48 protein-coding genes and 5 pseudogenes are annotated in these 54381 nt (G+C 60.7%); 31 read left to right on the top strand and 22 right to left on the bottom strand.

All coding sequences use genetic code 11. The features are described 5' to 3' along the window. Positions 1-689 (top strand): TolC family protein (locus WCA85_RS21205; RefSeq protein ID WP_424066832.1); only part of this gene is annotated, 689 nt, incomplete at its 5' end. Positions 690-1169: 480 nt separating this feature from the next. Then, a complete protein-coding gene (locus WCA85_RS21200) occupies positions 1170-1979 on the top strand; it encodes an SDR family oxidoreductase (protein WP_424066831.1) in 810 nt (269 codons plus the stop codon). A 79-nt stretch (positions 1980-2058) separates the two neighbouring features. Here WCA85_RS21200 and WCA85_RS21195 read toward each other — a convergent pair whose 3' ends face one another. Further along, entirely contained in the window at positions 2059-2880 is an 822-nt protein-coding gene (locus WCA85_RS21195) for an alpha/beta fold hydrolase (protein WP_424066830.1), read from the bottom strand. A gap of 357 nt (positions 2881-3237) precedes the next feature. Here WCA85_RS21195 and WCA85_RS21190 point away from each other — a divergent pair, with 357 nt between their 5' ends. Then, positions 3238-4200 carry a substrate-binding domain-containing protein gene (locus WCA85_RS21190; RefSeq protein ID WP_424066829.1) on the top strand — a complete coding sequence of 321 codons (963 nt, stop codon included), beginning with the start codon at positions 3238-3240 and terminating at the stop codon, positions 4198-4200. On the opposite strand, the gene WCA85_RS21185 is transcribed toward WCA85_RS21190, so the two are convergent. Continuing rightward, positions 4197-6317 (bottom strand): FUSC family protein, encoded by a 2121-nt coding sequence (locus tag WCA85_RS21185; RefSeq protein WP_424066828.1) that lies wholly within the window; start codon positions 6315-6317, stop codon positions 4197-4199. The genes WCA85_RS21190 and WCA85_RS21185 overlap by 4 nt on opposite strands. 166 nt (positions 6318-6483) lie before the next feature. Beyond that, a complete protein-coding gene (locus tag WCA85_RS21180) occupies positions 6484-7170 on the bottom strand; it encodes an HAD family hydrolase (protein ID WP_424066827.1) in 687 nt (228 codons plus the stop codon). A 275-nt stretch (positions 7171-7445) separates the two neighbouring features. Here WCA85_RS21180 and WCA85_RS21175 point away from each other — a divergent pair. The 3 genes and pseudogenes from WCA85_RS21175 to ydiK all read left to right on the top strand — a co-directional run bounded on the left by WCA85_RS21175 (position 7446) and on the right by ydiK (position 11046). Further along, positions 7446-8979 (top strand): annotated as a pseudogene (locus WCA85_RS21175) (phospholipase D family protein). A gap of 77 nt (positions 8980-9056) precedes the next feature. Next, on the top strand, positions 9057-9821 hold the full coding sequence (locus WCA85_RS21170; RefSeq protein ID WP_424066826.1) for a hypothetical protein: 765 nt from the start codon (positions 9057-9059) through the stop codon (positions 9819-9821). Between the two features lie 118 nt (positions 9822-9939). Continuing rightward, entirely contained in the window at positions 9940-11046 is a 1107-nt protein-coding gene (gene ydiK, locus WCA85_RS21165) for an AI-2E family transporter YdiK (RefSeq protein ID WP_424066825.1), read from the top strand. Positions 11047-11131: 85 nt separating this feature from the next. Here the strand turns inward: ydiK and WCA85_RS21160 are convergent, their stop codons facing one another. Continuing rightward, on the bottom strand, positions 11132-11434 hold the full coding sequence (locus tag WCA85_RS21160; protein ID WP_424066824.1) for a hypothetical protein: 303 nt from the start codon (positions 11432-11434) through the stop codon (positions 11132-11134). On the opposite strand from WCA85_RS21160, the pseudogene WCA85_RS21155 reads away from it, so the two are divergent. From WCA85_RS21155 to WCA85_RS21145, 3 genes and pseudogenes are all read left to right on the top strand, one after another. Further along, positions 11397-13749: pseudogene (locus tag WCA85_RS21155) on the top strand (fused MFS/spermidine synthase). The gene WCA85_RS21160 and the pseudogene WCA85_RS21155 sit on opposite strands and share 38 nt — an antisense overlap. Positions 13750-13833: 84 nt before the next feature. Beyond that, on the top strand, positions 13834-14160 hold the full coding sequence (locus WCA85_RS21150; RefSeq protein ID WP_424066823.1) for a hypothetical protein: 327 nt from the start codon (positions 13834-13836) through the stop codon (positions 14158-14160). A 359-nt stretch (positions 14161-14519) separates the two neighbouring features. Beyond that, the gene (locus tag WCA85_RS21145; RefSeq protein ID WP_424066822.1) at positions 14520-15143 is read left to right on the top strand and encodes a ParB-like protein; all 624 of its coding nucleotides are present in this window, start codon (positions 14520-14522) and stop codon (positions 15141-15143) included. Between the two features lie 97 nt (positions 15144-15240). On the opposite strand, the gene WCA85_RS21140 is transcribed toward WCA85_RS21145, so the two are convergent. From WCA85_RS21140 to WCA85_RS21120, 5 genes and pseudogenes are all read right to left on the bottom strand, one after another. Beyond that, a complete protein-coding gene (locus WCA85_RS21140) occupies positions 15241-16086 on the bottom strand; it encodes a helix-turn-helix domain-containing protein (RefSeq protein ID WP_424066821.1) in 846 nt (281 codons plus the stop codon). A gap of 35 nt (positions 16087-16121) precedes the next feature. Further along, the gene (locus WCA85_RS21135; RefSeq protein WP_424066820.1) at positions 16122-16679 is read right to left on the bottom strand and encodes a carboxymuconolactone decarboxylase family protein; all 558 of its coding nucleotides are present in this window, start codon (positions 16677-16679) and stop codon (positions 16122-16124) included. Positions 16680-16757: 78 nt separating this feature from the next. Continuing rightward, complete coding sequence (locus tag WCA85_RS21130; protein ID WP_424066819.1) at positions 16758-18035, bottom strand: HD domain-containing protein; 1278 nt, start codon at positions 18033-18035, stop codon at positions 16758-16760. A 13-nt stretch (positions 18036-18048) separates the two neighbouring features. Beyond that, positions 18049-18261 (bottom strand): annotated as a pseudogene (locus tag WCA85_RS21125) (epoxyqueuosine reductase QueH); the annotation flags it as partial. After that, positions 18261-19175 (bottom strand): LysR family transcriptional regulator, encoded by a 915-nt coding sequence (locus tag WCA85_RS21120; RefSeq protein ID WP_424066818.1) that lies wholly within the window; start codon positions 19173-19175, stop codon positions 18261-18263. The gene WCA85_RS21120 and the pseudogene WCA85_RS21125, both read right to left, overlap by 1 nt. Before the next feature lie 110 nt (positions 19176-19285). Here WCA85_RS21120 and metE (WCA85_RS21115) point away from each other — a divergent pair, with 110 nt between their 5' ends. The 5 genes from metE (WCA85_RS21115) (at position 19286) to WCA85_RS21095 (ending at position 28205) form a co-directional block, all read left to right on the top strand. Beyond that, positions 19286-21577, top strand: coding sequence for a 5-methyltetrahydropteroyltriglutamate--homocysteine S-methyltransferase (gene metE, locus WCA85_RS21115; RefSeq protein WP_424066817.1), 2292 nt, complete (start codon positions 19286-19288; stop codon positions 21575-21577). A gap of 99 nt (positions 21578-21676) precedes the next feature. Next, positions 21677-22924, top strand: coding sequence for a serine hydroxymethyltransferase (glyA, locus tag WCA85_RS21110; RefSeq protein WP_424066816.1), 1248 nt, complete (start codon positions 21677-21679; stop codon positions 22922-22924). A gap of 160 nt (positions 22925-23084) precedes the next feature. After that, positions 23085-24368, top strand: a complete 1284-nt coding sequence (locus tag WCA85_RS21105) for a cystathionine gamma-synthase family protein (protein ID WP_424066815.1) — start codon at positions 23085-23087, stop codon at positions 24366-24368. Between the two features lie 160 nt (positions 24369-24528). Continuing rightward, entirely contained in the window at positions 24529-26823 is a 2295-nt protein-coding gene (gene metE / locus WCA85_RS21100) for a 5-methyltetrahydropteroyltriglutamate--homocysteine S-methyltransferase (protein ID WP_424066814.1), read from the top strand. A gap of 974 nt (positions 26824-27797) precedes the next feature. Beyond that, complete coding sequence (locus WCA85_RS21095) at positions 27798-28205, top strand: response regulator (protein ID WP_424066813.1); 408 nt, start codon at positions 27798-27800, stop codon at positions 28203-28205. A 141-nt stretch (positions 28206-28346) separates the two neighbouring features. Here the strand turns inward: WCA85_RS21095 and WCA85_RS21090 are convergent, their stop codons facing one another. From WCA85_RS21090 to WCA85_RS21075, 4 genes and pseudogenes are all read right to left on the bottom strand, one after another. Then, the gene (locus WCA85_RS21090; RefSeq protein WP_424066834.1) at positions 28347-28766 is read right to left on the bottom strand and encodes a CBS domain-containing protein; all 420 of its coding nucleotides are present in this window, start codon (positions 28764-28766) and stop codon (positions 28347-28349) included. A 406-nt stretch (positions 28767-29172) separates the two neighbouring features. Further along, positions 29173-29439, bottom strand: a pseudogene (locus WCA85_RS21085) (FlhC family transcriptional regulator); the annotation flags it as partial. A gap of 25 nt (positions 29440-29464) precedes the next feature. Beyond that, positions 29465-29782 carry a flagellar transcriptional regulator FlhD gene (gene flhD, locus WCA85_RS21080; protein ID WP_424066812.1) on the bottom strand — a complete coding sequence of 106 codons (318 nt, stop codon included), beginning with the start codon at positions 29780-29782 and terminating at the stop codon, positions 29465-29467. A gap of 64 nt (positions 29783-29846) precedes the next feature. Next, entirely contained in the window at positions 29847-30017 is a 171-nt protein-coding gene (locus WCA85_RS21075; protein ID WP_424066811.1) for a hypothetical protein, read from the bottom strand. A 544-nt stretch (positions 30018-30561) separates the two neighbouring features. Between WCA85_RS21075 and WCA85_RS21070 the strand changes: the two genes are divergently transcribed. Further along, complete coding sequence (locus WCA85_RS21070; RefSeq protein ID WP_424066810.1) at positions 30562-30969, top strand: response regulator; 408 nt, start codon at positions 30562-30564, stop codon at positions 30967-30969. A gap of 66 nt (positions 30970-31035) precedes the next feature. Here WCA85_RS21070 and WCA85_RS21065 read toward each other — a convergent pair whose 3' ends face one another. The 4 genes from WCA85_RS21065 to WCA85_RS21050 all read right to left on the bottom strand — a co-directional run bounded on the left by WCA85_RS21065 (position 31036) and on the right by WCA85_RS21050 (position 33623). After that, on the bottom strand, positions 31036-32130 hold the full coding sequence (locus WCA85_RS21065) for a PAS domain-containing sensor histidine kinase (protein ID WP_424066809.1): 1095 nt from the start codon (positions 32128-32130) through the stop codon (positions 31036-31038). Positions 32131-32362: 232 nt separating this feature from the next. Continuing rightward, positions 32363-32725: an EAL domain-containing protein gene (locus tag WCA85_RS21060; RefSeq protein WP_424066808.1), complete on the bottom strand. Its 363-nt coding sequence runs from the start codon at positions 32723-32725 to the stop codon at positions 32363-32365. Further along, on the bottom strand, positions 32647-33390 hold the full coding sequence (locus WCA85_RS21055; protein ID WP_424066807.1) for a diguanylate cyclase domain-containing protein: 744 nt from the start codon (positions 33388-33390) through the stop codon (positions 32647-32649). The genes WCA85_RS21060 and WCA85_RS21055 overlap by 79 nt, the downstream gene beginning before the upstream one ends. Before the next feature lie 20 nt (positions 33391-33410). Beyond that, a complete protein-coding gene (locus tag WCA85_RS21050; protein ID WP_424066806.1) occupies positions 33411-33623 on the bottom strand; it encodes an MHYT domain-containing protein in 213 nt (70 codons plus the stop codon). Between the two features lie 966 nt (positions 33624-34589). On the opposite strand from WCA85_RS21050, the gene WCA85_RS21045 reads away from it, so the two are divergent. After that, on the top strand, positions 34590-35237 hold the full coding sequence (locus WCA85_RS21045) for a response regulator (RefSeq protein ID WP_424066805.1): 648 nt from the start codon (positions 34590-34592) through the stop codon (positions 35235-35237). 58 nt (positions 35238-35295) lie between these two features. Here WCA85_RS21045 and motB read toward each other — a convergent pair whose 3' ends face one another. Next, complete coding sequence (gene motB / locus WCA85_RS21040; RefSeq protein WP_424066804.1) at positions 35296-36279, bottom strand: flagellar motor protein MotB; 984 nt, start codon at positions 36277-36279, stop codon at positions 35296-35298. A gap of 70 nt (positions 36280-36349) precedes the next feature. Continuing rightward, positions 36350-36667, bottom strand: a pseudogene (locus WCA85_RS21035) (motility-associated protein); the annotation flags it as partial. Between the two features lie 400 nt (positions 36668-37067). Here WCA85_RS21035 and WCA85_RS21030 point away from each other — a divergent pair. Together WCA85_RS21030 and WCA85_RS21025 are read left to right on the top strand one after the other, a co-directional pair. Further along, the gene (locus tag WCA85_RS21030) at positions 37068-37580 is read left to right on the top strand and encodes a universal stress protein (RefSeq protein WP_424066803.1); all 513 of its coding nucleotides are present in this window, start codon (positions 37068-37070) and stop codon (positions 37578-37580) included. 444 nt (positions 37581-38024) lie between these two features. Further along, the gene (locus WCA85_RS21025) at positions 38025-38777 is read left to right on the top strand and encodes a YoaK family protein (RefSeq protein ID WP_424066802.1); all 753 of its coding nucleotides are present in this window, start codon (positions 38025-38027) and stop codon (positions 38775-38777) included. Positions 38778-39014: 237 nt separating this feature from the next. Here WCA85_RS21025 and WCA85_RS21020 read toward each other — a convergent pair whose 3' ends face one another. Next, on the bottom strand, positions 39015-39263 hold the full coding sequence (locus tag WCA85_RS21020; protein WP_424066801.1) for a DUF3562 domain-containing protein: 249 nt from the start codon (positions 39261-39263) through the stop codon (positions 39015-39017). 744 nt (positions 39264-40007) lie between these two features. Between WCA85_RS21020 and WCA85_RS21015 the strand changes: the two genes are divergently transcribed. Genes WCA85_RS21015 through WCA85_RS20955 form a run of 13 tightly spaced genes read left to right on the top strand, consistent with a single transcriptional unit; the run spans position 40008 to position 51943 of the window. Further along, the gene (locus tag WCA85_RS21015; protein WP_424066800.1) at positions 40008-41798 is read left to right on the top strand and encodes a PHA/PHB synthase family protein; all 1791 of its coding nucleotides are present in this window, start codon (positions 40008-40010) and stop codon (positions 41796-41798) included. A gap of 9 nt (positions 41799-41807) precedes the next feature. Further along, the gene (locus WCA85_RS21010; RefSeq protein WP_424066799.1) at positions 41808-43211 is read left to right on the top strand and encodes a bifunctional enoyl-CoA hydratase/phosphate acetyltransferase; all 1404 of its coding nucleotides are present in this window, start codon (positions 41808-41810) and stop codon (positions 43209-43211) included. Next, on the top strand, positions 43208-44401 hold the full coding sequence (locus WCA85_RS21005) for an acetate/propionate family kinase (RefSeq protein ID WP_424066798.1): 1194 nt from the start codon (positions 43208-43210) through the stop codon (positions 44399-44401). The genes WCA85_RS21010 and WCA85_RS21005 overlap by 4 nt, the downstream gene beginning before the upstream one ends. An 8-nt stretch (positions 44402-44409) precedes the next feature. Continuing rightward, a complete protein-coding gene (gene fabI / locus WCA85_RS21000; RefSeq protein WP_424066833.1) occupies positions 44410-45171 on the top strand; it encodes an enoyl-ACP reductase FabI in 762 nt (253 codons plus the stop codon). Further along, on the top strand, positions 45168-46691 hold the full coding sequence (gene atpD / locus WCA85_RS20995; RefSeq protein WP_424066797.1) for a F0F1 ATP synthase subunit beta: 1524 nt from the start codon (positions 45168-45170) through the stop codon (positions 46689-46691). The genes fabI and atpD overlap by 4 nt, the downstream gene beginning before the upstream one ends. Then, positions 46688-47149, top strand: coding sequence for a F0F1 ATP synthase subunit epsilon (locus tag WCA85_RS20990; protein ID WP_424066796.1), 462 nt, complete (start codon positions 46688-46690; stop codon positions 47147-47149). The genes atpD and WCA85_RS20990 overlap by 4 nt, the downstream gene beginning before the upstream one ends. Next, on the top strand, positions 47146-47535 hold the full coding sequence (locus WCA85_RS20985; RefSeq protein ID WP_424066795.1) for an AtpZ/AtpI family protein: 390 nt from the start codon (positions 47146-47148) through the stop codon (positions 47533-47535). Before WCA85_RS20990 ends, WCA85_RS20985 begins: the two co-directional genes overlap by 4 nt. A gap of 2 nt (positions 47536-47537) precedes the next feature. After that, positions 47538-47825, top strand: a complete 288-nt coding sequence (locus WCA85_RS20980; RefSeq protein ID WP_424066794.1) for an ATP synthase subunit I — start codon at positions 47538-47540, stop codon at positions 47823-47825. After that, positions 47822-48520, top strand: coding sequence for a F0F1 ATP synthase subunit A (locus WCA85_RS20975; protein ID WP_424066793.1), 699 nt, complete (start codon positions 47822-47824; stop codon positions 48518-48520). Before WCA85_RS20980 ends, WCA85_RS20975 begins: the two co-directional genes overlap by 4 nt. Then, positions 48517-48765: a F0F1 ATP synthase subunit C gene (locus WCA85_RS20970; protein WP_424066792.1), complete on the top strand. Its 249-nt coding sequence runs from the start codon at positions 48517-48519 to the stop codon at positions 48763-48765. The genes WCA85_RS20975 and WCA85_RS20970 overlap by 4 nt, the downstream gene beginning before the upstream one ends. A 13-nt stretch (positions 48766-48778) precedes the next feature. After that, positions 48779-49528, top strand: coding sequence for a F0F1 ATP synthase subunit B (locus WCA85_RS20965; protein ID WP_424066791.1), 750 nt, complete (start codon positions 48779-48781; stop codon positions 49526-49528). After that, positions 49509-51062, top strand: coding sequence for a F0F1 ATP synthase subunit alpha (locus WCA85_RS20960; RefSeq protein WP_424066790.1), 1554 nt, complete (start codon positions 49509-49511; stop codon positions 51060-51062). Before WCA85_RS20965 ends, WCA85_RS20960 begins: the two co-directional genes overlap by 20 nt. Next, positions 51059-51943, top strand: coding sequence for a F0F1 ATP synthase subunit gamma (locus WCA85_RS20955; RefSeq protein WP_424066789.1), 885 nt, complete (start codon positions 51059-51061; stop codon positions 51941-51943). Before WCA85_RS20960 ends, WCA85_RS20955 begins: the two co-directional genes overlap by 4 nt. Before the next feature lie 206 nt (positions 51944-52149). Here the strand turns inward: WCA85_RS20955 and WCA85_RS20950 are convergent, their stop codons facing one another. Continuing rightward, positions 52150-52749, bottom strand: a complete 600-nt coding sequence (locus WCA85_RS20950; protein WP_424066788.1) for an acetate uptake transporter — start codon at positions 52747-52749, stop codon at positions 52150-52152. A 79-nt stretch (positions 52750-52828) separates the two neighbouring features. Further along, on the bottom strand, positions 52829-54381 hold a 1553-nt coding region (acs, locus tag WCA85_RS20945; RefSeq protein ID WP_424066787.1), incomplete at its 5' end, for an acetate--CoA ligase.

Raw genomic sequence — 54381 nt, 5'->3', positions numbered from 1 at the left:
GCGCCGCCCTGCTCAAGCGCCGTCCGGACGTACGCGAAGCCGAGCGGCAACTGGCGGCCTCGACCGCGCGCATCGGCGTGGCAACCGGCGCGCTGTATCCGACTGTGAGCTTCGGGGCATCGACTGGCGTTATCGGCGTTGTCGAAGACCTGGGCACCTCGCCCACTAACTACTGGCGTTTTGGACCGCTGATCAACTGGACCTTTCCGGTCAACGGCGCACGCGGCCGTGTGCGCGAGGCTCAGGATGCAAGCACGGCGGCGCTCGCCCACTTCGACGGCGTGGTGCTGAATGCCCTGCGCGAAACCGAGACGAGTCTCGCGACTTATGTGTCGGACTACGCCCGCGCCGAGGCGTTGCGAGCGGCGCTGAAGTCGGCCACGGAATCGGCGAGCGAAACGCACCGGCTGTACGTGGGTGGACGCCAGTCCTTTATCAACGACCTCGATGCCACGCGCACGTTGACGGCAACTCATGCGCAAGTGGCGGCCGCTGAAGGTCAAGTAGCGATTGATCAGGCGAATCTGTTCCTCGCGCTGGGTGGCGGGTGGGAGACCGCGGACAACGCGCCGGCAACGGCGGCGACGCCCGCGGCGCAGGCAACCCCTGCGGCAGTTGAAACGCCTGCAGCGGCTGCAACGTCTGCAACGGCCGCGATGCCTTCCACGTCATCCACGCCTTCAAAGTAAGCCGCGAAACGAGAGCAAAAAGAAGCGTTCAGGCTACGGGGCGCCGTTTATGGCGCCCCGCAACGCATGATCCCCTCGCGCCAGGCCGCATTCGCCGCCATCGCGGCGGCATCTCGAGTCTGAGGATAGAAGAAATTCAAGCGCCCCCGCCCTGCGCAGCGCGGGTCGTCATCGCAATTGCAATATTTATTGCATCATCCAACAAAGTGGAATAATCTTTCCATTCAAGGAACCTCCGATTTTCTTAGCCAGCGCCCAACCCCTGGTGGAAGCCCATCAGTTTTCCAGGTGAAGAACTGGACGCTATCCCGTATCGTTCATAGATCGAGCGATCCGCGAACCGCACTTGCCGCAACGGATTCACAAGATATCCTCAATTGCGCCGCCTAATCTCTACGGCATCCTAACCAGATAGACCAGGCGCGAGTTTCAACGAAGCACATACGACGTCGAGTGACAAAACTCATCACGGAGACATTCATGCAACCATTCGCATCAAAGGTCGCGGTTATCACCGGCGGCTCCCAGGGACTCGGCGCGGCAATTGCCGCACTGTTCGCCGAACGCGGTGCACGAGGTATTGTGATTTGCGGACGCTCGCGGGAGAAAGGCGAAGCGAAGGCGTGCGAACTCAGTGAGAAGAGCGGCGCCGATGTGCGCTTCGTTCAGACGGATCTGGAAAGCGTCGATGATTGCCGCAAACTGATCGCCTGCACCGACAGTCGGTTCGGCCGCGTCGACGTGCTCGTGAACGCCGCCGCAATGACCGATCGCGGCACGATCCTCGACACGGATCCGGCGCTCTTCGACCGCATGTTCGCCACCAACGTGCGCGCACCCTTCTTTCTGATGCAGGACGCCATTGCGGTGATGCGACGCGAGGGCATACCGGGCGCGATCGTCAACGTCTGCTCGATGTCGGCGATGGCCGGTCAACCGTTTATCGCGGCCTATTGCGCGTCAAAGGGCGCGCTCGCGACGCTTACACAAAACACCGCCTACGCGCTATTGCGCAACCGGATTCGGGTGAACGGCCTGAATCTGGGCTGGATGGCCTCGGATGGCGAGGATCGTATTCAGCGCGAATACCATGGCGCGGCCGACGACTGGCTCGCAACGGCTGGCGCCGCACAACCGTTCGGACGCCTGATCGATCCGCACGAGGCCGCGCGCGCAGTCGCCTTTCTCGCCAGCGACGAGTCCGGCATGATGACCGGCTCAATGGTCAACTTCGATCAATCGGTTTGGGGGGCATTCGACGATCCGCCTCATCCGGCGCACGCGCTATAGGCGAACTCACGCTGCAGTAAAACGAAGCGGGCTTCACGGTCAATGCACCGTGAAGCCCGCTATCGCCAGGCACGCGGCGTTACGACTTCAGAAACTCCAGCAGATCGGCGCAGACCTTGGCCGACTCGGTCGTACACATGCCGTGCGACGCACCCGGATACACCTTGAGACTGGCGTCCTTGATGATCTGCACGGACTTGCGCCCCGAGTTATCCAGCGGCACGATCTGATCGTCGTCGCCTTGCAGGATCAATGTCGGCACATCGATTTTCTCCAGATCGGCCGTGTAATCCACTTCCGAGAACTGCTTGACGCACTCGTACAGGCCGAGGATCGAACCCATCATCCCTTCACGCCAGAACTCGTCGATTACGCCCTGCTCCACTTTCGCATTGGGACGGTTGTAGCCGTAGAACGGCATCGCCAGATCCTTGAAGAATTGCGAGCGATCGTTCGCTGTGCTGTTGCGGATGCCGTCGAACACTTCCATCGGCACACCGCCCGGATTCGCCTCGGTCTTTAGCATCAGCGGCGGCACCGCGCTGATCAGGACCATCTTCGCGACACGCTTCGTGCCATGCCTTCCAACATAGTGGGAAATCTCCCCGCCGCCTGTGGAATGGCCCACGAGCATCGCGTCCTTCAGGTCGAGCGAATCGATCACTGCGGCAAGATCGTCCGCATAGGTATCCATTTCATTGCCGGTGCCGGTCTGACTCGAACGCCCGTGGCTGCGACGGTCATGCGCAATCACGCGATACCCCTTTTGCAGCAGAAACAGCATTTGCACATCCCAGGCGTCCGCGCACAGCGGCCACCCATGCGAAAACACGACCGGCTGGCCCGTGCCCCAATCCTTGTAGAAAATCTTTGCGCCGTCCTGAGTCGTTACGTAGTTCATGAAACGCGCTCCTGTCTGTGCGAGATGGCCGGCGCATCTGCAAAAACTGCGCCGGTGGTGTGAAAACCATTGAGGACAAAAGATGGGAAGCCGTGATCGGACTCGTGCGTAGCTTCCCGACTGAGCTTAGCCGACGAATGAAGAAGTTGAAAGCGCGAAAGCCACGGGATCGCTACGCGTTGCATGATCGTTCGTCTCTGTCGAACGATCTCTCCATTTGCAGGGCGTTAGATAGAAGCAAACCTCGTCGCCCTGAAGTGACGAACTGACATGCTCCCGCTGTATCATTGCTCTGCGCGAAACACTGGCGCTCGCCTGCGAGCGGCGCATGGCCTCGCGCACCAGGAAAGGAAACCAATGGTACAGAAGACACGCCGACGCGTGCTGGTGGCCGGCGTGCTCGCAAGCGCTGGTCTCATGAATTCGAAAATCGCGAATGCCATGCTGAGTGGCAAGGTAACGATCGCCCTCGTGTTGAAGTCGCTCGCCGACCCGTTCACGATGGCCATGTCGAGTGGCGCGCAAAACTATCAGAAGCATTTCGCGTCGGAGTTCGACCTCACGGTGCGCAGCACCGCAAGCCAGACGGACACCGCGGGTCAGATCCGTATCGTCGAGGAACTGATCGCCTCGCACATCAATGCGATCGTGCTCGCGCCGACCGATTCGAAAGCGCTGGTGCCCGTGGTGGCGCGCGCGATCGATGCGGGCATCATCGTGATCGCTATCGACAATCCACTCGATGAATCCGCCACGCGGGCCGCCCGCATCACCGTGCCGTTTGTCGGGCCGGACAACCTCAAGGGTGCGCAGATGGTGGCGGATTATCTGGCCACCAAACTCAGGCCCGGCGACGAAGTCGGCATCATCGAAGGCGTCGCTACCGATCGCAACGCGCAGCAGCGCACCGACGGCTTCAAGGAAGCGATGGATGCCACGCACATCAAAATCGCTGCCATCGCATCGGGCGACTGGGTCTACAGCAAAGGCAAAGCAGCAGCCGCTGTGATGATGGCGCAGCACCCACACCTTCGGGGACTGCTGTGCGCCAACGACAGCATCGCCACCGGCGCCGTGGATGCAGTGCGCAACGCGCATCGCACCGGTAACGTCTACATCACGGGCTACAACAACGACGCCGTCATCACGCCGCTGATCGCTACTGGGCGCATCCTCGCCACGGTCGATCAGTTTCCGGCGCGCCAGGCGGTGTTCGGCGTGGACATGGCGCTCAAAGCGCTCAATGAGCAGACGCGGCAGCAGGACTTGTCGCCGTACATCGAAACGCCGTTGCAGTTGGTGACGGGCAACGCGCGCTAGCGGTGGAACGAACTTGTATCTTCCACCAGCAAACGCCGCAGATGCGCGACCTGATTGACCGCGTCCGCTTCCACAAGCGACAACTGCTCGCGCGGGAACGATGCGGCCGGCTGCGCTGAGGCCGCACCGTGCAGAGACGCGTCGATCTCTTCACTCACCGTTTCGATCCATCCGGCCAGTTCGCCGTGCCCCTTCGCCCGGTTCACCGTGAGCCGCATCCGTGTGGCCGTGCCCGCCATGCGGCGCAACAACGCGAGCGCCGTAATTGCGGCACGATCGGCCATCGTACTGTCGAGCCGTTCCAGCCGCTGACGGTTAAAGGACTCTTCCGCGTTATTGCTCGCAAGACCCGCTGCGCGGCGGTCCAGCTCGACTGAGCGCTCGCCCTCGATGTCCTCGCCGCCGACGTGCGCAAGCACACTCCTGAGATAGCCCAGGTTGGCCCGCACGGCATCGGCGAGGCACGAGCGGAAATCGATGGGCTCGCGGCTTGGCCACAGCACAAACGTCGCAAGCAGCGCAATCACGCAGCCGAGGACATTGTTGCCGAGCCGGTTCAAAGCAAAGACCAGTTCGCTTGCGCCCGGCGTCGCGAAGTCGGCCACCAGCACGAAGGTCGGTGTCAGGAAGAGCACGAAGAGGCTATAGCTCACCGGCCGCAACGCCATCGTCGCGCAGATCAGCGGGAACACGATCAGCGAAATCCCGATTGGCGAATGCACCGCGAGACCAATTGCCGCCGCAAGCAGTCCGCCTACGATGCTGCCCGCCGCCCGCTCAATGCTGCGCGGCCACGTACCCGCGATCGATGGCTGCAAAATCAGCAAGGTCGCCATGGTGGCCCAATAGCCGAATGGCATATGCAGCGCCCGGACAATCGCGAAACCCGCCGTTACGGCAATCCCCACTCGCGCAGCATGCCGCAGGCCAATCGACTCGAACGTAGCGTTGGCTTTCAAGGTGAGCCATGCACGCACGACGCTGTCCCCCGCGGCCTGCCACCACTTGGCCGCATGGCGCGGCGCAGGGTCGAATTCCAGCGTGCCAGTAGACCGCAGCCGCAGCGCCAGGGGTTCGCCCAACGCGCTCTCCAACTGGCCCGCCAGCTTGTGCAGACGCTGCTGCAACGCGACCGGCGCCGCGTCGGGTTGATCGTCAATGGCCCGGCCGAGGCGCAACGACACTTCGGCCATCGCCGACAGTAACCGCGCCGCGCGCTGCGGCTCGTGCAGGCTGTGATGCCCGCGCTCGCAGGCATCCGTGACGGCGATCAGATAGCCGAAAAGCCGCTCCGTATCCGCCAGCGCGATCAACAGGTTTTCATAGGTCGCACGCTGGTCGACCCGCGAGTTCGGGACTTTGGCAAGCGCCTCGCGGGCAGTCTCGAGTGCGGTGCGCGCCTGGCCGCGATAGGTCGCGGCGTGGCTCGCCCACTGCCGGAAGTCGGCCGCTTCGCGTCTGAGGAGACGGGCGCTGTCGAGCGCGATATCCGCAAGACGACCATAGACGGCACGCACTGCGGTGCGGCTCGGGCCGAACGGATGAATGCGCCACACCGTGAGACTGAGTACGACGGCGAAGAGACACCCGGACAGATAGATGGCGAGGAACAGCAAACCATCGCGCAAGTTGTGCATGGGTTTGTCGACCATCACCACGCACGCGGTCGCTGCCAGAATGCCAACCTGTGAAGCAGCCGCGCCCCAGATGCGGCACATCGCGCCAGCGGTCGCAAAGACCAGAATCGCCAGTGCGGCGGCGAGTGGCCCCGCGCCAGAAGCGAACGCGGTCAGGCCGCCGCATACCGTCGACAACAGCGCGAAACCCGTCATTGAGGCGAAGCGCATCCGGTTCGAACCTGCTGCATCTGCGAGACAGGTCCAGAACGCGCCGATCGCCGCCCACGCGAATGCCGGGTTGTGCAACAGGTTGCCGAGCAACAGCATCGCGGTCGACGCACACGCTGCCCGCAGCCCTTCAGACAGGTTGGTTTCATCCACCGCAAACGACACCATCCAGACCGGCCGACGGCGCGACAGAAAATCCGCCAGCGCGTGCAGCGTGTTCAGCCGGCGACCGGCCGCGTGTCTTGCCCTGCGATGAAAATGACCGAACATGGGGCCTTGAAATCAAGTCGCTGTATTAATCGAAGCCGGCGAAACACGCGGGCTCAGAAGCGGGCCGCCCCGCGTTCATTGCGTAAATTCGAATAATACGGGTAAACCCTTATCCACAAACATGACTTCGCTGCATGGCGAGGATGCCTTTTTCCCATTGACGACGCTATGCGTGCGTCCACTCCGAAAGCAACGCCGGCAAGTGCTCCATGTTCCTGAACACATGGACCACGCCTACTGCGCGCAACGCATCCGGATCGCTATGGCCCACTTCTCCGGGGCTATAACCGAACACCGTGGCCCCCGCTGCGACACCCGCTGTCGCGCCCGTCACCGTATCTTCCACGATCGCGCAACGCGCAGGGTCCACACCAAGCGCCTCGGCCGCTGCCAGATATACGTCTGGGTAAGGCTTGCTGCGCGGTGTTTCATGTCCGCTAAAGATGCGGCCGTCGAAGCAATCCAGAATGCCCGCTTTCGTCAACTGAAGTTCGACCTTGCGGCGATCTGCGCCCGAAGCCACCGCGATGCGCCCATCGAGCTTTGCATGGAGCGAGCGCACAGCCGAAGCCGCGCCCTCGATGGCGACGAGTTCGCGGTCGAGAGCCGCATTGCGGCGCTCCCTGAAGTGTTCGAGCCACGCCTGCGTAATGGCCACGCCCGTATTCGCCTCGATGAGTGCAGCCTCGTCTTTCACGGCCTTGCCGACGAACACACGCAGCGTCTCTTCGGGGCTGATCTGCCAGCCCAGTTCACCGAGCATCTGGGCGAGCACGCGGTTAGTAATGGGTTCTGAGTCGACGAGCACGCCGTCACAGTCGAAGAGTACGGCGTCGAAAGGAAAATCTGCCATTGGGTCGGTGGGGATAGTCGGGAGGGTTGAAGCGTGAAAGGATACTTCAGGTTCGACGCACGTGTGTCGCCGTGCCCAGATGCGCCATCCCAATCCACATGTACGTCGCTTGCAGCCGCACATAATTGACAGCGAAAGCGACTTCATCGCTATACTCGTTTTGCCTCGGCCAGGGGTGTTGCCTTTGTTTCGCATGACGAGCGTGAGGAGCGATGGCGTTCATAGGCCCTCTCCACAAGATCGATCAAGGAGCCAACGTGACGACTCTTCGCGGCATGCTCGCGGCCTTCGCCCTTCTGATTCTTTCCGCCTGCGTAGGCTTGCCGCCGCAAGCCGGCCGCACCGAAAACACACGCCATCACCGATACCGACAGCACGCGACTCGGCACAGCCTTTGCGCCGCAGGCGGAGCAACACCCTGGGCTGACCGCATTTCATCTGCTGCCCGACGGCGTTGACGCACTGCTCGCCCGCATCGTGCTGGCGGACGCCGCGGATCGCACACTCGATCTGCAGTACTACATCTGGCATGACGACCTGACCGGACGTTATCTGGCTAACGCCGTGCTTAAGGCGGCCGATCGCGGCGTCAGGGTGCGCGTGCTGCTGGACGACCTCGGTACCAACGGTGACGACCGCGTACTGCTCGCGATCAGTTCGCACCCCAACATCCAGATACGGCTCTTCAATCCCGTCGCGAGCCGGACCTTCAAGAAATTCGGCACTTTGCTCGAATTCAAGCGGATAAACCGGCGCATGCATAACAAGGCGCTGATCGCTGACAACCAGGCGGCGATTCTGGGGGGCCGCAATATCGGCGACGAATATTTCGGCGCATCAAGCGACGTCGCGTTCGGCGACCTGGATGTCCTGACGTTTGGGCCCGTGGTCCATCGTGTATCAACAGCCTTCGATGAGTTCTGGAACTCGGATGCCGCCTATCCCATCGAGAACCTCACCGGCCACCCTGCGCCGCCGGACGCGTTACCGGCCTATCGCGAGAAACTGGCCGCATTCGTTGCCTCGAAGAAAGACACGCCCTACGTCGCAAATGCAAGCGAGCGCCTCAACGAGACGCTTCAGGCACCCGATACCTATTTCTCGTGGGGCAAAGCCACCTTGCTCTACGACGATCCGGCCAAGATCACCCGTTCGCCAAACGATGCCCAAGGTCATTTGATGACCCAGCTCAAGGCGCTGGCCATCCAGCCGGAAAAAGAAGTGCTGATCGTCTCGCCCTACTTCGTACCGGGAAAGGACGGTGTTGCGTGGATACGCTCGCTGACCCAGCGCGGTGTGAAGGTGACGGTGCTAACGAACTCGCTCGCGGCCACTGACGTAGCCGCTGTACACGCGGGTTATCAACGCTACCGCAAGGATCTGCTGGATGCCGGCGTGCATCTCTACGAGTTGAAACCCGCCGTCGACGAAGATAGGCACACGAAGAAATCGATCCTCGGCTCGTCGAAAGCGTCGTTGCATGCGAAGACCTACGTGTTCGATCGAAGCAGCATCTTCATCGGTTCGATGAATTTCGACCCGCGCTCGATCACGCTCAATACCGAGGTGGGCGTCTACTGCGAGAGCGCCGGGGCGGCCGAACAGGTCGTCGACGGGCTCGAACCGAAACTCGATCAGATCGCCTGGCGGGTCGAAGAACACCCTGACGCGAATGGGAAAAACCAGGTTGTCTGGATCGATACCAAACCTGATGGCACCACGACCGAGAGTGACGAACCCGGTGTCTCCACCATGCAGCGCGTCGGGATCTGGTTTCTCGGACTCCTGCCGATCGAATCGCAACTCTGAGTCGGTGGCTCTACACGCAGTACAACACGTTGTACAAGCAATCAGCATTCGCACAATAAATCCTGCAGGAGCCAGGCATGACCGAACTGACCAATCACCCGTTGTTCTTCTTCGTCGTTTCAATGGTGCTCATGTCGCTCTCAGCGTGGTTCGGTGTAGCACGGCTACGGCGCAACAAACCGCTTGATGATGATGCACGAGAAGATTTCGGTGTGGTCCAGTCCGCTACGCTGACGCTGCTGGCGCTGGTGATCGGCTTTAGCCTCTCGATGGCGGTGGGCCGCTACGATCAGCGCAAGAATTACGAGGAAGAAGAAGCCAATGCGATCGGTACGGAATATCTGCGCGCAAGCCTGCTGCCTGATTCCGGTGCGGCAACCGTGCGCTCGCTGCTTGTAAAGTACCTGGAGCAACGCATTCGGTTTTATCAGGTTACCGACTCGCAGCAACTGGCCGAAATCAATTCCACGACTTCTGAACTGCAAAACCAGATGTGGATGGAACTCAGCAATACAGCGGCAGCGCAGCCGAACCCAGTGACCGCGCTGGCCGTGGCCGGCATGAACGATGTCATCAATACGCAGGGGTATACGCAGGCGGCCTGGTGGAATCGCATCCCCCTCTCGGCGTGGACGCTGATGATCCTGATCGGCATGCTGTGCAATGTGCTGGTCGGATACGGCGCGCGCAGTCCGGCGCCGCGTAAGCGCTTTCTGCTGATCATGCCGCTGGTGGTCTCGCTGTCGGTCATGCTCATTGCTGATATCGATAGCCCGCGTAACGGCATTATTCGGGTCGTGCCGCAGAATCTGATCAGCACGGCGCAGTCGATACCCAAATAGCGCGGCAGACAGCGGCGCTGCCGAATACCTGGGCGTTGATCGACACATGCATTAGTATGATGTTATACAGTCGTCCCGACATGCGGGTCGTGCAATACAGAACAGAGTGGAGAACAAGATGAACCAGCGTGATCCTGTCGACATAGCGCGCATCATGCTTATCGTCGTCATCTTGTGCGCGTTGACGGTGGGCAGCCTTTACGTCGTGCGTCCGTTCATTCCAGGACTGATCTGGGCCACCACGATTGCGGTGGCCACGTGGCCCGCCATGCTCGCCGTGCAGCGCCGCTGCGGCAACAGACGCTGGATTGCGACGACCATAATGTTGCTGATCCTGCTGGTTGTCATCGTCCTGCCGCTGTATGCCGCCATCTCGACGCTCGCCGAACACTCGGGCGAAGTCATGGGCATGATCAAACATCTGCCGGACTACGCACTGCCGCCGCCCCCAGATTGGGTGGGCGACGTGCCGGTGGTCGGACACCGCGTCTCGACCGAGTGGCAAATGCTGTCCGATGCCGGCCCCGGGGGCATCCTCGCCAAAGTGGAACCCTACGCCACCATCGCCGCGCGCTGGATGTTCGGCCATGCGGCGCTGGTTGGCGTATTCGTGATTCATATGTTCGTGACGATCATCATCACGGGCATTCTGTACAGCCAGGGCGAAGCGGCGGGCGCATTCATGCTGCGTCTCGCAACGCGCATTGCGGGCCAGCGCGGCGCCGAAGCTGCGGTACTGGCTGGCGCGGCGATTCGTGCCGTGGCACTCGGCATCGTCGTTACAGCGGTCACGCAGTCTGCTCTCGGCGGGATCGGTCTGTGGATCGCCGGCGTGCCGGGCGCGGGGATCCTCACTGCGCTCATGCTGATGCTGTGCCTTGCCCAGATCGGGCCGATGCTGCCCTTGCTCGGCGGCGTCGCATGGCTCTTCTTTCACGACGCGCATGTGGCCGCGGTCCTGCTGTTCATCTGGTCCGTGATGATCGGCATGCTCGACAATTTCATGCGGCCGATGCTGATCAAGCGCGGCGTCAACCTGTCGATGCTGCTCATCCTGGCCGGGGTATTGGGTGGCATGTTCGCGTTCGGGATTGTCGGCCTGTTTATGGGTCCGGTGATTCTGGCGGTCACCAGCACCTTGCTGAACGCCTGGATCAACGAGCGGCCAGTGCCGCCTGGCAACGCGCCGGTTACGAGTGATACGACCGTCAGCGGGCCAGGTTAGCCCTGCGTGCAACGCGACGCGAGATCGCAGTGGGCAGTCGCAAAAGGCCAGATCGCGCCGGACCTGTGCCCGCGTCTAGCCGAACCTAAAAGCGGTTGAGCGGCGGCAATGGGGATTGCGTCTTGCGATCGTTGCGGGCACGTCGCGCGATTCGCCTCAAGGCGCGCAGCGTGTTACTCCTATCCGGAGCGACGCCAGGTTCTTGCATGTCTGCGTAGTGCCGCTCGACGGCACCCTTGAGCGCGTCAAGCGCCGAATCCCCCGCCCGCGTCTGCTCGTTCAGAGCCTCCACACGCGCCGGGTGCGTAAATTCCGGACTGCGATCCATCCAACGATAAAGCGCGGGCACGATACGCTGTAACGAGCCTTGCGCCGTCGCGCTACGCAAGCTTCTCGCGTTGGGTGGTTCAGTGTTCGGCAGGATTGCTGACCGCAGTACGCGACCGCTAGTTGTTTATGCCGCGCTGGAGGGTGCGGCTGTGGTGCTGGCTCTAGCTTGCACGCTCGGCCTGGCCCATGCGGCGGCGCCGTTCGCCTACCTGCAGGATCGGGTCGGCGCCATAGCCTGGCAGAGACGGTGGGAGGCTGTATGCCGCAAATACGGCGGGCGCCATCGCCGGCACGCTGGCTGCACCGTTTCTGCTCATTCCATCCTTTGGGGTACTTGGCAGTGCTTGCGCCGCTGCCGTGCTTAACGCTGCCGCTGGGTTGCTGGCCGTGCTGCTTGCGTGGCGCAAAGGCGCAGGGGCTAGCGCTCCCTCGCGTGACATCGGGGAGGCGGTCGTGCGTGGCGCCGCCCCGTTGCGAATCGATTCCGAGGCTGACGCTGCACGCACCGCTTCAGAGGCAACCTCAAGCACGCAGCCAGGCGACGCCGCTATCCTGGCGCTCGGGCTGTATGCAGTCGCGGGTGGGATCGCGTTGGGCTACGAGGTTGTCTGGTCGCAGGCCATCGTGCAATTCATCAGTACTCGCGCCTTTGCCTTCGCCGTAGTGCTGGCCACCTATCTGGCCGGCGTTGCACTCGGCAGCGCACTTGTGTCGCGCCGCGCCGACCGCGCGCGTGACCCGTGGGGCACGTTCGCGCTGCTAATCGCGGCGGCGGGGCTCGTGGCACTGCTTGAATTCGCCTGGCTCGGCCATGGCCTGTCGCAGTGGCAAGATCGTGCCGCCGATGCCGCCCTGCACGCGAGTGGCGATCTGCTCGCCGCCATGTGTGCGCGTTTCGCGGTGGCTGCGCTGTGCGTCGTTTTTGTACCAACCCTGCTGCTCGGCGCAGCGTTCCCCTTTGTGCTGCGTCTCGGAGTGGACAAAGGCCACGTAGGCCGCGACGTCGGCGCCGTGGTCGCACTCAACACGGCTGGCGGCATCGTAGGCACCCTGCTTACCGGCTTCGTGCTGGTGCCCGCATTCGGCTTGATTCGTAGCCTGGGCGTACTGGCCGTCATGGCATGCATCGTGGGACTGATCGCGGTGCTGCGCGGCACGGGCGTACGGACCTTCGCGCGCTCGAGCGTGCTCTTGCTTGGCTTGATCACTGTAGCTACCGCCGCACTCACGCCCGTGGATCGACTCGCCGCTTTGCTAGCGGACGCCCATGGCGGGACACTGCGCTTCTACGAAGAAAGCGCCGGAGGCACCGTCGCCGTTGTGGCGCAGAATTCCGGCGAACATTCGTTCAAGCGGCTTTATATTCAGGGCGTTTCGAACTCCGGCGATGCAATGACGTCGCTGCGTTATATGCGTCTGCAGGCGCTGCTGCCGCTGCTGATCCAGCGCGATACGCCGCGCTCGGCACTGGTGATCGGCATGGGCACCGGCATCACGGCGGGCGCACTGCTGACCTATCCCGGCCTCGAGCAGCGTGTCGCCGCCGAACTGCTGCCCGCAGTGGTCCGCGCCTTGCCGCAGTTCAGCGGCAGTAACTATCGCGTCGGCGCCGATCCCCGCATGCAGATTCGCTTGCGCGATGGACGGCGCGCGCTGCTCGGCAGCGCGCAACGTTACGACCTGATCACGCTGGAACCGCCGCCTCCATCAGCGGCTGGCGTCGTCAATCTGTATTCTTCGGACTTCTATCGACTCGCAGCCTCACGCCTGGAACCGCGTGGAATTATCGCGCAGTGGTTGCCCATCGCGACTCAGAACGAAGAAGACACCCGTGCGCTGATTCAAAGCTTCGTGCAGGTGTTTCCCTATGCGGCGCTGTGGACCACCGAGTTGCATGAAATGATGCTGGTGCGTTCGATGCAGCCGATCGAGCTGGACGTGCCGCGCATTCGTGCCCGTTTCGCACAACCCGCCGTCGCCACGGCCCTGCGTGAAGTGGGTATTGCGTCTCCCGCCGCGCTGCTGGCGACGTGGGTGACCGACCGCGCAGGACTGCAATACTATGCGGCCGACGCGCAACCGGTCACGGATGACCGGCCACGCATCGAATATGCGCCGTGGCTGTGAGGGGACGAGTTGCCGAAGGTGCTGGCGCGGATGATGGCGCTAAGCGGTCCACCGCCGCTCATGGGCGCGGACGACAGTTTCCGCGCCGCTGTGCAAGCTCAGCACAACACGCTGCAGACGTTCTATGGCGCAGCGCTCGATGCATACCGCGGTGACCGCGACGCCTGGGCAGACGATATTCGCAGCGTGATGCACGACGATGGCGAGAACCCGTATTATCGGTGGTTCGTTGGCAATGACGGTTAGATCCGCACGGCGCGATGGCCGCACCGAAGCTGATTCGGACGGCTGCCCGCCGCATGGCGGGCAGCCGTAACGAGCTTAACGCGAATGCTCGTCCTTATGCTCCCCTTCCGGCTTGTGCTGCGGCGCCGGATGCTGCTGCGGATGAGGCTGCGCCGGATGCGGATTGGCATGCTGCTGCGCGGGATGCGGGTCCGCGTGCGGCGCCGGCTGCTCTTCGTGCTGCTTCGGCGCAACGTCTTCACCACGCTGCGGTTCGCCGCCCGGGGCTTGGGCAAGATGCTGCTCTTCAGGCTGACCGTCAGGCGCTCGCTCATGCGCAGATCGGTGCTGGCGCGGTCCGAACGCGAACCATGCAACACCCGCTCCGACCGCACCGCCAATGGCAAGATCAACGAACGTGGCAGCGGATGACATTCGCGTTGTAACCGGGACGCGAATATGCAACGAATTGTGAGCGCGGAGTAGAAACCGACAGCAAGACGTAAGCGCGGCTTCGCGCGGGCCATAATCTATCAATCTATTCCTGCAAAACCATAACGAAGCACACACCGATTTGTAAGGACATGCAATCATTGTGCAAGCGAGATCTCGTGCACGTCAGGCAAGGTGGTAACGGCACGGCTTCGATGCACAGCGAGCAAAAGCCTGGGGCAAGCATGCGCAAATGCGGCTATATGGCGCGCTTCTCCGCCCGCACTCACAGCATATTTCTGATGCCGACGCGCACGATCTGCGTTATCGTTTTTCACCTTGTTCTTATGAGGCCGGCCATGGTCCCGAACCCCGATATTCATTTGATTCCAGCAAAACTCAGCGCGCTACGCCCCACGCAGATGACGGTGGGCTATCGTGAGGTCACGGCAAAGCGCGACCACTGGAAGACGCTTGGCGCGAAGGCGCGTCGTGAAGCGATTGCCTCGCACTGGTTTCCCGCCGTGCTCGGACCAGAAGACTGCCACTACATCGTCGACCATCATCATCTCGGACTTGCGCTACTTGAAGAGGGCGTCAAGGAAGTGCAGGTCATGGTGCTGAAGGATCTTTCGTGGCTCGATAACCTCATCTTCTGGCGCATGATGGAGCACAACCAGTGGGTTCATCCATTCGGCGCGGACGGCTCGCGATACGAGTACAAACATCTGCCAAAAAGCGTCACCGAAATGACAGACGACCCGTATCGCAGCCTTGCGGGCGAGCTGCGGCGAGTCGGCGGCTACGCGAAGGATGCAACACCTTTCAGTGAGTTTCTTTGGGCCGATTTCCTGCGCCCGCGGATCCCGCAGAACAAGATCGCAAAGAACTTTGCCAAAGCACTGGATCAGGCTAAAGCCCTCTCGCATACGTCCGACGCGCGCTATTTGCCCGGCTGGTCTGGGGTGATCACCCAGAGTTAAAGAATTGTTGGCTTGTATGCAGACGCGCGGCTGAAGAATTCAGAGGAAACGTTTGAACTGCGCCGTGACTGGAACAGCGCTTCAATGAATCCGCAGATCAGGGATGCGCCCGATCCGCTGCGAGCAACTGCCGGTGGCGTGCTTCGGTTTCATCATCGGCGGGGAACATGCACTCCAGGCGCAACTCCTGTGCGGCGACCGTTTGCGGTGTTCCAACACTCGTCACCATTGAGAAGTAACGAAGAACAACGCCTTCGCTAACAAAGCCGAGCGGTATGACCGGCATCGTCGGTGTGGTGGACGGCGCGTGATGCGCCTTCCAGTCGCGCGGCACATCGGGATACGCAAGCAGTTCGTCGAGCAGCCGACTTGTGTTCTCGTCGATCACGTGACCGACCGATTCGCGATACACCCGTTGCAGCAAGCTGCGCGAGACGGTCTCCCAATCGGCCATGAAAGGCCGCATTCCTTGTGGATCGAAGATCAGATGCAGCATGTTGCGCGGTCCTTCGCGCGACGCCATGTCGATGAAGTGGTTGAAAAAGCGCGGCGCCGCATCGTTGGTCATTAGCACGTTCCAGTGACGGTCCATGACGATTGCCGGAAACGGTTCGTGCTGGCGCACGACTCGTTCCAGCGCGCGAATGACGCCGTGCATCTCCTGTGCGTTCCACGGCGCTTCCGAATACACCGGCGCGTAGCCAGCGGCGAGCAGCAGCGCGTTGCGCTCGCGCAGTGGCACGTCGAGCGTCTGCGCGAGAGTCAGCAGCGTTTGACGGCCTGGCACGCTGCGTCCGCTTTCAATGAAGCTGATCTGGCGCTGCGAGACACCCGCCTCGAGCGACAGATCGAGCTGACTCACGCCACGCACATCTCGCCAATAGCGCAACAACTCGCCAAGGTCGCCCGGCGGCACTTTCGGATCGGGAGGGGTGACGTTCATCGTTTTTCCTGATCAAGGTGGACGAAATAACCGACTCAGCGTGCAGGCGCATGCCAGACGAACTCCTCGAACATTGCTTCGAGCGGCGGCCGGGTCACGCTGCTGGTGTAGTTCGTGATGGTCGATGCGGCAACCACCGCGATGACCTCAAGTACTTGCTCCGCGCTGAACCCCGCGTCGATGAAGCTTCGGTGGTCCGAGTCAGCGAGGCGACCGCGCTTCTCGATCAGTGTACGCGCCAGCGTCGACAGTGCGGCCAGTCCGGCGTCCTTAGGCAGGTCGCCGTGCCGCATTGCGTCGACATCCGCAGGGTGTACGCCCTCCTTCAACGCGAGCGCGGTGTGAAACGCGACCGGCCACTCGCTGGCATTCGTGACCGCATCGGTCAGCAGCACTGTCTGGATCTGCGGCTCCGTCAGACTGCTCGTATGCACACGCTGGAACAGGCCGATGAATCCATTGATCAGAACAGGTGAAGCGGCCATCGTGCCCGCGATGTTCGGGACCAGACCGAACGACTGTTGCAGTTGCTCGAGCACAGGCCTGGATTGCACGGGAGCGGATTCGATGGTGTGAACGGTATAGCTAGACATGGTATCTCCTTGACGGTGCGCGCCATCCGATTGATGGTGCGACAGACAAAGAGTAGAGGCCGTCGTGAGGTACGCCAATTACATGGGATGTAATCGCGAAGCCGTAAGCTCACACGGCGTCTGGAACATGTCGCCTGCAATCGACGCGGCACGCCCGACCGCACTGGCCGGCACGAATACGTAGAAGCGCCAGAGATCCGCGTAGCGATCCTGCAGCGCACCGATCTCCGCGAAGGTCTCGCTGGCGGCATCGTTCAGATACTCGAGACCCCGGCTGGTTTCAACTGGAACAGCAGCTTCCTTCATTGCGGTAAGCGCAGGGCAATACAACACTACGTCCGCGAAAGGCACGCCAAGCTTTTCCGCGAATTCAGCCTCGGCTTGCGCGCGGTGTTCTCGCGACGCGTGATAGCGGCTTACCCATGTCGTTCGCAAAGCGGGTGGCACGCTGCGGCCGGAGACCACGTAGCCGCGTTTGAGCAGGTCGCGGTTCAGCGTGCGGCGTGCGAGCGATTCAGCGTCCGCTACGCCGCAACGCGCAAGGCGGTCCAGCAGCGTCCAGTCGTTCAGTTCAAGCAGGTCGCTCTCGGCGAGTACACCATGATCAAGCGCGATCTCCACCGCTTTGGAAATCATCGCGCCCGCTACGACCTTGGTATGGTGGTAGTAGACGCGCTCGGTGAGGAAATAGCGCAGCCGCAATACGCCGATGATTTCCGAGCGCGCGTCAGACCGGTCCATGCCGTGCTTGGCCAGTTTGATGACGAGGCGATTATCGTGTTCGGCAAAGCAGCGGAATATCCGGTCGTCGTAGTCGTGGGAGAGACCGGCAAAGAAGCTGTCGCGACGTAGATAGTCGAGCAGATCGGCGTCGATGCTGCCCGACACGATGTCCTGTGCCCAACGCGGCACGCTTTCAGGAAAGGGCAGACCGAGCAGGCCACCCACGACTTCCCGAATGCCCAGACGGGCCAGCGCATTGCCCAGTTCACCCCCGAACATATCCGCAAGGCGCGAGCCTTTGTCGTGCCGTGCAAACAAGCGGCGCTCGTCTTCTAACGTGTGGCCGAACGGTACGTGCGTGACATCGTGAAGCAACGCCGCCACACCAATTGCATCTTCCAGCTCTGCGGGAACCTGCAGGCCCGAGCGACGCAGGCTCGCCACGATCCGGTGCGCTACCGCGCAAACGCCAACCGAATGATCGAAGCGCGTATGCAGGGCGCCAGGGTAGACGAGGTGCGCCGTGCCAAGCTGCTTGATGCCGCGCAGCCGCTGCATCATGGGCAGATCGAGGACCGCTGTCTCGAGCCTCGTCAGCTCGATATCACCGTGGATGGGATCGCGTAGCAGCATGGACGGTGGGACTATTCTTCTCGGCAAAGCGAATGTTCTCGTTCTTGCGCAGCTCGTATTCCTTGAGGGGATGGATATTCGGGTTGTAGAAGAAGATCGTGAAGTCGATCCCCGAGGCCTGCATGGCTTCCATCACTTCACCGGAACACGGTGCGCAGCAGGAGTGCAGCAGAACCTTGCTATGCCCGTTAGGCAAGGCGAGCGGTTTGCGATCCAGATCCGGCATCATGGTGTTTCCTGTTGTTCAATCAAGTCCAATGCCGGCTTGCGCGCCAGGTCGATAAAGGCCTTGAGGTAATCAATTTCACTGTCACTCTCGCGCGCGCCCAGGAAAATCTGCTTGGCGATGCCCTCTCGGCCCAGTCGCACCGGGACCACATTCATCGTGTCGGCGTATTCCTCCACCAGCCAGCGAGGGAGCGCCGCAACGCCCCTGCCGCTCGCCACCATCTGCAACATGATATCGGTGGTTTCGATCGCCTTGTGGCGCCGGGGCGTCACACCTGCCGGCATCAAAAACTGATTGTAGATATCGAGCCTGTCGGTCTCTACCGGATACGTGATCAACACTTCCCGCGTCAGTTGCTCGGGTTTCACGTATTTGACGCCGGCCAGCGGATGCTCGCGGTTCACCACCAGGACCTGCTCGTAATCGAACACCGGTTCGAAGCGCAAGCCCGGTTTGTAAAGCGGGTCCGGCGTCACAAGCAGATCGATCTCGTAGCCAAACAACGCGCCGATTCCGCCAAACTGGAACTTCTGTTTGACGTCGACATCCACATCCGGCCAGCGCGCGAGATACGGGGCCACGACCTTGAGCAGCCACTGGTAACACGGATGGCATTCCATGCCGATACGCAATGCGCCCCGTTCGCCCTGCGCATACTGGCCAAGGCGTTCCTCGGCGAGCGCCAGCTGCGGCAGCACGCGGTTGGCCACGGCAAGCAGGTACTGACCCGGTTGGGTCAGGCGGAGGCTGCGCCCCTCGCGCAACCAGATATCGGTACCTAGTTGCTGCTCCAGCTTTTTCATGGAGTGGCTAAGCGCGGACTGCGTCACGCACAGGATTTCCGCCGCGGCGGTCAACGAGCCGTGCTTGTCTACAGCCTGGACGATAGCAAGATGAATTCTCTCAAGCATGATTGCACATGAGCAAAACTAATAGTTTGTTGAATTAACACCATTTTACTTCATAAACCGCCTTCGATAGGATGCACCGATCCGCAACCTGTCTCAATCAAGGCGACACGATGGCAACGACACATAATCTGGGCTTTCCCCGTATTGGCGCAAAGCGCGAACTGAAATTCGCCCTCGAGTCTTACTGGAAAGGCGAGTCCTCGCTCGGCGAACTAAAAGCGCTGGGCACGCAACTCCGCCAGCGTCACTGGGCGCACCAGGCTGACCTGGGTCTGGCCGCCGTGGGCGATTTCGCCTTCTACGATCAGGTGCTGGACATGAGCTTCACGCTGGGCAACCTGCCGGAACGCGTGCACGGTTTCCACGGCGATGCGCTCGACAACTACTTCCGCGTGGCCCGCGGCCGCTCGGCCAAGGGTGCAGAAGACCACAGCGCATGCTGCGGCGGCGTCGCGGCCGGTGAGATGACCAAGTGGTTCGATACCAACTATCACTACATCGTCCCCGAATTCAGCGCGAGCACGGAATTCAAACTGGATTCGTCGCGTCTGCTGGAACAACTGGCTGAAGCCCGCGCACAAGGCGTCAAGGCCAAGCCGGTGATCGTCGGCCCGGTGACTTACCTGGCAATCGGCAAAGCGAAGGACGACTCCGACAAGCTGGCCCTGCTGCCGCGTCTGCTGCCGGTCTACGCTGAACTGCTGGCTACGCTGGCGGCGCAAGGTGTCGAATGGGTCCAGATCGATGAGCCGATCCTCGTCACGGAATTGTCCGCCGAATGGCAACAAGCCTACACCACCGCCTACGACGCGCTGTCCAAGGGCAAGGTCAAGCTGCTGCTGGCCACCTACTTCGGCCAGTTGCTCGATAACCTGTCGCTCGCCTGCAAACTGCCGGTGCACGGCCTGCATCTGGATGCGATCAATGCCCGCGTTGAAGTGGACGCAGTGATCGCTCAACTCCCGCAAGACTGCGTGCTGTCGCTGGGCGTGATCAACGGTCGCAATATCTGGAAGACCGACCTGGCGAGCGTGCTCGAATGGCTTGAGCCGGTTGCGAAGCAACTGGGCGAGCGCCTGTGGATCGCACCGTCGTGCTCGCTGCTGCACGTACCGGTGGATCTCGATAGCGAGCAGAAGCTGGATCCTGAAGTCCGCTCGTGGCTGGCTTTCGCCCTGCAGAAGCTGGGTGAACTGAAGGTGCTGGCCACCGCGCTAAACCAGGGCCGCGACGCGGTCAAGGCAGAACTGGCCGCTAACGGTGCCGCGATTGCCGCTCGCCGTGCGTCGCCGCGTGTGAACAACCCGGCAGTCAAGGCCGCACTCGCGAAGATCAGCCCGGCCTTGGGTCAGCGTAAAAACGCCTACCCGGCACGCGCTAGCAAGCAGGCAGCGTTGCTGAACCTGCCGGCTTACCCGACCACGACCATTGGTTCGTTCCCGCAAACCGGCGAGATCCGCCACGCTCGTAGCCAGTTCAAGAGCGGTGCGCTCGACGAAGCCGGTTACAAGACCGCGATGCGCGCCGAAATCGAACGCAGCGTGCGCGAGCAGGAAGCACTGGGCCTGGACGTACTGGTGCACGGTGAAGCCGAGCGTAACGACATGGTCGAATACTTCGGCGAACAGCTCGACGGCTACACGTTCAGCCAGTTCGGCTGGGTGCAGTCGTATGGCTCGCGTTGCGTCAAGCCGCCTATCCTGTTCGGCGATATCAGCCGTCCGAAAGCTATGACGGTCGAATGGATCAAGTATGCCCAATCGCTCACCAGCAAGCCGATGAAGGGCATGCTGACCGGCCCGGTGACGATTCTGAACTGGTCCTTCGTGCGTGACGACCAGTCGCGCTCGGTCTCGTGCTACCAGCTTGCTCTGGCGATCCGCGAAGAAGTACTGGACCTCGAAAAGGCCGGCGTGCGCGTCATCCAGATCGACGAGGCTGCATTGCGCGAAGGACTGCCGCTACGTCAGTCGCAATGGAAGGAATACCTCGACTGGGCGGTGACGTCGTTCCGTATCACCGCCAATGGTGTGGATGATGAAACGCAGATCCACACGCATATGTGCTATTCGGAGTTCAACGACATCATTGCGTCGATCGCCGATATGGACGCTGACGTCATCACCATCGAGACCTCGCGGTCGGATATGGAACTGCTGGACGCATTCGACAACTTCAACTACCCGAACGAAATCGGCCCGGGCGTGTACGACATTCACTCGCCGAACATCCCGACCGAAGATCACATCGTTCAACTGATGAAGAAGGCTGCTGAACGCATTCCGGCGCAGCGCCTGTGGGTCAATCCGGATTGCGGCCTGAAGACGCGTCAGTGGGAAGAGGTCATTCCCGCGCTGACCAACATGGTCGCGGCCGCCAAGAAGCTGCGCGCCTCCGTCTAAGGCACACGCGCCGCTGGTTCAAACCGGACCGGCGCGGTACATCCCCCTTCTGTTTATCCCGGGCCCTGCCCCGGGATTTCTTACTTTTGAGCTCCCGCCATGTTTGAACGTAGCCGTTTCACGATCGACCAGATCGATCCCGAACTGTTCGCCGCCATCCAGAAAGAAGACCGGCGCCAGGAAGAACACATCGAGCTGATCGCCTCGGAAAACTACACCTCGCCAGCCGTGATGGCTGCACAAGGTTCACAGCTGACCAACAAGTACGCAGAAGGTTACCCGGGCAAGCGCTACTACGGTGGCTGTGAATTCGTCGACGTGGTTGAACAGCTCGCCATCGATCGCGTGAAGCAGCTGTTCGGCGCCGAAGCCGCCAACGTGCAGCCCAACTCCGGTTCGCAAGCCAATCAGGGTGTGTTCTTCGCTACGTTGAAACCCGGCGACACGATCATGGGCATGAGCCTCGCCGAAGGCGGCCACCTGACTCACGGCATGGCACTGAACATGAGCGGCAAGTGGTTCAACGTGATCAGCTACGGGCTGAACGCCGACGAAGACATCGACTACGACGCACTTGAAAAGCTCGCTCAGGAAAAGAAGCCCAAGCTGATCATCGCTGGTGCCTCGGCCTTCGCGCTGCGTATCGATTTCGAACGCATCGGCAAGGTTGCCAAATCCATCGGGGCGCTGTTCATGGTCGATATGGCTCACTATGCTGGCCTGATCGCAGCAGGTGAATATCCGAACCCTGTGCCGCACGCAGACTTTGTCACCACCACCACGCACAAGAGCCTGCGCGGTCCCCGCGGTGGCGTGATCCTGATGAAGGCCGAGCATGAGAAGGCCATCAACTCGGCGATCTTCCCCGGCATCCAGGGCGGCCCACTGATGCATGTGATCGCCGGCAAGGCCGTCGCGTTCCAGGAAGCCCAGTCGCCCGAGTTCAAGACCTACCAGCAGCAAGTAGTCAAGAATGCGCGCGTGCTGGCCGAGACCCTGATCGGGCGCGGTCTGCGCATCATCTCCGGCCGCACCGAAAGCCACGTGATGCTGGTCGATCTGCGCGCGAAAAAAATTACCGGCAAGGAAGCTGAGCGCGTGCTGGGCGAGGCGCATATCACCGTCAACAAGAACGCCATTCCGAATGATCCGGAAAAGCCGTTCGTCACCTCGGGCATTCGCCTTGGCACGCCGGCCATGACCACTCGCGGCTTCAAGGAAGAGGAAGCTCGCCTCGTGGCCAAGCTGGTTGCGGACGTTCTGGACAACCCGCAAGACGCCGCCAATATCGCTGCCGTGCGTGAGCAGGTCGCAGCCCTGACGAAGCGCTTTCCGGTCTACGGTTAAGCGCGAAAGGCCTCCTGCGGGGAATCGCTACTCACGATGAACCGTCGCCATGGAGTAGCATGATCAAGCGTCAGCCCAAAGGGCGATCCTCTTTGGGCGTGACGCGCACCGGGACTGCAACCACCGTTTACCCTTCCCCACCGCATGGCATGGAGAAAGCATGGCCTATCGCAACTATCACAAACGCACGATTGCGGATCGCGATCTGCATCCCGAGACGCAAATGATGTCCTATGGCTACGATCCGTTCCTCTCGGAAGGTTCAGTGAAGCCACCGGTTTTTCTGACGTCGACGTTTGCGTTTCGCACCGCAGAAGACGGCGCCGAGTTCTTCGACATCGTCTCGGGTCGCAAGCCTCTGCCAGAAGGGGAAAGTGCGGGCCTCGTCTATAGCCGCTTCAATCACCCGAATCTCGAGATCGTTGAGGATCGTCTCGCGCTACTCGACGGCTCTGAGTCCGCTGTTGTGACGTCGAGCGGCATGTCTGCTATCGCAGCGATTCTGCTGGCGTTCTTGCGGCCAGGCGACTGTGTGGTTCAGTCGGTCCCGCTGTACGGCGGCACGGAAACGCTGATCTCGAAGTTTTTGCCGGAATGGGGCATCAGCTCTCAGGTGATTGACGATGGTCTCTCGGTACAGTCTATCCGCGACGCACTGGAAGCCGCTGCGAAGAAAGGCAATGTGCGGATGTGCTACATCGAGACGCCGGCCAATCCAACCGATGCGTTGTTCGATCTCGAAGGGCTGCGTAACGAGATCGACGCGTTCGAAACGCGTCACGGCTATCGACCCATCTCGGTGTGCGACAACACCTTGCTAGGTCCGCTGTATCAGAAGCCAGTGAATCAAGGCATCGATCTGAGCGTGTATTCGCTGACGAAGTACATTGGCGGTCACAGCGATCTGGTGGCGGGCGGTGTCACCGGCAACCGCAGTCTGATCACGAAAGTACGCGCAATCCGCAGCTCACTTGGCTCGCAACTGGATCCCCATTCGTCATGGATGATCACGCGCTCCATGGAGACTCTCGTGCTGCGCATGGAGCAGGCTGCGCGCAGCGGCAGCGCGGTTGCGCGGTGGCTTGCGACCAATCCTTTTAAGCCCGTCAAGGTACTTCATCCGGAATTGATCGAAGATCTGGCGTATCAGGCTGTCTATAAGCGTCAATGCAGTGGACCTGGATCTACGTTCGCTTTCGTCCTCGACGGTGGTCGCGAGCAGGCGTTCAGATTCATCAACACGCTGACGCTATTCAAGTCGGCTGTGAGTCTTGGTGGCACGGAGTCGCTGATCTGTCATCCAGCCTCGACGACGCATTCGGGGGTGCCCGCTCATCTGCGCGCCGCAGCGGGTGTGTCGGAAGGGTTGATCCGGGTGTCTGTTGGCTTGGAGCATCCCGACGATCTGATCGCCGATCTGTCAAACGCGATGGAAAACTGCTGACACGGGCGAGACGGGTTGCGTTGCGTGAAAACGCAACGCGAAGGCGGCTTCAAGAAAGAGAGCCTTCCTATGAATGTGGCTCATACGATGATGAAAACATGTCGCTTGATGAATCATGGCGTGGCTCTCACACTACGCGGTATTCACTCAAGGATTCCGCATGGCCCGCACTCACATCTCTGGTTTTCCGCGCATCGGCGCGCATCGCGAACTCAAATTTGCGCTGGAATCATTCTGGCGCGGAGAGTCCGACGACGCCTCCCTGCGTGACGTTGGCAAGGAGTTGCGCGCCCGTCACTGGGAATTGCAGCGTGCGGCGAAACTGGATTTCGTGGCGGTCGGCGATTTCGCCTGGTACGACCCGATGCTGAACCTGACCGCCCTCCTTGGAGCGCTGCCGGAGCGGTTCGGATTCGAGCCGACCACCCTGTCGCTCGCTCAGTACCACGAGCTGGCGCACGGCAACAAGGCGCAGCCGGCGATGGAAATGACCAAATGGTTCGATACCAACTATCACTACCTCGTGCCGGAACTTGGTCCTGAGACCACATTTGGCGGCGGCGTCGAGTGGCTCTTCGATGAAATCGACGAGGCGCTCGCGCTCGATCTCGCGGTCAAGCCCGTGCTGATCGGACCCATCACCTATCTGTGGCTCGCCAAAAGCCGCGATGCAGGCTTCGATCGCTTATCGTTGCTGCCAAAGCTCGTTATCCGCTACCTGCGCATTCTCGACAAACTGAAAGCCCAAGGCGTCGAATGGGTCCAGATTGACGAACCCGCGCTCTGCCTCGACCTCGAAGCGGACTGGCTCGAAGCGTTTTCCGCCGTATACAACGTGGTGGGCGACTCAGGCGTCAAGGTGCTGCTGGCGACCTATTTCGACACCGCTGCCGATCATGCGTCACTCGTTGCAAAGCTGCCGGTTCATGGCGTGCACATTGATCTGATCAGGATACCTAAACAACTGGAAGCATGGCGTTCAGCACTTCCGGCAGACAGGGTGCTTTCGGTCGGCGTCATTGATGGGCGCAACGTCTGGCGCGCCGATCTGCGCGGTATCACGGATTCGCTTGGAAGCCTTCACGCGGAACGCGGCGAACGTCTCTGGATCGCACCGTCCTGCTCGCTCGCTCACGTGCCGGTCACGCTTGCTTCTGAAAAGAGACTTGATCCTGAGGTTAAGTCGTGGTTTTCCTTCGCAACCGAAAAGCTCGATGAGCTCAGCACGATCGCGCTCGCGCTACGCGAGCCGCAAGCAGCCGAGCCTGCGCTCGCGGCGGCAGACACGGCCCTTGCCGCTCGTCGCAATTCAGGCGCAGTTTCGAACGTATTGGTGCACCGACGTGTCGCCGCTATTACCGACACAATGGCAAGCCGTAAGAGCCCGTTCGCCGACCGCAGCCGCGTACAGCGTCACTCATTGAAGCTGCCCTTGCTGCCCACCACGACCATCGGTTCATTTCCGCAGACGCCGGCGATCCGCCAGGCCCGCGCAGCGTACCGCCGAGGCGAGATGCGCGCGCTCGAATACCTCGAACGTATGCGGACCGAAACTGCGACCGTCGTGCGCAAACAGGAAGAACTCGGGCTCGACGTCCTCGTGCACGGCGAAGTCGAACGCAACGACATGGTCGAATTCTTTGCGGACAAGCTGTGGGGATACGCGCTCACCGAGAGCGGGTGGGTCCAGAATTATGGGGCGCAGTGCGTCAAACCTCCGATCCTCTACGGCGACATCTACCGGCCCGAGCCGATGATCGTGGACGCCGCCTGTCACGCGCAATCCTTCACGGACCGGCTGGTGAAAGGCGTGCTGACCGGACCCGTCACCATGCTGGAGTGGTCGTTTGTTCGTGACGACCAGCCGCGCTCGACCACGGCGCTGCAACTGGCTCTTGTGATTCGTGACGAAGTCATGGACCTCGAAAAGGCCGGCATCCGCATCATCCAGATCGATGAGCCTGCGTTCCGTGAAGGGCTGCCACTGCGTAAGGCGGACTGGTCCGCCTACCTCGATTGGGCGACCCGGGCATTCAGGATTTCAGCGGGCGGCGTCTCCGATGCAACGCAGATTCACACGCATATGTGCTACTCGGAGTTCAACGACATTCTGCCCGCGATCGCGGCGCTGGATGCGGACGTGATTACGATTGAGACGTCGCGCTCTTCGATGGAACTACTCGACGGTTTCGGCGAGTTCGCCTATCCGAATGGAATCGGACCCGGCGTCTATGACACCCATTCGTCGCGCGTGCCTGGCGTCGAAGCGATGCAGCGGCTGCTCGAACGCGCGTGCGAAGTCATTCCTGCCGAGCGCCTGTGGGTCAACCCCGACTGCGGCCTAAAGACGCGCGGCTGGCCGGAGACGGAAGCCGCATTGACCAACATGGTGCTGGCGGCTCGAGCATTGCGGCAGAAACTCGCGGCGCAAGGGTCGGGCGCAGGGAACATTTGAGCATTTCACATGACTCGCGTTCTCGGGCACGCGAGTCATTGCCATTGCCATTGCCATTGCCATTGCCATTGCCAGTGCCAGTGCCAGTGCCAGTGCCAGTGCCAGTGCCAGTGGCAGTGGCACGTGGGGCATGCTTTATCGTAGGAGCTTCCCTATTCCGTACTCCTCTTCATTTTGATTGCTCTGATTGAGGTTATAGAGCGCGGAGACTTGCGGCAGGCGACGACATTATATGCACTCCCTAGTCTCCGTCTTCTTGCGCATCGCTCGAGAACGAGAGCCGAAAAAGAAAAGGCCTTATGGATATGCATTCATAAGGCCTTGATTTCTTTGGTCGGGGCGAGAGGATTTGAACCTCCGACCACCTGCACCCCATGCGGGATGTCGCTCGTCCGAGAAGCGCGAAGATGTGCGCTCTGCGATTTTTCTGTCTAATCCGCGCATAAAATCTATGCAGCTATAACCCGCTAACAGCCCACATCTGCATTTCAGTATTAGACATGTCTTTGTGTACACCCGACATGCGGAGCGCACTGCATTTCCCATATCGCATGAGGGCTGGTTGTGGCGCGGTCGCCGTTTCGTGCAATCGGCACAGTCACCCTGAATCTGACGAGTCTTCGATCGGCAGCACGAGCGACGCAGCTCTTTATTGCGACCTTTCCCTCAACAAGCGGGCACGTGCGTGCTACCCCGTCAAGTTTGACTTGGATCAAAGAACCGGTGCGCGAATTGAGTACCCTGTCCAGAAGTAGCGGACCATCCATGGACCAATCGCAATGCGCAAGGCGATACCCCTGCTGACAAAGCTGATCGTACCGCCATCCGGGCGCGCGCTTTCCAGTCGAAATCCATTACGACTTACGGCCAGCATTCGTTGGAGCGGATAAACAATCTATCCCTTCAGTTGTGCGCCCCAGCTTGTAACAAGGTGCTGATCAAAAATCGCGGCATCCCCGCAAGGTGAGGACAGTGTGACCAAAATTGATGGTGCGAGCAGCGTGACGGAGTTGTCCGGTGGCAGGATTGTTTCCATCGTCGACGATGACGAGAGTGTTCGCTTGGGGACCGCGAGCCTGGTACGTTCTCTGGGCTGGCGGACGCGCACCTTTGCGTCGGCTGCGGAATTTCTGGAGTCCGAGTACATTGGCGAAACGTTATGCCTGATTTCGGACATACGAATGCCGGGAATGTCGGGGTTCGAAATGCACGATCGCCTCCAGGAAATTGGTGACGCGCCGCCCACCATTTTTACTACCGCATTCCCGACCGATGAGCTTCGCGCGAAAGCAGTGGCGAAGCGCGTGCTAGCTCTTCTGGAAAAGCCGTTCGAGCCCACAGCGATAGAGCATTGGCTCAATCTCGCAACCGACCGGTCATAACGCAGAATCGGGCTTGCGCTATTGGTCACGGTCAACTGATCGGTGCGACCACTCATTGAACCGCCGCGGGGCGGTTCAGGACAGATGCCGCTCGTTATCCGAGCAAACGACAGGTTGTTCGAATGTGATCTGCAGAAGTCGTCACATTGGCGAGCGACAGTCACGGTCCATCTCGCACGCTCTTGAGTCCGTAAGCAAGATGTCGCGCCAACCAAGGATACCCAACGGACGGCAATCCACGTCAACCACTGGGATGCACGATATTGAGTGCCTGACAAGCAACTGGATGGCCTCCGCCACATCCGAGTCTGGCGATATCGTGATCGGCTGTCGCGAAACGATCTGATGTGTACATTTGTTGAGCGTAGCCACATCCCTTGGGGTTTCCACGATACTTTCTATGAACGGACTGATAGCCCGTAAAAGATCGCGGTCGGAAACAATCCCATATAGCCACATGTCTTCCACGACTAGTACATGGTGCATGCCGGCATGCTCGAAAATTCCGCGTAGTGTCAGTAGAGTTCCGTCGAACCCTATGGTCACGAGGCGGGTGGTCATCAATTCGCGCACTTTCACTGTAATGTTCCCTCTGCTTTCGCGCCGTATTTAAAAGGTCTTCGAATCACCCGGTTTGCCGGACTCGCATGCTCGGTCACACGCATCTTCGGGCAAGGCATGAAGAATCTGCAGCGACTCCAGTGTCGCAAGACGTTCAGCTTCTTACCAGCGGTCAGACAGAGGATAGCCGGCGCCATCGCGCTGTAGGCTCGCGGCGATTGACAGGTGAATTTTCCGAAATTTTCTGGTGCTCCCCGAAACACTTCGCTGACTTCTATAGGCGTAACGGCAAGGTCTGAGGTTGCTGAAGCCGTCTTGCAGGCTGCACCTCCATGTCTTTTGATTTTCATCAAATTTTGATGCATAGAGCGTTCACGATATGCAATCCTCAAGCCTGCATCACCCCCTAAGTCGGGGTATTCGCCTCGCAAGTTGATCGCGAAGACGTGCGCTTGCCCGCGCCCGAGGGCGGCCGGCAAAGCGCACAGATCCTGTTTTCATGCAGATCATGTTTGTGGGCGACGAACTTGCCGCGGCAGCGGCAGCACCGAGCCAGTTCTAATAGGCCGCCATTGAAAAAGCGCACCAGTGTCCACGCGCGCGTCAAGTCGAGTACCACCTCGCCCTGCGAGTCGGCACAGTGTTCGCGGTACAGACGGTATCCCTTGGTCATATTCCGTTTCGACATACGCCATCCTTTACTGGGGCGTGTCGGCGGGATGACAGGCAAGCAGGATCGCCGCGTGCTTCGAGCCCGCACCGGCTCGCATGGCGGGCGCCGTCAACGCGGCCAGCATGTCGTAATTGCTGAGCCGGAAGGCGCACAGGAGCTGATCTGTGCTGGCAAGCCTGACAATCTGGGCCAGAGTTAATTCGGAGAGAATGTGCGCGATCTGTGCCGACAATCCAAGCCGGAACATGCCAACGGCGCGATCATCACGCAGCATTTGCTGCGCCAGCATGAAGTACGATAGGTTGATCTCACGTATGGACTCGAGTGTTTCCTGACCAATCATGGTTTTTGCCCCCGAGAGGATGACCTCGATGACCTGAACTGGCGTTTGAGCCGATCTTTACTTTTCAATGAAACACTAACGCTCCCGTCGCGTTTGCCCCGTGGCCGCCTTCCCCATCGGGACCCGGCGACAAAATACTCATCGCTACTTCCCGCAACAGGTGTTGCGTTAAAGCGCCCCCGCCACCTCGGGCGAGGCGCATCAGCTCGATCAGATGTTCCGCGGAATGGCTCATGGGGCTCTCCAATACTTGAACGAAAAACTCAGACGGTGGTTCCGAGGCGGCCGGCGCGCCGATCGCCAGCGCAATCAAGGTGCTTCGGCCGCACCGTCGACTTCGTCGAAATCACCGATAGTGGCGCTGACTTGAGGCCCGAATGCTTGTCCCAAAATTGGCTGCCATGTGATCAGTATCGGTCGCACATATTGGGACGGAAATGAGGCATGGCCGAAGTTGCCGTAGGTAAAGCAGAAAAATTGGGCTCTCGACCGGCCTATTGGGCTCCTCTCAGGTGGGTCATGGGTACGCCTCGAGTGGTAACGCATGCACGCTCGACGGGTCGGTCGCCATGTGCGGATCCTTCGAGGGCAGGCATTACGGCGTTTCAGCCATATGCTTGAAACGCAGTCGTCGCAGAAATGTCGGATCTGTGGATGGAGTGCTTACAAGGTTGCCCCGCACCAGAGTAGGAAACGCCCTACAAGGCTTCGTACTACCTGACTTGAAGTTCATACGCCACTGATTTTGTTTTTGGGACTTGTCCTCAATACTTCAAGGCATGCAATCGATGCCATCCTCAGGACTTCCGGTAAAAGTCTTTATTGTCGAAGACTCTCCGCTAATCAGGCGGCGACTGATGCAACTCGTCGAGACAATTCAAGGGGTGCAAATCGTCGGCGAGGCCGAAGATGCCCAAACGGCCGTCAGGCAGATCATGCTCAGTCAGCCCGACATTGTCTTGCTGGATCTGCACCTGGCCCAAGGCACCGGAATGGAAGTAGTAACCGGACTGTCTCTGCACCAGCATCCAGCCACCATCATCGTGCTGTCGAATCACGCAACGTCAGGCATCCGGCAAGCGTGCTTGCGTGCAGGTGCGGGGTATGTTTTCGACAAGACTCGCGAATTCACGCAAGCGCTGGAGATCATTGCGGACATACGCCGAAAACGTGCCGCCACCGGTTGAGAACGCCGCCCCCGTGAGTGGCTGATGAGGAGAAAACAGCCGCAGCGAATACGTAAGCAGCGTTGATCAGCCGTCGGCGGTGACGTTGCTTCGCGGCAGCGAAATGACGACGTGGAATCCTTGCCCTGGTGCGCTATCGATTGAAACGCTACCCTCGAGCAGACGTACCCGCTCACGCATGCCTAGCAGACCAAAAGACTGTTTCTTGCGCGGCGCGTCTGGGTCGACGCCTTTTCCATTGTCCTCGATGCGTACCGTACAGGTGTCGTGTGTGCACACCATCTCGATATCGACTGCGGTAGCCTGCGCATGCCGGGCGACGTTGTTAAGCGCCTCTTGAACCATCCGGAAAATCGCCGTCGCTGCAGCATCCGAGAAGTGGATGTCTTCGACCTCCAGCCGTGAGGTTACGCGCAGGCCGCAGCGTCGCGCAAAATCTTCGGTGAGCCATTCGAGTGCCGCACTCAACCCGAGATCGTCGAGCATCGGCGGACGCAGATCGGCCGCAATGCGCCGCAAGGAGGCCGCCATAGCATCGATCTGTTCCTGCAGTTCACGTGTCTGCAAGAGACCTTCCGGCGACCCACCACTTGAGCTCAGATGTCCTTCATGAAGCGCCACCGCCATTTTCAACGCGGTCAACTGTTGACCAAGATCGTCGTGCAACTCCCGCGCAACCCGCCTTTGCTCGTCTTCCCGCGCTTCCTGGATACGGGCGGCCAGTTCGCTCGCCCGTTCGAGTTCCGTTAACCGCCGCCGCTCGGTCATGTCACGGGTCACTTTCGCGAAACCACGCAAGGTGCCGGCAGTGTCGTGGACCGCCGTGATCACCACATTGGCCCAAAACCTCGATCCGTCCTTCCTGATACGCCAGCCCTCGTCTTCGATCCTCCCATTCAAAATGGCTGTGGCGAGTTCCGCGTCAGGCTTGCCTGCTGCGACATCCTCCGGCGGATAGAAGACAGAGAAATGCCGCCCGACAATCTCGTTCTCGAGATAGCCTTTTATGGTGTGTGCACCGTTGTTCCAGGTCGCAACGGTTCCGGATGGGCTCAGCATGAAAATCGCATAATCGCTAACGGCATCGACAAGCAGGCGATAGCGCTCCTCGATCGGGATATCGGAACCCGCTGCGCGTTCAACAAGGTCTTTCTGATGCACGTTGCCAGAGCCCACTGGTACCCCGAATGAGGAGGCGACGAGAAAGGTTTGTGCATATTGATCGGCCAAAGCGGACCGAAGACGACATGCAATTATAACCCTCGACATTCGGCTCGAGTCGCTACTCGCCGTGCCCTCATCATCGCCCCCCGCACGCCCGCGCCGCCTGGGTCGGGCCTGCGGCCACCCCCAGCGCTACCCTACGGCCGCCCCGTAATGTCACACAGTGCGCTCATTCGGCCCCAGCAGCGGCCAAAGCCGGCTGCCCGCAGACCACCGCGTGGGTCTGCGCCAGCAAGTGCTCCCAGATGCGAGGCGCTGGCATGGGTTTACCGAACAGATAACCCTGCAACGTGCCGCAGCCGAGGTGGGTAAGAAAGAGCCGCTGCTCGTCTGTCTCAACGCCCTCGGCGACAATCTCAAGCTGCAATGATTTAGCGAGAGCAATGATGGCCCGGGTGATTGTCACGTCCTCTGGGCTATGCGCCAGTTGGCCGACGAAGCCTCGGTCAATCTTCAATTCCGTAGCAGGCAGTCGCCGCAGGTACAGCAAACTCGAGTAACGCGTGCCAAAGTCGTCAATGGAGATGCACACGCCCACGGTCCGCGGTTGCCTGAGACCCGTATACTGGCCTCCACGTCCTGCATAGCGGCCGATTCAATCACTTCGAACGTGAGCGAGGCGGCACACAGCCCATGACGTTCGACCGCTGCGCCGACCCGCGAGACGAGCTGGGAATCGTGGTACATCGCGGCGGCTGCATTGGTCATCAACGGGTCTGCGTCCTCGCCATCGCCCGGACAGATTGCAATGCCGATGCTCGCGGTAGTTTTCAGTTCATGGCCGGCCACCCGCACCGGAGGCTTGAAGATCTTCAGCATGCTGTCAGCGAAAGCTCCTGCTTCCGTCGAATCGGCGACGCGTTTCACCAGTGCAAATTCGTCAGCGCCAAGCCTTGCGAGGGTGTCGGCCGTCGCAACGCGAGACTCAATACGCCTGAAGATTTCAACCAGCAGCAGGCCGCCCGCATGATGGCCGAATGCATCGTTGATCCCCTTGAAATTGTCGATGCCCATAAAGAGGAAAGCGAGCGTGGACTTCTCCTCAACCGCGCAACGCATGGCATGACGCAAGTGGTCTTCCAGCAACGCGCGATTGGGCAGGCCAGTCAGGGTGTCATGCAATGTGACGTACGAAAGCTCCCGGTTTGCGCTTACGAGTGACGCTACCAATACCGAGGTGATTCTGGCCCCCAGCATAACCACCGCCGTAACAACGGTCACCGCGGCGGCGAGCCAACCTCCTGACATTGCGTGAGCACCGGCGAGCGCACCGCATCCGCTTCCGCGCGGAAATCCAGATCCGCGCCGCCTGCGAACCACAAAGCGAACGCGCTAGAAGCGATGGCCATGGCCAGCGACAACAGCGTGATCGCGGGATCGTAGCCCAACTCGATGGGTAGATAGAACGCAAGCATGTCGACGAAATGCATCGACCAGATGCCAGCCCCCAATTGCGACCGCGCCACCGAACAGCCAGCATTTTCTTTCCCAGCCTTTTGAAGCGACCACACGCGCTGACATATCGAGTGCGGTGTCCGACGCAATAATCGCAACCAGAAAAGACACAAAGACAAGCAGGTGGTTATAGGAGGATCCGTACACGAGACTGCTCCCAAAATGGATAAATCAAGCTTTTATATCCGGCGAGTAACGATGCATGTCGGGTGGCAAGCCTTTGATGTCCCATTTTCGGTGGCCCAGGCCATGACTTGCCCACACAGGTTTGTTTCGCGTGCCCCGATAAATTTATTGTGCTCATATCTCCAGGAACCAGATATCAGACGGAGACGAGGTTCAAGTAGGTTCGCAGTTGGTTGTGTGTGGTCTCCCCTACAATCCGGTATTGAAAATTCGGCCACCGACTGCTCAGCGTTACAGCACCTTTCCTGCATAACTAACTTATTACATTTGTATAACTAACCAAATCTACCTAACCTCACGTTTTGGAAGCATCGTGGCCTTGTAAGCACTAACGGCACGCCGTCTCGTACTTGCAGTGGACGAAGCGCAAAAGCCTCGGCCGATCGACCCACATCAACTATCGAACGGTATCGATCGACTGGCCCGGCCCGCTTGGCTTATAAATGGAGCATTTGCTTAAACCCATGCAATGCGCATTGGCATGCCGGACATCATCCGCACCTGGTATTGAACCGCAGTGACATCAAGCGTATTCAACCGGCAAAATATAAGATAACGCACGATGGCACCCTCTCATTAAGCCCGAAGCAATGATCTTTCACCGGCACTTCACCTCCATCACGCTCGCTTACGACGGACACCTTCGCAGAGGGCGCTCGCGGCAGCTCCGGAATCGTGTTACGCGGTTCAGCGCCATGCCCGAGCAGGCTTGCAAGTTCCCATTACGGACTGCTCACCCGCAAAAGGCCTAATCCATGATCAGGGTCCTGATCGCTGATGACCACACTCTGGTGCGCGACGGGCTGCGGCATATCCTGCAGTGTACGAGTGGGTTTGAAGTGACTGGCGAAGCCAGGGACGGCGCCAGCACGATGGCACTGGTGCGCTCCGCCGATGCCCATGTGCTGGTCCTCGACCTGTCGATGCCCGGGCGCAATGGCGTCGAACTTATCAAACAGATCAAGGACGAAAAGCCCGCCTTACGTATCCTCGTGCTGACGATGCACGCGGAGCAGCAATACGCAGTGCGGGCGTTCAAAGCCGGTGCCTCGGGTTACCTTACCAAAGAAAGCGCGAGCGCCGAACTCGTCGCCGCAGTCACCAAGGTCGCTTCCGGCGGAGTCTACGTCAGCGTCTCGATGGCCGAGCAATTCGCACAAAGCCTGAATGAGCCGGTTGGAACCCTGCCCCATCAACGCCTCTCTGACCGGGAGTTTGATGTATTCCGGCGCATCGCCGCCGGCGAAACCATCACGGAAATCGCCCAGCAGCTGTGTGTGAGTAGCAAGACTATCAGCACGTACAAGACACGGCTTCTCGAGAAAATGCAGATGCCCCACGAAGCCGCGCTTGTGCGCTATGCGATGCGTCATAAGCTGTTCGAAGACGATAACGAGATCTGAGCGTCACGGATTTACATGACTCGTGTACCAACGTGTAGTTGCCTGCGCACAATACACGTCAACGCACCGCGTACCCTGGAGCCGCCGGTGAGATCAACGCCGGGAAGACCCCGCTCGCAGCTTGAGCACCAGCCGCGGTCGTGCGGCCGCCATCCCGAAAGAACGCCTGCTCGGCTGCCTTGTTCAGGACGACGATACTGATACGGCGATTGGTCGGCTCGTCGGCGACGCTCCTGTTCAGCGGCAAAACATCGGCGAGCCCACGGATCTGCAGCAGCTTGTCTTCATGCAAACCACCCGCAACCAGCGCCCTTCGCGCTGCGTTTGCGCGGTCGCTTGACAGTTCCCAGTTCGAGTAGCCCGCAATACCCCCTTCGTATGGGAGGGCATCCGTGTGTCCAGCGACCCACACACGGTTGTCGATGTCGTTCAGCGCTGTGCCGATCTGGAACAGGATGGCCTGTGCGTAATCCGCCGGCTTCGAACTGCCCGACGAGAACATCGGACGCTTGAGAGAATCAACGATCTCGATACGCAGACCCTCATTTGTTATCGCAACTCGAATCTGATCCTGGTACGCGTGTAGCGTCGGGTTCTGGTCGATCAGCGCGGTCAGCCTCGCCTTCAGCTGTTCGATACGCCGCCTGTCGTCGCTTGTGTCGTCGCCGGCATGCCCTACCACAGTTGATGTCGGTTGCGTCTGACTCTGCCTGCCAACACCCTGAAGCGTCGAGCTGAGATCCCGACCGCCCGCCTGCACCACACCTGGCCGCGCGGACCCAGAGCCTTCTTTCCCGCCAAGCATTACTGACAATGGGGTATTGAAGTAGTCCTCAATGCCTTGCCTGTCGTACTTTGACGTTGAACCAAGCAGCCACATCAGCAGGAAAAATCCCATCATCGCAGTGACAAAATCCGCGTAAGCGATCTTCCAGGCGCCACCGTGGTGGCCATCATGTTCGCCTCCCTTCTTGACACGGCGCACGACAAGGCTGGGGGGCGTCAGCTTTTCCACGGATTCACCTGGTTTTTGTTGGGGCACGTCCGCACTCCGTCACGTGGTCTTGGGCATGCGCGTCGCGCGCACGGCTTCGTCAAGCTCGTGAAAGCCTTTGGTCCGGCGCGTTGACATCGGCTTCGATCGCCATCCAGCCTTCCTTGCGTATCTTCTGCAACAGTTCGTATAGCAGTGCGATTAGTTCGACATAGGTTTGCTTCGTGTAGCCACCACCTTTGAAACAGGTAGGCAGGCTCTTGATGGTCTTATTGATCGTCGTCACTAGGTTGCTCACGACGAACGCACCGATCGCCCCACCGAAAATGCATATCAGCTCAAATGGCTGTAATAACGCTGGGAGATGCCCTCCTTCGCCGACGAAGCTGCCTATGACTGCCCCGATAACGACGACCCACCCGATGACGACGAACATGCTTCCCCCAAAAGAATTGCTAATTTTGCTCGGCCTGTGCTGCCGGCTGTCGAGCAAGTTGACGTTGTGCTGCGTCAGTGTGTAACGACTCGCCAGGTCAGTTGCTGTAGCGGTTCATGTAGCCCTTCTTGATCCAGATCAAAATTTGATCGCAGCGCGCATCTGCCCATGCGTGAGCTCCACAAACCGTAGTGCTTGACCAAGGGTGCAGCGATGGGGCCCCATTCGCGTCGAAGCGCGTTTGATCTGGATCAAGCCGTACGCCAGTGCGACTCATAGACTGCAGATCACGGTCGTGACCGGCAATGGGGAACCGGGTGTGACACGCGCATTCCTGAAGTCCATACCTATCGCTGTTCTGATGGCGCGTTGACGTTTTATCTAATCGGCGAGGTCCGATATGTACCAGCACATTCTGGTTGCACTCGACGGCAGCGAGACATCCGCACGAGCTTTGGAAGCGGCATTGCGACTCGCTCGTGAGTCCGGCGCTGAACTACAGCCGTTGTATGTCGTCGATGTACCCGTCGTGGCCTATGACGCGCCCGGCTTCGATCCGGGGATCATCCGCGATGCGTTCATGGAAGACGGAAAAAAGTTGGCCGACGATGCCCTCTCGCGCATGCAGCACGACAACGTCCGCGGGACACCACGGATCGTCGAAACCAATCTCGCCAGGGACGATAGCGACATTGCGCACGCAATTCTGCATGCAGCGGCCGAATTTCGAGCGGATCTGGTCGTGATGGGAACCCACGGCCGCCGCGGCGTTCGCAGACTCATGCTCGGCAGCGTGGCGGAGCGCTTCCTGCACCTCGCGCAATGCCCGGTTCTGCTAATTCCAGAGCACGCCGCGCCAGACACAGGAGTCAGCGAGGGCGAGGTGCCCGTTCGGAAAAGAGCGTTTTCATAAGTTTCGAGACCCTGCAAGTGTGCTTCGACGACAGCGCTCGCACATCAACATCGCGAGTGCGCCAAGGCCGCGAGCGGTTGCTCGACAAGTGGATGTTTTGTGGATTTTGACGAATATGCCGCGGGTCGGACAAATCGACATGGCGCAGCATGTTTTGAACAGGCTCGGTGAAGTCGTTGCACGCATTGGCAGTCGGAGCGCCGAGGCATGCATCTGCGTGGAGTCTTCGACTCTTCAGATCTCTGAGGGATGCTTTGATGCCCGGATCCTCCATCATGAAAAACAGCTTTCAGGAGCCCCACCCGCTCAAACCTATTGTCGTTTAAGCGGGGATGTCAACGCGAATCCGTTCCGAAACGTCGCGCCGCAACGGGATGAATTCGTTCTCGCTACGACACTGGGACAGGCGACTGCCGACACAACGAACCGACTCTTTGCCTTGACATGCCCATCAATTATTTTCGCGGCCTCACCAGCCCACAACGCTCCGATCAAGCCAATCGCCACCTCGGACGCTCATTGGCCTTCACCGCCGGGGCGATCAACGCCGGAGGCTTTCTCGCGGTCGGCCAGTACACCTCCCATATGTCCGGTGTGGTCGCCTCGATGTCCGATAACCTCGCGCTTGGAGAAGCCGGATTGGTGGTGTCGGGACTTAGCTCCCTCCTGGCGTTTCTCGCCGGCGCGGGCACATCGGCTGTGCTGATCAACTGGGGACGCCGTCGTGGCGCTCAGAGCGAGTATGCAATGCCTTTATTATTAGAAGCGGTGCTATTGCTATGTTTCGGATTCCTTGGCTCGAAAGCGGGAAATCACCGCTTTTTTTTTGTACCTGCGACAGCCGCCTTGCTATGCTTTCTCATGGGCCTGCAGAACGCGATCATCACGAAGATATCGAAAGCGGAGATCCGCACGACGCATATGACCGGTCTCGTCACCGACATGGGTATCGAACTTGGCAAGCTGCTTTACTGGAACGTCCACGCCCGAAGTCTGGGGGCAGTTGACGTAAAGGCGGATCGACCAAAGCTTGCACTGCTGGCATCGTTGCTCGGCGTGTTTCTAATTGGCGGGTTGATCGGCGCGTTGGGTTTCAAACATGTTGGTTTCGTTTCGGCGATACCACTTGCGGTGATGCTGATGGTGCTAGCGGCCGTGCCGCTGGCGGATGATCTGGTCAGTCAGCGGTCGCCATGAGTGCATAGACTATGACTGCCCCCATAACGACGACCCACCCGATGACGACGAACATGCTTCCCCCAAAAGAACTACCAAGTTCGCTCGGTTTTTGCTGCCGGTTGCCGAACGCGCTGACGTTGTGCTGCGTCAGCGTGTAACGACTCACCTGGTCCGTTGCTGTAGCGGGTCATATAGCTTTTCTTGATCCAGATCAAAATTAGATCGCAGCGCGAATCTGGCAGGATACCGAAGGCCTTAAGGTGCCTTGAGGGAGCAACCCGGCGCATGAGCGGAAACGCCCCTGCCCGGACGGGCGCGGGAGACCCTCTGTCTTACCTTGTCACTCACTCGCTTCATCGCGAGTACCTGAATGAAATCAAATACTCGCGCGTCGGCGGACAGACGGCTGACTTCATCGCCGACCATGCTCGCCAGATGGTCTTCGCTCAACTCTGTGCCTCGAGCCATCTCGAGCAGCGAAACCAATGATTTATCGCGGGGCATGGCTGGACTCCGGGGAAGCACGACTGGGCGCGTGCATGACTAGCTTCAGTGCTCGATTCAATCTCAACGCTCGGGCCCCGCGTTGACCTGAGTCAACGGTGGTGGCCCCGCTCTCACACGATGACATGACGATCCGGCAACGATCAGTTCGTGCGTCGTCATTTCATCTTGTGTTGAAAATCCACCCATGCAGGCGACCTCAAATGAAATCGCCGTGTCATACCGTGCTATGGAATATCAGCGCACACCAACTCGAAGGACATGTGAGAACCCGCGACAAACTGCGTTTCTCGCCGTGAGGGCCGTTAGCGGATGTCGTGTAGCAACGGCCACGCCGTGGATCAAATCAACCGACCTGCATCATCTGCAATTCAATGGGAAATTGAAGGTGGCTTTTGACCTCCCTGACGCCAGACAATGTCTCAGCCACGACAAAAGTTCGCGTGCGTCGACACCCTGTAATCCGAGCCGTTTGACGATATCGCTCATTTTCTGAAATGTCGTGATTTAGTTCACCGGTGATCGCAATTACTTTAGGAGCGAAGCGGCATCCGGCTTTGACGTAGATCACGGTTACGGCGCAGAGCGAGATTCGCGCGCCCACGGTAAGCCGCTGCGCGGCGCCAGCCGAACGTGACTGCATTGACTCAGATCAAGCATGACGGGCACCCGAACGCTACAGTCGTCAGATGAGGCTCCTGTTCTATCGTAAGTCAAGCGCGTTAAAACCCTGAGGAACCTGAGATGGACACTCTTTCCAAGCCAACCATCGCTGCAAATAGCTCGCGCACGGATGGTCCTATGGTCTCCACTGCGAGTGACCCCTTTCGCGCGCTAGACCATGCGAAAGAAGCGATGACCGCCCGCGTTACGGGAGGGCTGTCACCCGCGTCGCTACAGGCAGCGCTCTCCGACTGGCTCATTCATCTCGCGGCGGCGCCTGGCAAGCAGCTGGAACTCGCCTCGCTTTGCGCCCAGAACGCCAGACGCATTACCGACTATCTGGCTCATACAGCGCTCGGCTACTACGCACAGCCCTTGGCGGAGCCTTCCGCAGGCGACAGTCGCTTTCTCGCCGCGTCATGGCAGACCGAACCTTACCGGTTCTTGCAACAGTCCTTTCTGTTGACCGAACAATGGTGGAGCGCTGCAACTTGTGACGTGCCGGGCACGACGCGCCATCATGATGACGTAGTGTCGTTCAGCGCGCGCCAGTTACTCGATATGGTGGCGCCGACAAATTTCCCATTCACCAATCCCGAGGTCACGCAGCGCGCCGCCGCGACGCTCGGCACGAGCCTTGTCGAAGGGTTGCGCAACGGGCTCGACGATGCGTGCCGGCAAGCGCGCGGCCAATCGCCGGCAGGAGTCGACCAGTTCAAGGTCGGCGTCAATCTCGCCGTCACCCCCGGCAAGGTCGTGTTTCGCAATCATCTGATCGAGCTTATCCAGTACAGTCCGGCCACCGGTAAGGTGCTGGCGGAGCCTGTCCTGATCGTGCCGGCGTGGATCATGAAGTACTACATCCTCGATCTCTCGCCGCACAATTCGCTGATCCGCTATCTGGTCGAACAGGGGCACACGGTGTTCTGCATCTCCTGGCGTAACGTGGATGCCGCAGACCGCGAACTCAGCCTCGAAGATTACCGGCAGCTGGGCGTGATGGCGGCGCTCGACACGGTCACGCAGATCGTTCCTGATCACAAGATTCACGCGACCGGCTATTGCCTCGGCGGGACCCTCCTGTCCATTGCCGCCGCGGCCATGGCGGGTTCTGGCGACGACCGGCTCGCCTCGGTCACATTGTTTGCCGCGCAAACGGACTTCACCGAGCCAGGCGAATTGCAGCTTTTCATCGACGACAGCGAAGTCAATTTCCTTGAAAGCATGATGTGGTCGCAGGGCTATCTGGCGGCCAACCAGATGTCGGGCGCTTTCCAGCTGCTTCAATCGAACGACCTGATCTGGTCCCGCGTGGTTCACGACTACCTGCTCGGCGAGCGCGCACCCATGATCGACCTGATGGCATGGAACGCCGATGCCACCCGTATGCCGTACCGGATGCATTCGGAGTATTTGCGGCACCTGTTCCTTGACAACGACCTGGCATGCGGCCGGTATCAGGTCAACAATCGTCCGGTGTCGATCCGTAACATTCGAGCACCGCTTTTCGTAGTTTCGACGGAGCGCGATCATATTGCGCCGTGGCAGTCGGTTTACAAGATCCACAACCTGTCCGATACCGAGATCACATTTGTCCTGACCAACGGCGGCCACAATGCCGGGATCGTCAGCGAGCCGGGGCATGCTCACCGCTACTTCAGGATCTACCGTACCGCCGCGGACGATCTGCGCGTCAGTCCTGACGAATGGCTCGCTGCGGCCGACTCACATGAAGGTTCGTGGTGGCCCGCATGGACCGACTGGCTCAAGACGCACTCGAGCCCGAAACGCATCGTCCCTCCCCTTGCAGCGCCCAGCCCGCAGCGTGCGGCGCTCGGCGATGCTCCCGGCAGCTACGTGTTCCAGCACTGAGGGGCTCCCATGGAAGACATTCTGCTGCGCAATCGCACCTTCGACCAGCTTGAGATCGGCGAGTCGGCTTCGCTCGTCCGGTTGGCCGAACAGAAGGACATCGACCTTTTTGCCGCGATGTCGGGCGATGTCAATCCGGCCCATACCGACGCCGCCTTTGCATCGGGGGATCTGTTTGGGCACATCGTCGTGCAGGGTATGTGGACGGCCAGTCTCATCTCCGCCGTGCTCGGCACGAAACTGCCAGGTCCGGGCACCATTTACCTCGACCAGGACCTGCAGTTCAAGCGTCCCGTTGCACCCGGCGATGTCATCACCACCACGGTTACCGTCAAGGAGAAACGCGCCGACAAGCATGTCGTCCTGCTCAATACATGTTGCACCAATCAGAAGGGGCAGATGGTGCTGCTCGGCACCGCCACCGTGATCGCACCCGATACGCCGGTCGCCTGGCCACAGACGGTCCGTCCAGACATTGCCGTGCGTCGTCACGACCGCTATGAGGCATTTATCCGCGCCGCCCGTTCGAGTGCTCCACTGCGCACAGCGATCGTGCATCCGTGTTCGGTGGATGCGATCAAGGCAGCTATCGAGGCCCGCGACGAAGGCTTGCTCGATCCGTTGCTGATCGGACCGGAAGCGAAGATCCGCGCCGCTGCCGAGGCCGCCCATGTCAGCATCGACGGCGTCACGATCGAAGCCGTCGAGCACAGCCATGCCGCCGCTGCCCGCGCAGTCGAACTGGGCGCAGCCGGCAAGGTGGACGCGCTGATGAAAGGCAGTCTTCATACCGACGAACTGCTATCCGCAGTCGTTGCGTCATCTTCGAACCTGCGCACCGAGCGAAGGATCAGCCATATCTACGCGATGGACGTGCCAGCCTATTCGAAGCCGCTGATCGTCACGGATGCGGCCGTCAATATCGCACCGTCGCTTGAACACAAGCGCGATATCTGTCAGAACGCCATCGATCTTCTACATGTGCTAGGCGTTGACCTGCCACGCGTGGCCGCGCTGGCCGCCGAGGAAACGGTCAACCCCAGAATGCAGACGACGCTCGACGCCGCCGCGCTCAGCGTGATGGCCTTGCGCGGGCAAATTACCGGCGCGCTTTTCGACGGACCACTCGCTTTTGACAATGCAATCAGTCCGGCAGCAGCGCGAACCAAAGGTATTGCATCGCCTGTGGCCGGCCAGGCGGACATCTTGCTTGTTCCCGATCTGGAAGCCGGCAACATGCTGGCCAAGCAGTTGATGTACTTCGCTGGCGCCGACGCGGCGGGCCTCGTGCTGGGTGCGCGTATTCCGATCATCCTGACCAGCCGCGCTGATAGCCTGCGCGTGCGTCTGGCTTCCGCCGCCCTCGCCAAGCTGGTGGCTGCACATCATCCACAAGGGTTTGCCCGATCATGAGCACCCCACTGCTGCTTACATTCAACCCAGGCTCGTCAACGATCAAGATCGGGCTGTTTAGCGTTATCGCTGGCGAAGCCGTGAGGGTCGGTCAAGGCAAGATCGATTTTCGCCATCAACCCTTGCAGTTCCATCTTACGAATAACGGCAAAACGCTCGAAATTCCCCTGAAAGCGGCTGTCACTGAAGATCTGCACGACGTGCTTGACGAGACGCTGGGATGGTTCGCCAACCACTTCGCGCTCGGCGATCTCGTTTCGGTGGGCCATCGCGTCGTACACGGAGGCGATCGCTTCGCCGGGCCCGTTGCAATCGACAGCGACGTGCTTGCCGCCATCGCCGGACTTGTGCCGCTCGCACCGTTGCATCAACCGCAGAGTGTCCGGCTCATCCGCGCAATCCGGCATCTGCGGCCCCATCTCGTTCAGTCGGCTTCGTTCGATACCGCCTTCCACCGAACGCAGACGGATCTGGTGCGCCGCTTTGCGATTCCGCGCGAACTCTTCAACAAGGGCATCAAGCGTTACGGCTTTCATGGCCTGTCCTATCAGTTCGTGATCAGGCAGCTCGCTAGTCAGTTCCCTCAACTCGCCCGCGGCAGGGTCGTCGCGGCGCATCTGGGCAGCGGCGCGAGCCTTTGCGCCTTCGATGCCGGCAAGAGTTGCGACACGAGCATGGGATTTTCGACGCTCGACGGCATTCCGATGGCCACCCGGTGCGGCGCACTCGACGCCGGTGTCGTGCTGCACCTGCTTGAACAACAGGGTCTCAGCGCTAAAGAGGTCGAAAAAATGCTGTACGAAAAGTCCGGCTTGCTCGGCGTCTCGGGCATCAGCGCAGACAGCCGTGAACTGCAGACCAGCGATCGGCCCGAGGCGCAGGAAGCGTTGGCGCTTTTCACGTTTCGTATTGCGGGCGAGACTACGCGGCTCGCAACCAGCCTCGGAGGCATGGATTGCCTCGTGTTCACGGCGGGAATCGGCGAACACCAGCCGCAGACGCGCAGCGCCGTCTGCGAGCGGCTCAAGTGGCTGGGCGTCGAACTCGATCCGCAGGCTAACGACGGCAATACGCGCGTCATCAGCAGCGCTCGCAGCCGCGTGGCCGTGCTGGTGCTGCCGACCGACGAAGAACAGATCATTGCCGACGAGGCGGTTTCAGTCCTCCATCAAGGAGAGCCGAAAAAATGAACGCGATCATCGATCTGGCGGGCAAGCGTGGACTGGTCATCGGGATTGCCAACGAGCACAGCATCGCCACGGGCTGCGCCGCCCTGTTTCGCGCGGCCGGCGCGGAGCTGGCGGTCACGTTCCTGAACGACAAGGCTGAGCCGTTCGTGCGTCCGGTCGCACAGGCGCTCGGCTCGGGCATCGTTTTACCTTGCGACGTACGCATTCCTGGCCAAATGGAAGCGGTATTCGAGCGGATCACAAAAGACTGGGGACGGCTCGACTTCCTGCTCCATTCAATCGCGTTTGCACCGGCCGACGATCTGCACGCAAGCCTGGTTGACTGCTCGGCCGAAGGCTTTGCGCTCGCAATGGATGTCTCGTGCCACTCGTTCATCCGCATGGCGAGGCTGGCGCTGCCGCTCATGACCGACGGCGGCAGTCTGATGACAGTGAGCTTCTACGGTGCCGAGCGGGCAGTCGAACACTACAACGTCATGGGGCCGGTAAAGGCAGCGCTCGAGTCGAGCGTGCGCTATCTCGCTGCGGACCTGGCCCCGCGCCGTATCCATGTCCACGCTATCTCGGCCGGCGCAGTGAAGACGCGTGCCGCATCCGGCATTGACCACTTCGATGCGCTGCTTGACGACGTTCGCGCCCACACACCGGCGCAGCATCTCGTCACGATCGAAGAAATCGGCCGCATCGCCACCGTCCTCGCAAGCGACGTCGGTATGACGCTGACGGGTTCGACGATCTATGCCGATGCGGGCTTCCACGTGATGGCATGACCATGATGGACGAATCCGCCACCGCACCTTCCCTGGATCGGGAATCTCACACACCGCCCCACTCGGAGGCGCAGTCACCACTCGGACGCGTCGTTGCCGCGCGAGGCGCCGTAGTCGATGTGAGTTTCGATGGTGCCACACTACCTCTCATCGAGGAATCACTCGCGATCCTTGCCGATCAGGGGCCACCGATCATCGCTGAGGTACAGGCCCACGTGGACGTAAGCACGGTGCGCGCGCTCGCGCTGCAATCCACCAATGGATTGCGGCGAGGCACGCCTGTGCAGGCCTGCGGCGGACCCATTCAGGTTCCAGTAGGCGAAGCAATTCTCGGGCGCCTGATCAACGTAACCGGCATACCCGGCGATCGCGGCGGTCCATTGCCTGCCGACGTGCCGCGCCGCCCAATCCATCGCGCAGCGCCCCCGCTTGCCTCACAAGGGGCCGCCACCCAGATCTTTTCGACGGGAGTCAAGGTCATCGATCTGCTGACACCCCTGGCGCAGGGCGGCAAGGCTGCGATGTTCGGCGGCGCGGGCGTCGGCAAGACCGTGCTGGTGATGGAACTCATCCATGCGATGGTCGAGCGCTACCAGGGCATCTCCGTCTTCGCAGGGGTCGGCGAACGCTCGCGCGAAGGCCATGAGATGCTGCTGGACATGCACAGCTCCGGCGTCCTGTCGCGCACCGTGCTGGTGTATGGCCAAATGAACGAACCGCCCGGCGCGCGCTGGCGCGTACCGCTCACAGCGCTAACGGTGGCGGAGTACTTCCGCGATGAGCGCCATCAGAATGTCCTGCTGCTGATGGATAACGTGTTTCGCTTTGTCCAGGCGGGTGCGGAAGTGTCGGGACTGCTCGGCCGTCTGCCCTCGCGAGTCGGCTACCAGCCGACCCTCGCAAGCGAAGTCGCCGCCTTGCAGGAACGTATCGTATCGGTGGGCGACGTCGCGGTAACGGCGATCGAGGCGGTATACGTGCCTGCAGATGACTTCACCGACCCCGCGGTCACGACCATCGCCGCTCACGTGGACAGCATGGTGGTGCTCTCGCGCGCGATGGCTGCCGAAGGCATGTACCCGGCCATCGATCCGATTGCCTCCTCCTCGATCCTGCTCGACCCGCTCGTCGTCGGCGCCACGCATGCCGCAGTCGCCACCGAAGTGCGGCGGACCATTGAGCATTACCGCGAGTTGCAGGATGTCATTTCGCTGTTGGGAGTCGAGGAACTGGGTGCCGACGACAGGCGCATCGTCGGCCGCGCCCGCCGCCTGCAGCGTTTTTTGACCCAGCCGTTCGCCGTTACGGAAGCGTTCACTGGTGTCCCTGGACGCTCCGTCACGCTGGCGGACACGCTCGCCGGCTGCAAGGCGATCCTGTCAGGCGACTGCGATACCTGGCAGGAGAGTTCGCTATACATGGTCGGTACGCTCGAAGAAGCGCGCGAGCGGGAACAATCCTCGCACGGCGCCGCGCTGGCGCCCGCCACCACGCGCGCGCCGCGGAGCACAGGACCATGACGGCCTCACTCCATCTGACAATCGCCACGCCAGCTTGCGTCCTTGTCGACAGTCAGGACATCGTGGCACTTCGCGCCGAAGACGAAACCGGCAGCTTTGGCATCCTCCCCGGACACACGGATTTCCTGACTGTGTTGACGCCGTGCGTACTTCGCTGGCATGGCGCAGATAACGTATGCCATTTCTGTGCGGTTGAAGAAGGCGTTCTGAGGGTCTCAGGCGGAGCCAGCGTCACGATCGCCTGCCGTGATGGTGTGCTCGGCGACGCGCTTGACGCACTCGAAGCGCAGACCCGGACGGCCCGCGCACGGCGCCTCGATGTGCTGCGCCAGGCACGCGTCGAGCAAACCCGTCTACACGCGCAAGCTGTTCGCCAGTTGCTGCGTTATTTGCGCCCGGTCGCCCCTGGTGTCGATGGGCGGCTCGACGGCCGTGAAGGTGGAGAGGTCGCCTCATGAGCCGCGATCCAGGCGACCCGGAGGACCGGAACCCCGCCGATAAAGCGACGGGCAGTGCCCCCGGTTCGAGCCGCTCATCAGTAGACGGCGCTGCCACCGGGCCTGCCGCGGCCGATCGCGTGGAACATGCTGCCCGGCAAGCCGCGCAGCGCGAACGCGCGGGACGAGAGGAACCCGAGCCTTCGCTCGGCGCCCGCTTGGGCCAGATAGGCATTCTCGGCTGGACGATCGTGGTGCCAACTCTGCTCGGTCTCGTACTCGGACATTGGCTCGACCGTTATTTCGGAACCCGGGTCTTCTTTTCCGCACCGCTGCTGATGGTCGGCGCAGGTGTCGGCCTTTGGTCGGCGTGGAAATGGATGCATCGGCAAACCCAGAGGAAATGACCATGACGCCCAACTTCCTGCTAACCACTGAGGGCGCTCAGGCCGCGATCGGCCTCTTCGTCGGCATACTCGCGGGACTCGTCCATTTCACGACGTTGCGATGGAATGTCCGGTTGCTGAGCACAGGCTCCTCAGCCAAGGCGATCGCGTTGCAAATCGCGCGCCTTGGCGCCATCGCCGCCATCTTCTTCGTGCTGGCTCGCACCGGAGCCTGGGCGCTACTTGGTGGCGCTGGCGGTGTGCTGTTCGCCCGCCACGCCGTGATACGTCGCGTCAGGAGTGCGTCATGATGCACTCTCCACTTGCGACTGAACCGCTCTTTCATGTCGGCGCCGTACCGATCTCGGCAGCGGTGGTCACGACATGGGTAATCATTGCGCTGCTGTGGACAACCTGTGCGCTACTCACGCGCCGACTTTCGTTGATACCGTCGAAAGCGCAAACGGTGTTGGAACTGCTCGTCAGCACAATAGACAGCCAGATCCGTGACACCATGCAGACCGAACCCCGCGATTATCGCGCGCTGATCGGCACGCTCTTTCTTCTCATCCTGGTCAGCAACTGGTCGTCACTGCTACCCGGCGTCGAACCGCCCACCGCGCACGTTGAGACCGATGCCGCGCTGGCGCTGATCGTGTTCTGCGCGACGATGTTCTATGGCGTGCGCACCCGGGGCGTGCGCGGCTATCTCGCGACATTCGCGCAACCGACGTGGGTCATGATCCCGCTCAACGTGGTGGAGCAGATCACGCGTACCTTTTCGCTGGTAGTACGTCTGTTCGGCAACGTCATGAGCGGCGTATTCGTCGTCGGCATCGTGCTTTCGCTCGCGGGCCTGCTCGTGCCCATTCCGCTTATGGCTCTGGATCTGCTGACCGGTGCAGTGCAAGCCTATATCTTTACCGTACTGGCGATGGTATTTATCGGCGCCGCGCTCGCCGAAGGTTCCTCCGCATCCTCCGACACGCAACAAGGCACCTCATGAACAATCTCATCCAGATCGTCAGTATTATTGCAGCGGCGCTCGCCGTATCGTTTGGTGCAATTGGACCGGCGCTCGCCGAAGGCCGCGCGGTCGCCGCGGCGATGGACGCGCTCGCGCGCCAGCCTGAGTCGGCGGGCACGATCTCGCGCACACTGTTCGTCGGTCTCGCGATGATCGAAACAATGGCCATTTATTGCCTTGTGATCGCGCTGCTGGTGCTGTTCGCCAATCCGTTCATCAAGTAGGTCTGAGGCTGCCATGCACATCGACTGGTGGACGCTCGGACTACAGACAATCAATGCACTGGTGCTTGTCTGGCTGCTTGCGCACTTTCTCTTCAAGCCTGTTGCCAATATCGTCACCGAGCGTCAGCGGGTCGCTGCCGCGCTGATGAACGATGCGGCGGCGGCCAAAGACGTCGCGCTGAACGATCAGAAGCAGGCCGCCGCGGAACTCGCCGGACTCGCCCAGCAGCATGCGCAACTGCTCGCTGCGGCGAGTACCGAAGCTGCCGCGTTAAAGGCGTCGCTCGAACAGGCGGCGCACGCTGATGCAGACCGGCTTCGGGCCGCCGCCCAGGCCGAAATCGATACCATGCGCCGGGATGCGGCCCAGGCTGATGCGGATCGGGCCACACGCTTTGCACTCGATATCGCGGCAAGACTACTCGACCGCTTGCCCCAGCAAGCGCGCGTTGCGGGCTTCATCGAAGGTCTGGCCGGGGAACTGGCGAAGCTGTCGCCCGACGCCCAGGCGCAACTGGCTACCGACGGTGGGGCACTGCGGCTGATCGCGCCACGCAGCTTGCAGCCGGATGAAATCGACGCTTGCCGGATAGCATTGGCCCGCGTATTGGGCCGCGAGCCACCGCTACAGGTCACGGTGGATGCAAGCGTGCTCGCCGGCCTCGAACTGGAAGCGCCCCATGCGATCGTGCGCAACAGTTTGCGCAACGATCTGAGTCACCTCAAGACGGAGCTGCTCGCTCATGACGCAATCCGTGCCTGATCCCGCCGAGGACGCGTGGCTGGTCCGCAGCCGAACGACGCTGGCCCATACCCAGCTGGCTCCACAGGCGGAGACGGTCGGCCGGGTCGAGCACGTGGCTGACGGCATCGCCCTGATCTCCGGCTTGCCGGACGTTCGCCTGAACGAACTGCTGCGTTTCGAAGGAGACCGGCTCGGCTTCGCGCTCACGCTTGATCCCGATACGATTGGCGCCGTGTTGCTCGACGATAGCGATGCCATCGCCGCCGGAAGCCGGGTCAGCAGTACGGGCCAAGTGGTGGAAGTGCCGGTGGGCGAAGGTCTGCTCGGCCGGATCGTCGATCCGCTCGGCCGGCCTCTCGACCGCGACGAGCCCGTGCCGGCCGAAGCACACATGCCGATCGAGCGGCCCGCCCCAGCGATCATCGAGCGCGATCTCGTCACTCAACCAGTGGCAACCGGGATCTTGCTGATTGATGCATTGTTCGCAATCGGACGCGGACAACGCGAGCTGATCATCGGCGATCGGGCCACGGGCAAGACATCCATTGCACTCGACACGATCGTCAACCAGAAGGATTCGGATGTGATCTGCGTGTATGTCGCAATCGGCCAGCGAGCCACGGCAGTCCAACGCGCTATCGACGCCGTGCGGCGCCACGGCGCGCCCGAGCGCTGCGTCTTCGTGGTCGCCTCGGCGGCGGCCTCACCCGGTTTGCAATGGATCGCGCCATTCGCCGGCGTCACGATCGCTGAGTACTTTCGTGATCGCGGCCAGCACGCGCTCATCGTGATCGACGACCTGACCCGGCATGCCGCCACGCATCGTGAACTCGCGCTGCTCACTCGAGAGCCCCCTGGCCGTGAAGCCTATCCCGGCGACATCTTCTATGTGCATGCACGGCTGCTTGAGCGTGCGGCGAAGCTCTCCAGCGAGTTGGGCGGCGGCTCGCTGACCGCATTGCCGATTGCCGAGACCGATGCGGGCAATCTGTCCGCGTATATCCCGACCAACCTGATCTCCATCACCGACGGGCAAATCGTGCTGGACTCAGGGCTCTTCGCGGCAAACCAGCGACCTGCAGTGGACGTGGGTCTAAGCGTAAGCCGGGTCGGCGGCAAGGCACAGATCGCCACGTTGCGTACGGTCTCGGGGCGTCTGCGGCTCGACTATTCGCAGTTCCTGGAACTCGAGATGTTCACCCGCTTCGGCGGTCTTACCGATGCTCGCGTGAAGGCACAAGTAACGCGTGGCGAGCGCATCCGCGCACTCATCACGCAGCCTCGCTTCGCGCCGCTACGGCCTGTCGACGAGATCGCACTGTTGGCCGCTCTTGCCGACGGGGTCTTCGATGCGCAACCCATCGAATGCATCGCGGCGGTGCGCGCCCGTCTTCGCACGCATCTGGATTCAAACGGTGGCGCGCAGGCCGCCGCTGCCCTCGCCGCCTCCGGCAGGCTTGATGCCGCGACGCAAGCGGCACTCGTGGCGGCTGTGCGCGAACTCGCACTGCAGCTCGCCATATCACCGCCAGCTGAGGCAACGTCGCCATGAGCAACCGGCTCGCCGACGTCCAGGCTCGCATTGCGACCGTTCACGAGCTCGAGTCCGTGGTGAACGCCATGCGCGGCATTGCAGCAGCGCGGGCGCGGGAAGCGCGCAGCCGGCTGGACGGTATTCGTGCATGCGCCGACATGATCGGAGCCGCAATCGGCGACGCGCTGATGCTGGATGATCGCAACGCCCAACTGGCCTCCGCCCGGACCGAGGAAGGTGCCGGTACACACCTGGTGCTCGTGCTATGCGCTGAACAGGGCTTCGTCGGCTCGTTCACCGAGCACATGATCGAGGCAGCGGCACAGGTGCCGCACGCGGGCGTCATGGATTACTTTGTGATCGGCGACAGGGGTGTCGTAATCGCGCAAGAACATGGACTGTCGGTGGGTTGGTCCGCACCAATGGTCGCCCATAGCGATGAAGTCGCGGCGCTCGCCGACCGCATTACCGAAGCCTTGTATGAACGTCTGGAAGCCGGCCGCGCAACACGCGTCACCGTGTTGCATGCCGTGCCGCAACTTGCCACCACAATCGAAATCGTCCAGAAATCGCTACTGCCCTTCGACTTCGCACGCTTCGCCGTGTCGGCGCGGCATATTGCGCCACTTGTCACGCTGGCCCCGCAACGATTGATGGTCAGGCTCGCCGAAGAGTATGTTTTCGCACAGTTATGCGAAGCGATCATGCTTTCGTTTGCAGCAGAAAACGAGGCGCGCATGGCTGCGATGATCGCCACGCACGCCAATGTTCACGACAAGCTCGATCAGTTGGTCGGCGACTCCCGCCGCCTTCGACAGGACGAGATCACTGCCGAAATTGTCGAACTCACATCCGGCAGCCTGGCCTCCGGCGGCTCCGCTTACAACTCTTGCAATTAACGCCAACCATAGTAAACGACTTTGAAAGAGGCCCAAGCAGATATTCGATTGCCCGCCGGCATCGTTCACAAAGTCCAACGCTGCCCGTTCGTTGATTCGCATCAATCCCTTAGCCTGCGCTGGTCACCGCTTTCCTCTCCTCGCGCGGCTATGCCTGAAGCTCCTGCAAGGGAATACTCCGGCCCAAATCCTGAGGTTGAACGTAGTCACGAGAGCGCCACCTTTTGCCTGAAAAGCCGCGCTTCGCCGACTGGCAGAACGACGCGCCCGTAGGTCTCATTCAGCATTAGCGCAGCGGACAGATAGAACGCGAGAATCGCAGTCACCAGACCGCCATATCCACCAGCAGTGTGCAATGCAATTGAGCCCGTCCAGTCGCCGGCGGCTAGCAGAAAGAACGTGATCCAAAGCGCCAGAAAGATGGATTGGAGCGCACGTGGCGAGCGGAAAGTCGCGAACCACATATACAGCGTGAAGACGCCCCATAGGAACAGATACCAGCCGACGAACGCCGGTTGCACCTTGCCATGCAAAAACAGAACGAAAAGCGCGAATGACCACCAGAACGCGCCGTAACTCAGAAACGCCGTCGCACCAAAGGTATTGCCCCGCGGAAGCTCCATCACTCCCGCGATCGCCTGCACGGTGCCGCCATAGGCGAGTGCACAGCCCAGCACGAGTCCGATGGAATCGGTGGAAAACCAGCCTGCGTTGATCATGCTTAGCAGCCAGGTTGTCAATGCGAAGCCTGCCAGCCCAAGTGGGGCGGGATTCGGGAATTTGCTTTGCGCTGCAGGGGTGCTCATGGTGTGTCTCCTGTCATTCAAAGGTCGCGGCATAACAGGTATCCGACGGAGATACCGGGTGCGTAATCGCCGTGTTGGGTTAGCTAGCTTCGCCAAGTTGGTCGAGGATGGCCGGGTTCTCGAGCGTGGACACGTCCTGCGTGATCTCCTCACCCTTTGCGAGCGAGCGCAACAGCCGGCGCATGATCTTGCCCGACCGTGTCTTCGGCAGATTCTCGCCAAACCGGATGTCCTTCGGCTTGGCGATGGGTCCAATTTCCTTGCCCACCCATGCACGCAATTCGTTGGCAATCTTCACCGCCTCCGCGCCGTTCGGGCGTGCACCCTTGAGTACGACGAACGCGCAGACGGCCTCTCCCGTGAGTTCATCCGGCCGGCTGACTACGGCTGCCTCCGCTACCAGCGGATTTGCTACCAGCGCCGATTCGATCTCCATAGTACCGAGCCGGTGACCCGACACGTTGAGCACGTCGTCAATGCGACCGGTGATCGTGAAGTAGCCGGTTTGCTTGTCGCGCACCGCGCCGTCGCCGGCGAGGTAGAGCTTGCCGCCGAGTTCTTCAGGGAAGTAGCCCTTTTTGAAACGCTCCGGATTGCCCCATATCGTCCGGATCATCGACGGCCAGGGCCGCTTGATGACAAGAATGCCACCCTGCCCGTTGGGTTCGTCACGGCCAGTCTCATCCACGATTGCTGCCATGATGCCCGGCAACGGCAACGTGCACGATCCCGGCACCAGGGGCGTCGCCCCCGGCAGCGGTGTGATCATGTGGCCGCCGGTTTCGGTCTGCCACCACGTATCGACGATCGGGCAACGGCCGCCGCCCACGTTCTCGTGGTACCAGAGCCATGTATCCGGATTAATCGGTTCTCCTACCGTCCCGAGGATGCGCAGTGAAGACAAGTCATAGTTCCGTGGATGCGCCTCGGGGTCCCCTTCAGTCGCCTTGATCAGCGAACGGATCGCGGTGGGCGCCGTGTAGAACAGCGTCACCTTGTGCTTTGCGATCATGTCCCAGAAGCGGCCCGCGTTCGGATACGTCGGCACACCTTCGAACACGACCTGGGTGCCACCCAATAGGAGGGGTCCGTATGCGATATAGCTGTGGCCGGTGATCCAGCCGATGTCGGCGGTACACCAGAACACGTCGGTCGGCTTCCAGTCGAAGGTCCACTTCAGCGTCTGCGCAGCCCACAGCAGATAACCGCCAGTGCTGTGCTGCACGCCTTTTGGTGTGCCGGTCGAGCCCGATGTATAGAGGATGAATAGCGGGTGCTCCGCGCCCACCCACTCCGGCGCACATTGATCCGACTCGGCCTTGGCGAGCTCGTGCATCCACAGGTCGCGGCCTTCCTGCCACGCCACCTTGCCGCCGGTGCGCTGATAGACGATCACGCTCTTGACCGCTTCGCAGCCACCCATCGCCAGCGCTTCGTCGGCGATGTTTTTCAGCGGCAACGCTTTGCCGCCGCGCATCTGTTCGTCCGAGGTGACGAGCGCGACCGCGCCCACATCGACCAGGCGTTCGTTGAGCGACTTCGACGAGAAGCCGCCGAACACGACCGAATGCGTCGCGCCGATCCGCGCACAGGCCTGCATCGCGACGATGCCTTCCACCGACATCGGCATAT

It is taken from the genome of Paraburkholderia sp. (assembly GCF_049581445.1).
Lineage (GTDB): Bacteria > Pseudomonadota > Gammaproteobacteria > Burkholderiales > Burkholderiaceae > Paraburkholderia.
Note: the sequence above shows the minus strand (reverse complement) of the source record. Positions and strands in the feature narration are given on the sequence as shown.

Excerpts from the sequence above, each read along its gene's own strand:
- WCA85_RS21130 (WP_424066819.1), bottom strand. The coding sequence starts at position 18,035 with ATGCTGCTACGCGATCCCATCCACGGTGATATCGAGCTGACGAGGCTC.
- ydiK (WP_424066825.1), top strand. The coding sequence starts at position 9,940 with ATGAACCAGCGTGATCCTGTCGACATAGCGCGCATCATGCTTATCGTC.
- WCA85_RS21170 (WP_424066826.1), top strand. The coding sequence starts at position 9,057 with ATGACCGAACTGACCAATCACCCGTTGTTCTTCTTCGTCGTTTCAATG.
- WCA85_RS20960 (WP_424066790.1), top strand. The coding sequence starts at position 49,509 with ATGACGCAATCCGTGCCTGATCCCGCCGAGGACGCGTGGCTGGTCCGC.
- WCA85_RS21195 (WP_424066830.1), bottom strand. The coding sequence starts at position 2,880 with ATGAACTACGTAACGACTCAGGACGGCGCAAAGATTTTCTACAAGGAT.
- WCA85_RS21105 (WP_424066815.1), top strand. The coding sequence starts at position 23,085 with ATGGCCTATCGCAACTATCACAAACGCACGATTGCGGATCGCGATCTG.
- WCA85_RS20980 (WP_424066794.1), top strand. The coding sequence starts at position 47,538 with ATGACGCCCAACTTCCTGCTAACCACTGAGGGCGCTCAGGCCGCGATC.
- flhD (WP_424066812.1), bottom strand. The coding sequence starts at position 29,782 with ATGATTGGTCAGGAAACACTCGAGTCCATACGTGAGATCAACCTATCG.
- WCA85_RS21055 (WP_424066807.1), bottom strand. The coding sequence starts at position 33,390 with ATGCTGGGGGCCAGAATCACCTCGGTATTGGTAGCGTCACTCGTAAGC.
- WCA85_RS21090 (WP_424066834.1), bottom strand. The coding sequence starts at position 28,766 with ATGACCACCCGCCTCGTGACCATAGGGTTCGACGGAACTCTACTGACA.
- WCA85_RS21030 (WP_424066803.1), top strand. The coding sequence starts at position 37,068 with ATGTACCAGCACATTCTGGTTGCACTCGACGGCAGCGAGACATCCGCA.
- WCA85_RS21025 (WP_424066802.1), top strand. The coding sequence starts at position 38,025 with ATGCCCATCAATTATTTTCGCGGCCTCACCAGCCCACAACGCTCCGAT.
- WCA85_RS21005 (WP_424066798.1), top strand. The coding sequence starts at position 43,208 with ATGAGCACCCCACTGCTGCTTACATTCAACCCAGGCTCGTCAACGATC.
- WCA85_RS21190 (WP_424066829.1), top strand. The coding sequence starts at position 3,238 with ATGGTACAGAAGACACGCCGACGCGTGCTGGTGGCCGGCGTGCTCGCA.
- metE (WP_424066817.1), top strand. The coding sequence starts at position 19,286 with ATGGCAACGACACATAATCTGGGCTTTCCCCGTATTGGCGCAAAGCGC.
- WCA85_RS20975 (WP_424066793.1), top strand. The coding sequence starts at position 47,822 with ATGATGCACTCTCCACTTGCGACTGAACCGCTCTTTCATGTCGGCGCC.
- WCA85_RS21185 (WP_424066828.1), bottom strand. The coding sequence starts at position 6,317 with ATGTTCGGTCATTTTCATCGCAGGGCAAGACACGCGGCCGGTCGCCGG.
- metE (WP_424066814.1), top strand. The coding sequence starts at position 24,529 with ATGGCCCGCACTCACATCTCTGGTTTTCCGCGCATCGGCGCGCATCGC.
- WCA85_RS20970 (WP_424066792.1), top strand. The coding sequence starts at position 48,517 with ATGAACAATCTCATCCAGATCGTCAGTATTATTGCAGCGGCGCTCGCC.
- WCA85_RS21200 (WP_424066831.1), top strand. The coding sequence starts at position 1,170 with ATGCAACCATTCGCATCAAAGGTCGCGGTTATCACCGGCGGCTCCCAG.
- WCA85_RS20985 (WP_424066795.1), top strand. The coding sequence starts at position 47,146 with ATGAGCCGCGATCCAGGCGACCCGGAGGACCGGAACCCCGCCGATAAA.
- WCA85_RS21010 (WP_424066799.1), top strand. The coding sequence starts at position 41,808 with ATGGAAGACATTCTGCTGCGCAATCGCACCTTCGACCAGCTTGAGATC.
- WCA85_RS21145 (WP_424066822.1), top strand. The coding sequence starts at position 14,520 with ATGGTCCCGAACCCCGATATTCATTTGATTCCAGCAAAACTCAGCGCG.
- WCA85_RS21135 (WP_424066820.1), bottom strand. The coding sequence starts at position 16,679 with ATGTCTAGCTATACCGTTCACACCATCGAATCCGCTCCCGTGCAATCC.
- WCA85_RS21070 (WP_424066810.1), top strand. The coding sequence starts at position 30,562 with ATGCAATCGATGCCATCCTCAGGACTTCCGGTAAAAGTCTTTATTGTC.
- atpD (WP_424066797.1), top strand. The coding sequence starts at position 45,168 with ATGACCATGATGGACGAATCCGCCACCGCACCTTCCCTGGATCGGGAA.
- WCA85_RS20950 (WP_424066788.1), bottom strand. The coding sequence starts at position 52,749 with ATGAGCACCCCTGCAGCGCAAAGCAAATTCCCGAATCCCGCCCCACTT.
- WCA85_RS21015 (WP_424066800.1), top strand. The coding sequence starts at position 40,008 with ATGGACACTCTTTCCAAGCCAACCATCGCTGCAAATAGCTCGCGCACG.
- WCA85_RS20965 (WP_424066791.1), top strand. The coding sequence starts at position 48,779 with ATGCACATCGACTGGTGGACGCTCGGACTACAGACAATCAATGCACTG.
- WCA85_RS20990 (WP_424066796.1), top strand. The coding sequence starts at position 46,688 with ATGACGGCCTCACTCCATCTGACAATCGCCACGCCAGCTTGCGTCCTT.
- WCA85_RS20955 (WP_424066789.1), top strand. The coding sequence starts at position 51,059 with ATGAGCAACCGGCTCGCCGACGTCCAGGCTCGCATTGCGACCGTTCAC.
- WCA85_RS21075 (WP_424066811.1), bottom strand. The coding sequence starts at position 30,017 with ATGAGCCATTCCGCGGAACATCTGATCGAGCTGATGCGCCTCGCCCGA.
- WCA85_RS21020 (WP_424066801.1), bottom strand. The coding sequence starts at position 39,263 with ATGCCCCGCGATAAATCATTGGTTTCGCTGCTCGAGATGGCTCGAGGC.
- glyA (WP_424066816.1), top strand. The coding sequence starts at position 21,677 with ATGTTTGAACGTAGCCGTTTCACGATCGACCAGATCGATCCCGAACTG.
- WCA85_RS21050 (WP_424066806.1), bottom strand. The coding sequence starts at position 33,623 with ATGCATTTCGTCGACATGCTTGCGTTCTATCTACCCATCGAGTTGGGC.
- WCA85_RS21140 (WP_424066821.1), bottom strand. The coding sequence starts at position 16,086 with ATGAACGTCACCCCTCCCGATCCGAAAGTGCCGCCGGGCGACCTTGGC.
- WCA85_RS21150 (WP_424066823.1), top strand. The coding sequence starts at position 13,834 with ATGCTCGTCCTTATGCTCCCCTTCCGGCTTGTGCTGCGGCGCCGGATG.
- WCA85_RS21180 (WP_424066827.1), bottom strand. The coding sequence starts at position 7,170 with ATGGCAGATTTTCCTTTCGACGCCGTACTCTTCGACTGTGACGGCGTG.
- WCA85_RS21045 (WP_424066805.1), top strand. The coding sequence starts at position 34,590 with ATGATCAGGGTCCTGATCGCTGATGACCACACTCTGGTGCGCGACGGG.
- WCA85_RS21120 (WP_424066818.1), bottom strand. The coding sequence starts at position 19,175 with ATGCTTGAGAGAATTCATCTTGCTATCGTCCAGGCTGTAGACAAGCAC.